The following is a 57,671-nucleotide window of genomic DNA, read 5'->3' on the forward strand; positions in this document are numbered from 1 at the left end:
GTTACATTCCGAACCCGGAAGCTAAGCCTTTCAGCGCCGATGGTACTGCAGGGGGGACCCTGTGGGAGAGTAGGACACCGCCGAACAATCTTTATCAATGCCTTGGCCCCCGAGCTTCGACTCGGGGGCCAAGGCATTTTTGTTTTCCGTTACCCTCTGTTCACGTCGCTCCGAGACTCTGGGCCTCCCGATAGGCGGAGGTGTGGAGACGTGCAGCAGATGACGACTGCCGGACGACGGCACAGGATCGCTTCGGACGCGACGGCCGCCGCGCTGCGCACGTCGCTCGAGGAGCTGGGTATCGGGACAGGGGACGAGGTCATCGTCCCGTCGTTCGGACCGGGCGCGCCGGCCGACGCCGTCCGACTCGCGGGCGCCACACCGGTGTTCGCGGACATCGACCCCCGGACGTTCTGCCTGGCCCCCGAGGCCGTCGCCGCGGGCGTCACGGCGCGGACGGCCGCGATCGTACCCGTCCACGTGTTCGGGCACCCCGCGCCGATGGCGCGGCTCGACGACCTGGCGTCGCGCCGTGGTCTGGCGCTCGTGGAGCAGGGCACCGAGGGCGGTGTCGAGGAGGACGCGGGAGTGGTCGCCCGGCGGCGGGCGCACGCGCGGTTCCTGGACTCGGCGCTCAAGGGCGTGGTCGTGCCGTACACCGAGCCGGGGGCGCACCACCTCTACCGGCAGTACGCGGTACGGATTCCCGGCAACGGCCGGCCGGACCGGGACGCCTTCGCCGCGGCCCTGGCGGCACGGGGCGTGCGGGCGACCGTGAGCGTGCCCGTACCGGTGCACCGGATGCCCGCGCACCGGTCGGGGGCCGTGTTGCCGCAGACCGAACTGGTGGCCGCGGACAGCCTGTCGCTGCCGGTCCACCCCGGCATCACCCAGCGGGAGTTGACGCACATCGCGGACGCCTGCAACGCGCTCGGCGGACTGCTGTGAACCGCCGCTGAACGACCCCTGAGCGTGCTTCGAGCACCCGCGTTCATGGGATAGGATCTTCCCATCGACGCGCCCCAATAGCTCAGTCGGTAGAGCGTCTCCATGGTAAGGAGAAGGTCTACGGTTCGATTCCGTATTGGGGCTCGGCACAGAAGGCCCTCACCGTCAGGTGGGGGCCTTCTTCATGTCGTCGCGCATCAGGACCCGCGCCGAGGACCGCGCGAAGAATCCCCGTGCGAAGAATCCCCGTGCGAAGAATCCCCGTGCGAAGAACCCGCGCTACTCGGACTTCTTCGGAACCCGCATCGACAGGATCGCCATGTCGTCGGACGGCGCGTCAGAAGCGAAGCGCTCAACGGCCCGTTGGATACGGGCGGCCACGGCGCCCGCGGTCAGGCCCGTACAGGTGGACAGGACGTCGGCGAGGCCGTCGTCGCCGAGCATGCGGGTGCCCTCGCGGCGCTCGGTGACGCCGTCGGTGACGCAGAGCAGGACATCGCCCGGGTCGAGGGAGACGGTCTGCTCGTACAGTTCGAGGTCGTCCATCACGCCGAGCAGCGGCTGCGGTTCGGCGGCGGGTTCGACAGTGCCGTCGGGGCGCAGGCGCAGCGGGAGCGGGTGGCCGGCGCAGACCATGCGCAGGACGGCGCTGCCGTCGTGCTGGGGCCACAACTCGCCGTACAGGAGCGTGAGGAAGCGGCTGCGGGCGCCCTCGTCGAGGATGGCGGCGTTGAGGCGTTCGAGGACGGCGGGGCCGCCGAAGCCCTCGCGGGCCAGCAGGCGCAGCGCGTGCCGGGCGAGGCCGGTGACGGCGGCGGCCTCCGGGCCCGTACCGCAGACGTCGCCGATGGCGAAGCCCCAGCAGCCGTCGCGGATCGGGAAGAGGTCGTAGAAGTCGCCGCCGACCTCGTTGCCCTCGCCCGCGGCGCGGTAGACGACCTCGACCTCGACGCCGGGGATGTGCGGCAGCTCCGGCGGCAGGAGGCTGCGCTGGAGGGCCTGGCTGATCGCGGTGCGCTCGCTGTAGAGGCGGGCGTTGTCCAGGGCGAGCGCCGCTCGGCGGGAGAGGTCTTCGGCGAGTTCGAGGATCTCCTGGCGGAAGCGTTCGTCGGCGGGCTTGCCGAGGGTGAGCATGCCGATGACCCGGTTGCGGGCGACCAGCGGCAGGACGACCGTTTCGCCGCCGACGGCCGCCGCGGTGGCGAGCGCGACACCGGGGGCGCTCGGCGCGCGCCCGCCCTTGCCCGAGGTGGGCGTGGCGGCGTTCGGCGCGGACGAGGAGGGCGCGGAGCGCGCGCCGACCCCGAGGCTGCGCAGAGAGGCCCGCAGGGCGCTGGAGTGGGCCGCGTCGGAGGGCGCGGTCCACATGCGGGCGCCGGGTGTCGGGTCGGGCTCCGGAGGCCGTACCTGGGACAGCAGCGCCTTGATGCCGTCGATGCGGTCCTCGTCCTCGTGCAGGACGAAGGCCAGCTCCGGCTCCGACTGCTCGGCGATCGTGTAGACCGCGCACCAGCTCGCCAGCGTCGGAACCGTCATCTGGGCCATGAGGGCCAGCGTCTGGTCGCGTTCCAGCGTGCCCGCGAGCAGGTCGGACGCCTCGACGAGGAAGGACAGCGAGCCGCGGCGCAGCCGTTCCAGCTCGGTGAGCCGGGCGCTCTCCACGGCGAGCGCGATCCGGTCGGCGGCGAATTGGAGCCGCAGCGCTTCCTGGTTGTTGTAGCGGCCGGGGGCCTCGGCGGCGACGCCCAGCGAGCCGGTCAGGCGGCCCTCGACCTTGAGCGGCACGGTGACCACCGAGCGCATGCCGGTGCCGGACAGCAGCGGTACGGCGCCGGGGACCGCGGTGAGGTCCTCGTGGACGGCCGGCATACGGGCGCTGCCGTAGCGTCCGGTGCCCGCTTCGACGGGGACGCGGGCGAAGCGCTGGCGGGCGGACGGCAGGCCGGTGGAGGCGCGTACTTCCAGCTCGGTCTCGTCGTCGGTGGCGAGCAGCAGGTAGGCGGCGTCGCCGTCGAGCATGTCGCGGGCGCGTTCGACGGTGCGCTGGAGGAGGCTGTCGAGGTCGTCGGGGGCGGGGGAGCCGATGAAGACCTCGAAGGCGTCCGTGGTCTTGCCGCGCTGGCCGAGGCCGGATTCCGCGCTGCCGGAGCCGCGGGACGGCGTCTGGAGCACGGCCCGCTCCTCGGCGCGCACCAGCAGGATGACGGTGGAGGGCTCGCCCTCGCTGTCGCGGACCCGCAGGTGGGAGCCGTACACGGGCAGGACGCGGCCGTCGGCGTCGCGCAGGCCGTAGGTGCCTTCCCAGCGGGAGTGCAGCAGGGCCTCGGCGAGGCCGATGCCGGTGCCGGGGGTCTGCGGCCAGGCGGTGAGGTCGGCGAGCGGTTTGCCGACGACGTCGGCGGCGGGGTGGCCGAAGAGCTCGGCCGCGTCGTCGTTCCAGCGCGTGATCGAGCCCATGCGGTCGACCTGGACGACGGCGACGCGCACGCTCTCGTCGGTGAGCGGGAGGTCGGCGGCGGGCAGGACGGGTCCGGCGGAGCGGGTGCCCGCGGGGCGCTCGGGCAGGTCGAGCTGGAACCAGACGTGCTTGCCCGCGCCGGTGTACTCCACGCCCCAGCGGCTGGCCAGGGCGGCGCACAGCAGCAGGCCGCGCCCGCCCTCGTTGTCGGGGTCGCGGAACTGGCGGCCTCTGCCCTGGATGGGGATCTCGCGGTCGGGGTAGTGGTCGGCGACCTCGACGCGTACGGCCGTCTCGTACCGCAGACACTGCACGTCGGCGGCGGTGCCCGCGTGCACGACGGCGTTGGTCACCAGTTCGCTGGTGAGCACCACCGCGTCGTCCACGACGTCGGCGAAGCCCCAGCCGTGCAGGGTGTCGCGTACGAAGGCACGCGCGACGGCGACCGACCGCCCCACCGGTTCGAAGCTGGCCGCAGCGCGCGCCGTGATCACCGGTCTCCTCGTTGCTCGTCCGTGGGCGGGTCCGCTGACCGGTCCCGCCGCCCGTGCCGCCGCCGTCCTGCCCGGTCCTCGTCGGCGGCCCCCTGAGGTGTACGCCTGGCAAGGTGCGGCGCCGCCGACACAAGAGCCAGGTTACTTACCCACGCGGACACCGCGTGCGCCGGTTGCGGGTGTTTCCACCCCGAACGTGCCACGGGTTATCAGCGTTGCCGCCGAACTGTTATGGCCGGGTGGGGCCATGGTGAAACACTGGGCATGCTCTCAAGGCAGCAATCTTGCACTTTTGCAGGTCGGTCGACCCTCCAGGAGGGACACGGTGGAGTCTGGCGCATCGGCGCGGGGCACGAGCACGCGCACGAAGAACGGGCGATCCCGCGCCAGTGGGACCGTAGAGGTCGATTCGGCCGCGCTGGTCAAGCTCCTCGGAGCGCTGGCCGCGATGCGGGACGGGAACTTCCGCAAGCGGCTGACGGTGTCGGGTGACGGCGTGATGGCGGAGATCTCCGCCGTCTTCAACGAGGTCGCGGACCGTAACCAGCACCTTACCGGTGAGCTGGCCCGGGTCCGGCGGGTCGTCGGCCGGGAGGGAAAACTCACAGAGCGGCTGGAGACCGGTGCCTGCGAGGGCGCCTGGGCCGCCGCGATCGAGGCGTCCAACGCGCTGGTGGACGATCTCGTACGGCCGGTGTCGGAGGTCGGGCGGGTGCTGTCGGCGGTGGCCGAGGGCGACCTGGAACAGCGGATGGACCTGCGGTCGCAGAACGCGGACGGGTCGGCGCACCCGCTGCGCGGTGAATTCCTCAAGGTCGGCCGGACGGTCAACGGGCTGGTGGACCAGCTCTCCGCGTTCACCGACGAGGTGACGCGGGTGGCCAGCGAGGTCGGTACCGAGGGCAAGCTGGGCGGCCAGGCGAAGGTCCGGGGCATGGCGGGGTCCTGGAAGGACCTCACGGACTCGGTCAACACCATGGCGTACCGGCTGACCGCCCAGGTGCGGGACATCGCGCTGGTGACGCAGGCGGTCCTGAAGGGCGATCTGTCCCGCAAGGTCACCGTGCACGTGGCCGGCGAGATGCTGGAGCTGAAGAACACCGTCAACACGATGGTGGACCAGCTCTCCTCGTTCTCCTCCGAGGTGACCCGGGTGGCCCGCGAGGTGGGCACCGAGGGCGAGCTGGGCGGCCAGGCCCAGGTGCCGGGCATGGCCGGTGTGTGGAAGGACCTCACGGACTCCGTGAACCTGATGGCCGGGAATCTGACGGCCCAGGTGCGGGACATCGCGCAGGTGACGACGGCGGTCGCCAACGGCGACCTGTCGCAGAAGATCACCATCGGCGCGCGCGGCGAGGTCGCGCAGCTCGCCGAGACGATCAACGCGATGACCGAGACGCTGCGGACGTTCGCCGACGAGGTGACGCGGGTCGCCGGTGAGGTCGGCGCCGAGGGTCTGCTGGGCGGTCAGGCGCAGGTGCCGGGCGCGGCGGGTACGTGGAAGGACCTCACCGACTCGGTGAACACCGCCTTCCGCAACCTGACCGGCCAGGTGCGCGACATCGCCCAGGTGACCACGGCGGTCGCCAACGGCGACCTGTCCCAGAAGGTCACGGTGGACGTCTCCGGCGAGATGCTGGAGCTGAAGAACACCGTCAATACGATGGTCGACCAGCTCTCCGCGTTCGGCGCGGAGGTGACGCGGGTGGCCCGCGAGGTCGGCGTCGAAGGTGTGCTGGGCGGTCAGGCGCAGGTGCCGGGCGCGGCGGGTACGTGGAAGGACCTCACGGACTCCGTGAACACGGCCTTCCGCAACCTGACGGGCCAGGTCCGTAACATCGCGCAGGTCACGACGGCGGTCGCCAACGGCGATCTGACGCAGAAGGTCACGGTGGACGTCTCCGGCGAGATGCTGGAGCTCAAGAACACTGTGAACCGGATGGTCGACCAGCTCGGTTCCTTCGCCGCCCAGGTGACGCGGATGGCGCGTGACGTGGGTACGGAGGGGCGGCTGGGCGGTCAGGCGCGGGTGGACGGGGTGGCCGGCACCTGGAAGGACCTGACGGACTCCGTCAACTTCATGGCCGGCAATCTGACGTCCCAGGTGCGGCAGATCGCGCAGGTCACGACGGCTGTGGCGCGCGGTGACCTGTCGCAGAAGATCGACGTGGACGCGCGCGGGGAGATCCTGGAGCTGAAGAACACCATCAACACGATGGTCGACCAGCTCTCGTCGTTCGCCGAGCAGGTGACCCGCGTGGCCCGTGACGTGGGTACGGAGGGGCGGCTCGGCGGCCAGGCGCAGGTGCCAGGCGTCGCCGGTGTGTGGCGCGACCTGACCGACTCCGTGAACGGCATGGCGGGGAATCTGACGGCCCAGGTCCGCAACATCGCCGAGGTCGCCACCGCTGTGGCGCGCGGTGACCTGTCGCAGAAGATCGACGTGGACGCCCGGGGCGAGATCCTGGAGCTGAAGAACACCCTGAACACGATGGTCGACCAGCTCTCCGCGTTCGGCGCGGAGGTGACCCGGGTGGCCCGCGAGGTGGGCACCGAGGGCATCCTGGGCGGGCAGGCCGAGGTGCAGGGCGTCAGCGGCACCTGGAAGGACCTGACGCAGTCCGTCAACTTCATGGCGAACAACCTGACCAGTCAGGTCCGCAACATCGCCGATGTCACCAACGCGGTGGCGCAGGGCGACCTGTCCCGGAAGATCACCGTCGACGCCAAGGGCGAGATCCTGGCGCTGGTGACGACGGTGAACCAGATGGTGGACACGCTGTCCGCGTTCGGTGACGAGGTCACGCGCGTGGCCCGCGAGGTCGGTACGGAGGGCCAGCTCGGCGGCCAGGCGCGGGTCCGTGACGCGTCGGGCATCTGGAAGGACCTCACCGACAACGTCAACCTGATGGCCAACAACCTGACCAGCCAGGTGCGTTCGATCTCGTCGGTCGCCACGGCCGTGGCCAACGGCGACCTGACGAAGAAGATCACCGTCGAGGCGCGCGGCGAGGTCGCGCAGCTCGCCGAGACCATCAACACGATGGTGGACACGCTGTCGGCCTTCGGTGACGAGGTCACGCGCGTGGCCCGCGAGGTGGGCACCGAGGGCATCCTCGGCGGCCAGGCGCGGGTGCCGGGCGTGGCGGGCACCTGGAAGGACCTCACCGAGTCGGTGAACGGCATGGCGTCCAACCTGACCGGTCAGGTGCGGCAGATCGCGCAGGTGACCACGGCGGTCGCCCGCGGTGATCTGTCCAAGAAGATCGACGTGGACGCGCGCGGCGAGATCCTGGAGCTGAAGACGACCATCAACACGATGGTCGGGCAGCTCTCCGCCTTCGGTGACGAGGTGACCCGCGTCGCTCGCGAGGTGGGCACGGAAGGACGTCTGGGCGGTCAGGCGCGGGTGCCCGACGTCTCGGGCATCTGGAAGGACCTCACCGAGTCCGTGAACCTGATGGCGAACAACCTGACCAGCCAGGTCCGCAACATCGCGCAGGTCGCGACCGCGGTGACCCGCGGCGATCTCAATCTGCGGATCGACGTGGACGCGGCGGGCGAGATCCTGGAACTCCAGGACTACATCAACACGATGATCGTCCGTCTGCGCGAGACCACGCTCGCCAACAAGGAGCAGGACTGGCTCAAGGGCAACCTGGCGCGGATCTCCGGCCTGATGCAGGGCCGCCGCGACCTCGGCGACGTGGCCGCGCTGATCATGAGCGAGCTGACCCCGGTCGTCTCCGCGCAGCACGGCGCCTTCTTCCTCGCGGAGGACACCCAGGAGGTCGGGGAGGAGTACGAGCTGCGGCTGATCGGCGCGTACGGCTTCTCCAAGCGGACGATGTCGTCGGTCTTCCTGCCGGGGGAGGGGCTGATCGGCCAGGCCGCGGTGGAGAAGCGCTCGATCCTGATCGAGAACGTGCCGCCGGGTTATCTGAAGATCACCTCGGGGCTCGGCGAGGCACCTCCGTCGCACGTCATCGTGTTGCCGGTGCTCTTCGAGGGCCGGGTGCTCGGCGTGATCGAACTGGCCGCCTTCCAGCCGTTCACCCAGATCCAGAAGGACTTCCTCAACCAGATCACCGACATCATCGCGATCAGCGTCAACACCATCTCGGTCAACACCAAGACCGAGGGACTGCTCAAGCAGTCCCAGGAGCTGACCGAACAGCTCCAGGAGCGCTCGGCGGAGCTGGAGAACCGGCAGGCCGCCCTGGAGATGTCCAACGGCGAGCTGGAGGAGAAGGCCGAACTGCTGGCCCGGCAGAACCGCGACATCGAGGTGAAGAACACCGAGATCGAAGAGGCCCGCCAGGTGCTGGAGGAGCGCGCGGAACAGCTCGCGGTCTCGATGCGCTACAAGTCGGAATTCCTCGCCAACATGTCGCACGAGCTGCGCACCCCGCTCAATTCGCTGCTCATCCTGGCGAAGCTGCTCGCCGACAACGCGGACGGCAACCTCTCGCCCAAGCAGGTCGAGTTCGCCGAGACCATCCACGGCGCCGGTTCCGACCTGCTCCAGCTCATCAACGACATCCTGGACCTGTCCAAGGTCGAGGCCGGCAAGATGGACGTCTCGCCGACCCGTATCGCCCTGGTGCAGCTCGTGGACTACGTGGAGGCCACCTTCCGGCCGCTGACCGCGGAGAAGGGCCTGGACTTCTCCGTCCGGGTCTCGCCCGAACTGCCGGTCACCCTGCACACCGACGAGCAGCGGCTGCTCCAGGTGCTGCGCAATCTGCTGTCGAACGCGGTGAAGTTCACCGACAGCGGCTCGGTGGAGCTGGTGATCAGGCCCGCGGGCACCGAGGTGCCGCAGTCGATCAAGGAGCAGTTGCTGGAAGCGGGCACGATGCGCGAGCCCGACCAGCCGCTGATCGCCTTCTCCGTGACCGATACGGGCATCGGCATCGCGGCCAGCAAGATGCGGGTGATCTTCGAGGCGTTCAAGCAGGCCGACGGCACCACCAGCCGGAAGTACGGCGGTACGGGCCTCGGTCTGTCGATCAGCCGCGAGATCGCCCGGCTGCTCGGCGGCGAGATCCACGCCGACAGCCAGCCGGGACGCGGCTCGACCTTCACGCTGTATCTGCCGCTGTCCCTGGGCGACTTCCCGCAGGCGCTGCCGCAACTGCCCGCGGGCGGCCACGGCGGCGACTTCGAGCAGGGCTCGGCCGGCGACCGGGCGCGTCCCGGCAGCAGCCTGGCCCGGCTGCGCCGCCGTTCCGCGCAGCCCCCGCAACTGCCCGAGGGCGGCGGCCAGTCCAACGGCTCTGCGCCCTCGAACGGGTCGGGTCCGCGCGGCGGGTCCGCGAACGGCTCGGCCAACGGCTCCGCGCAGTCGCGGGGTCCGGGCGGAGCGGGCACCGAGGACACCTGGTCCGACGAGGGGCACCCCGACGCGTACACCGGCTTCTCCGGCGGCTTCAGCGGCGAGAAGGTGCTGATCGTGGACGACGACATCCGCAATGTCTTCGCCCTCACCAGCGTCCTCGAACAGCACGGCCTGACCGTGCTGTACGCCGAGAACGGCCGCGAGGGCATCGAGGTCCTGGAGCAGCACGACGACATCGCCGTGGTGCTGATGGACATCATGATGCCGGAGATGGACGGCTACGCGACGACCACGGCGATCCGCAAGATGCCGCAGTTCGCCGGGCTGCCGATCATCGCGCTCACCGCGAAGGCGATGAAGGGCGACCGGGAGAAGAGCATCGAGTCCGGGGCGTCGGACTACGTGACCAAGCCGGTCGACACCGACCATCTGCTCACCTTGATGGAGGAGTGGATGCACGCCCGGTGACGGCCGGGCGCGGGCCCGGCGACGCCATGGGCCCGCGCCCGCGATCGTGCGCCCGATGAGGTGTGAGGGCGCCGATTAAGGGGAACCTTCTGGTCTCCGCCTACGTTTGCGGTACGTGTTGAGTGACCTGGCGGTGACAGGGTGTGGCGAACGGCGGGGTGCGGCTACCATGACCGGCACAAGGACGGGCGGCACGACGGAGTCGTCCCCGGGGGCGGCGACCGGTGTAGTGCCGGGGCGAGGAGGGCGGGCCATGGTGCAGAAGGCCAAGATCCTCCTGGTCGATGACCGGCCGGAGAATCTGCTGGCGCTTGAGGCGATCCTCTCTGCGCTCGATCAGACGCTGGTACGGGCATCGTCCGGGGAGGAAGCGCTGAAAGCGCTGCTCACCGATGATTTCGCGGTGATCCTGCTCGATGTCCAGATGCCGGGCATGGACGGGTTCGAGACCGCGGCGCACATCAAACGGCGGGAGCGGACCCGGGACATCCCGATCATCTTCCTCACCGCCATCAACCACGGCCCGCACCACACCTTCCGGGGGTACGCGGCGGGCGCGGTCGACTACATCTCCAAGCCGTTCGACCCGTGGGTGCTGCGCGCCAAGGTGTCGGTCTTCGTCGACCTCTACACCAAGAACTGCCAGCTCCGGGAGCAGGCGGCGCTGCTGCGGCTCCAGTTGGAACAGGGCGTGCCGTCCGCCGCGGGCGCCAACGGCAGGGGACGGGGCGCGGGCGAACCCGCGGGGCTGCTCGCCGAACTGTCCGCGCGGCTGGCCGCCGTCGAGGAGCAGGCCGAGGCGCTCACCAAGCAGCTCGACGAGTCCGCGGACGCCGCGGCCGTCGCCACCGCCGCCCACCTGGAGCGCAAGCTGACCGGCCTGCGCCGCGCCCTGGACGCGCTCGAACCGGGCACCGGCAACGGCGTCGTCAAGCTGCCGAATCAGGAGTGAGCCGTACGGGGAAGGCCGCGCGCCGCTTTTGACGTCGCGTCAGTCCCCGGCCCCGGCCGGACGACACGAACGGGCGTACTCTCAGGCACGCGTGTCACCCGATCACAAGGGCGGTAACCTCGGCACCATGGCCTCACGTACGTCCGGCACCGCCAAAAAAGCCCCGGCGAAGCCTGCGGCCAAGAAGACCGCGGCGAAGAAGCCCGCCGCCGCGAAGAGCGCCGCGGGGAGACCGCCCGCCAAGAAGGCAGCGGCGGCCAGACCCGCGCCCCGGCCCGCACCGTCGCCGACCAGCGGGCTCTTCCGTATGGCGCGCGCCGTGTGGCTCGGCCTGGCGCACACCGTGGGCGCCGTCTTCCGCGGCATAGGGCGCGGCGCGCGCGGCCTGGACCCCGCGCACCGCAAGGACGGCCTGGCGCTGCTCCTGCTCGGCCTGACCCTGGTGGTCGCCGCGGGCACCTGGTCCAACCTCCAGGGCCCGGTCGGCAACCTCGTCGAGGTCCTGATCACCGGTGCCTTCGGCCGCCTGGATCTGCTCGTGCCGTTCCTGCTCGGCGCGGTCGCCGTACGCCTGATGCGCCACCCGGAACAGCCGGAGGCCAACGGCCGGATCGTGATCGGCCTGTCCGCCCTCGTCATCGGCGCGCTCGGCCTGGTCCACCTGGCCTGCGGCGCCCCCGGCCGCGGCGAGGGCGCGACCGCGATGCGCGACGCGGGCGGCCTGCTCGGCTGGGCCGCCGCCTCCCCGCTCGTCTACACCGTCGGCTCGGTGCTCGCCGTCCCGTTGCTCCTGCTCTTCACCGGCTTCGGCCTGCTCGTGGTCACCGCCACCCCGGTGAACGCGATCCCGCAGCGGCTGCGCCAGGCCGCCACCCGCCTCGGCGTGTACGAGGCGCCCGCGGACCCCGAGGCGGTCCCGCTGGAGGACTTCTTCGAGGACGAGGACGACCCCCGCACCGCCGACACCACCGACGAGTCGCCCGTACGGCGGCTGCCGATCCGCTTCGGCAAATCGGCCGCGGAGCCCTACGACGTCGACAGCGACACCGACCCCGACGAGCGCTCCGCCGTCGCGTCCGCGGCCGGGGGCGACCCGGGCGCCGACGAGCCCAAGCCGCGCCGCCGCCCCAGGCGCCGCTCCGAGGCGCTGCCCGGCGACCGGGACGAGGACGGCAGGGACGCGGTGGACGTGGCCGCCGCTGCCGCCGCCGCGCTGGACGGCGCGGTGCTGCACGGTGTGCAGCCCTCCCCGCTGGTCGCCGACCTCACCAGCCGGATCAGGAAGCCGGTGCCGGCCGCGCGCGCCGAGGACACCCCGGAGGAGTCCGGCGGGGTCCCCGCGGAGTCCGGCGGCGTCCCCGACCTCACCAAGAAGTCGCCCGAGACCACGGGACCGCCGCTGCCGCCCCGCGCGGAACAGCTCCAGCTCTCCGGCGACATCACCTACGCGCTGCCCTCCCTGGACCTGCTGGAGCGCGGCGGCCCCGGCCGTACCCGCAGCGCCGCCAACGACGCGGTGGTCGCGGCGCTCGGCCAGGTCTTCAAGGAGTTCAAGGTCGACGCGGTCGTCACCGGCTTCACCCGCGGCCCGACGGTCACCCGCTACGAGGTGGAGCTGGGCCCCGCGGTCAAGGTCGAGCGGATCACCGCGCTCGCCAAGAACATCGCCTACTCGGTCGCCAGCCCCGACATCCGGATCATCAGCCCGATCCCCGGCAAGTCCGCGGTCGGCATCGAGATCCCCAACAGCGACCGCGAGATGGTCAACCTCGGCGACGTGCTGCGCTCCGCGGAGGCCGCGGGCGAGGACCACCCGATGACCGTCGCGCTCGGCAAGGACGTCGAGGGCGGCTACGTGATGGCCAACCTCGCCAAGATGCCGCACGTCTTGGTCGCGGGTGCCACCGGCTCCGGCAAGTCCTCCTGCATCAACTGCCTGATCACGTCGGTGATGGCCCGCGCCACCCCCGACGAGGTCCGGATGGTGCTGGTCGACCCCAAGCGCGTCGAGCTGACCGCGTACGAGGGCATCCCGCACCTGATCACCCCGATCATCACCAACCCCAAGCGGGCCGCGGAAGCCCTCCAGTGGGTGGTGCGCGAGATGGACCTGCGCTACGACGACCTCGCCGCGTACGGCTTCCGGCACATCGACGACTTCAACGCCGCCGTGCGCTCGGGCAAGGCCAAGACGCCCGAGGGCAGCGAGCGCGAGCTGACGCCGTATCCGTATCTGCTGGTGATCGTGGACGAGCTGGCCGACCTCATGATGGTCGCGCCGCGTGACGTGGAGGACTCCATCGTCCGCATCACGCAGCTCGCGCGCGCCGCGGGCATCCACCTGGTGCTGGCCACCCAGCGGCCCAGCGTCGATGTCGTGACCGGTCTGATCAAGGCCAATGTGCCCTCCCGGCTCGCCTTCGCGACGTCCTCGCTCGCCGACAGCCGCGTCATCCTGGACCAGCCCGGCGCCGAGAAGCTGATCGGCAAGGGCGACGGGCTCTTCCTGCCGATGGGCGCGAACAAGCCGATTCGTATGCAGGGCGCCTTCGTCACCGAGGACGAGGTCGCCAAGGTCGTCGACCACTGCAAGGCGCAGCTCACGCCCAGCTACCGCTCCGACGTCACGGTCGGCAGCGGCCCGAAGAAGGAGATCGACGAGGAGATCGGCGACGACCTGGACCTGCTGTGCCAGGCCGCTGAGCTGGTGGTTTCCACCCAGTTCGGCTCCACGTCGATGCTCCAGCGCAAGCTGCGGGTCGGTTTCGCCAAGGCGGGCAGGCTGATGGACCTGATGGAGTCGCGCGGCATCGTCGGCCCCAGCGAGGGCTCCAAGGCGCGCGACGTGATGGTGAAGGCCGACGAGCTGGACGACGTCCTCGCCGAGATCCGCGGCGGGGGAGCGTAGGAGCGGCCGGTCCGGAGCCGGGCGTCGGCAGGTCGAGCGCGCGGGAACGGCCGGTCCTGTACGTACCGGGGGCCCGGACGGCCCACGGAAATGCGTAAGTCACGGGACTCGGGGAATGTGTTGGGGCAACCGTTTCTCCTGTTCGTACGTCAAGTTGATACAGGGGGGCTCGTATCGATGCACACGGGTGAACCTGTCGGCTTCCGACGACGATCCTGACCGCGATCCCGATGGCAACCCCGACCGCGATCCCGATGGCAATCCTGATGGCGGACAAAAAGTGATCGTCCGGTTGCCGCCGCGTTTCGTACCCCCCCTAGACTGAACTTCCAGCAGGTGGCTGCACCCTCGAAAGGCGCCCTCGTGTCCGTCGGCAACTCGCCCTCCGAAGACCGGCCTTCGGTCGGTCACGCCCTCGCCCAGGCCCGTATCGCGGCGGGGCTCTCCATCGACGAGGTCAGCACCAGCACGCGGGTGCGCGTCCCGATCGTGCAGTCGATCGAACAGGACGACTTCTCGCGGTGCGGCGGCGATGTCTACGCCCGCGGGCATATCCGGACCCTGGCGCGCGCCGTCGGCGTTGACCCCGAACCGCTGGTCGAGCAGTACGTCGCCGAGCACATCGGCGAGGAGGCGCCCGCTCCCGTCGCGCCGCTCTACGAGGCGCAGAAGATCCGTTCGGAGCCGCGCCGGGCGAACTGGACGGCGGCCATGGTCGCGGCGATCGTCGCCGTGGTGGGCTTCGTCGGCTTCACGGTCTTCACTGGCGGCAGCGGCGGCGACAAGACCGCGGCGAACTCCCCGAGCCCGTCCGCGACCACCAGCGCGCCCGCCGTCACCCAGTCGCCGCAGAGCAACGGCGCCGATCCGAAGACGGACCCGACCGACAGCGCCATCGCCGCGGCCCCGCCCGGCAAGGTCACCGTCAAGATCAGCGCCGAGAGCGGCACGAGCTGGGTCCAGGCCAGTGACGGCAACGGCAAGCAGCTCTTCCAGAAGTCGCTGAAGAAGGGCGAGTCCCAGACCTTCACCGACGACAAGAAGATCAAGCTCGTCGTCGGCAACGCGGGCGCCGTCAAGCTCTTCGTCAACGGCAAGGACCTCGGCGCCGCGGGCACCGACGGTCAGGTGGTGCGTCTCACCTACACGCCGGGTGACCCCACGCAGGGCTGAATTGTGCTTCCCCGCCGTCCCGGCACCACCGCGAGCACCGGTGGCGCGGGGGCGGCGGCGACATGGCCGGGTACGCTGAGCGTATGCCCGAACCCCGTACCGTCGCTCTTGTCACGCTCGGCTGCGCCCGCAATGAGGTGGACTCCGAGGAACTCGCCGGCCGGCTGGCGGCGGACGGATGGCAGTTGGTCGACGACGCCTCCGAGGCCGATGTGGCGGTCGTGAACACCTGCGGCTTCGTCGAGGCGGCCAAGAAGGACTCGGTGGACGCGCTGCTGGAGGCCAACGACCTCAAGGGGCAGGCGCGCACCCAGGCCGTCGTCGCGGTCGGCTGCATGGCCGAGCGGTACGGCAAGGAACTGGCCGAGGCGCTGCCCGAGGCGGACGGCGTACTCGGCTTCGACGACTACGCGGACATCTCCGACCGGCTGCGGACGATCCTGGCCGGCGGCGTCCACGCGTCGCACACCCCGCGCGACCGGCGCAAGCTGCTGCCGATCAGCCCGGCCGAGCGGCAGGCGGCGAGTGTGGCGCTGCCGGGGCACGCGCAGGGGCACGGGACGTCGGGCGAGGAGCCGGTCGAGGCCGCCGTGAGCGCTCTTGAGGCTTCCGAGGACTTCGCGGCCCAGGCGCCCGCCGATCTGCCCGAGGGCGTCGCGCCCGCCTCCGGCCCGCGCGCGCCGCTGCGCCGCCGCCTGGACTCGGGACCCGTCGCCTCCGTGAAGCTCGCCTCCGGCTGCGATCGGCGCTGCACCTTCTGCGCGATCCCGTCCTTCCGCGGCTCCTTCATCTCCCGCCGCCCCTCCGACGTCCTCGGCGAGACCCGCTGGCTGGCCGGAGAGGGCGTCAAGGAGGTGATGCTGGTCAGCGAGAACAACACCTCGTACGGCAAGGACCTCGGCGACATCCGCCTGCTGGAGACCCTGCTGCCGGAGCTGGCGGCGGTCGACGGCATCGAGCGGGTCCGGGTCAGCTACCTCCAGCCCGCCGAGATGCGCCCCGGCCTGATCGACGCGCTCACCGGAACTCCGGGCGTCGTCCCGTACTTCGACCTGTCCTTCCAGCACTCCGCGCCCGCCGTGCTGCGCGCCATGCGCCGCTTCGGCGACACCGACCGCTTCCTCGAACTGCTGGACACCATCCGGGCCAAGGCCCCGGAGGCGGGTGTCCGCTCGAACTTCATCGTCGGCTTCCCCGGCGAGACGGAAGCCGATCTGGCCGAGCTGGAACGGTTCCTGGGCTCCGCGCGGCTGGACGCCATCGGCGTGTTCGGCTACTCGGACGAGGACGGTACGGAGGCGGCGACCTTCGGCGACAAGCTCGACGAGGACGTGGTCGCCGCCAGGCTCGCGCGGGTCTCGCGGCTGGCCGAGGAGCTGACCGCGCAGCGCGCGGAGGAGCGGCTGGGCGCGACGGTACGGGTGCTGGTCGAGGCGGTGGACGAGGAGACCGGCGAGGTGACCGGCCGGGCCGACCACCAGGCGCCGGAGACCGACGGGCAGGTCGTGCTGGCGGTGCCCGACGGCGCTCCCGCCCCGCTGCCGGGGACCTTCGTCATGGCGAAGGTGACGGCGACCGAGGGCGTGGACCTGATCGCGGAGCCGCTGGACATCCCGACGGTTCCGGCGAGCCGTGCGGTTCCCGAGATTCCGGCGGTTCCTGAGGTTCCTGAGGATACGACCGGGACCGCGAGTGCCGCGGGGGGCGTGACCGACGCCCCGCGCGGCCTGCAGGAGGTGGGCAGATGACCGGAGCCCCCGCGCCCGCCGCCCCGGCCTCCTCGGCCCCCGACCACCTCGGGGACCCGGTGCTGCCCAAGGCCGACCTGTGGAACATCGCGAACATGCTCACGATGGCCCGGCTGGTCCTGGTCCCCGGCTTCGTGCTGCTGCTCGTGCACGGCGACGGGCACGACCCGGCCTGGCGCTCCTTCGCCTGGGCCGCCTTCGCCGTCGCGATGATCACCGACCTCTTCGACGGCGAGCTGGCCCGCCGCTACGGCCTGGTCACCGACTTCGGCAAGATCGCCGACCCCATCGCCGACAAGGCGATCATGGGTGCGGCGCTCGTCGGCCTGTCCGCCCTCGGCGACCTGCCCTGGTGGGTCACCGTCGTCATCCTCTTCCGCGAGCTGGGCATCACCGCCATGCGGTTCTGGGTGATCAGGCACGGCGTGATCCCCGCCAGCCGGGGCGGCAAGCTCAAGACGCTCACGCAGGGCATCGCCGTCGGCATGTACGTCCTGATCCTGACCGGCCCGCTGGCCACCGTGCGGGCCTGGATGATGGGCGCCGCGGTCGTCCTGACCGTTGCCACCGGCTTCGACTACGTACGGCAGGCGGTCGTCCTGCGCCGCGCGGGACTGGCGGCGGAGCGCGCCGCGGTCGCGGCGGCCTCCGAGGCGGTCGCGGAAGCGGCCGCCGCTCCGGCCCAAGCTCCGGCGGGCGCTCCGGCGGGCGCGACCGCGGCGGATTCCGTGGCCGGCGTCGAGCTGGAGGCCGAGGCCGGGGCCGAGCGACCGCAGGGCGTATGACCGCCGCTGGGCGGGCGGACGCGGCGGAGGTACTGCGGCTGCTGGACGAGCGCGGCCGGACGCTGGCCGTCGCGGAGTCCCTGACCGGCGGTCTGGTGGCCGCGGAGCTGACCGGGGTGCCCGGCGCCTCCCGGACCTTCCGCGGCTCGGTGACGGCGTACGCGACCGCCCTCAAGCACGAGCTGCTCGGCGTGGACGCGGCCCTGCTGGCCGCGCGCGGCGCCGTGGACGCCCAGGTGGCCCGCGAGATGGCCGAGGGCGTACGGGACCGGCTCGGCGCCGACTGGGGCGCCGCGACGACCGGGGTGGCGGGACCCGACCCGCAGGATGGGCAGCCGGTGGGCACGGTGTTCGTGGCCGTCGCGGGTCCCGGCGGTGCGGTGGGCGCCGCGCTCAGGCTGGCGGGCGACCGTACGGAGATCCGGCGGGCGACCGTGGCCGCCGTATTCGAACTGCTGACCTCGGAGCTGAGGAAGACCCGCCCCGAGAAGAGTCCGGAGGCGAAGGATAGGGAAGAACACGGGGGGAAGGGATGTTTGCAGCCCTGAGTGAACACGACATCGCTCCCCGCACGGCCGGTGCCCGAGGCGGTACGGTGGGGCGAAGAGGATGCGGATTCGCGGTCCGAGGAGGGAGCCACCGATGATCCTGCTCCGTCGCCTGCTTGGTGACGTGCTGCGTCGGCAGCGCCAGCGCCAGGGCCGCACCCTGCGTGAGGTCTCTTCGTCCGCCCGGGTTTCCCTGGGCTATCTGTCAGAGGTCGAACGGGGGCAGAAGGAAGCGTCATCCGAGCTGCTCTCGGCGATCTGCGACGCCTTGGACGTTCCTATGTCCGAGGTGATGCGGGAGGTCAGTGACGATCTGTCGCTTGCCGAGCTGGCACAGTCGGCGGCGTCCGAGACCACTGCCGCGCCGATGCGGCCCCTGCTGGGTGCGGTCACTTCTGTCACGTCCATGACGTCCACACCGGACGAACGGATCACTATCAAGGCGCCCAAGAAGTCTGCCGAGGCTGTCGACGTGGTCGCCGCCTAGCCTTCTGACCTGCTTGTTCCGACGGCCCCGACCGGCTCGCTCCCGGTCGGGGCCGTCGGCGTGTGCCCGACGTCCGCCGGGCTTCGGCCGTTCCGCTGCCCTTCTCCCGGTGTGGTTCGGGCCGCCCTTCGCCCTTCTCCCGCCGAGCTTCGGGCCGCGCTTTCGTCCGCGCTGTTGTTCGTGCTTTTGCCATGTGTGCGAGCCCGAGGCAGGGTAGGCGGGGAGGGTCAAGGGGGGCGAAACGGACCTCATGGTGTCGATCCGCTAGGAGAGAACCGCATGACTGTCGTCAAGAGCCCGCTGTCGGAGCCGGACCGGAAGACCGTCGGAGACGCGCTGCAAGGCGCCCTGGTGGACCTCCTGGACCTGTCGCTGCTCGCCAAGCAGGTGCACTGGAATGTCGTCGGCCCGCGCTTCCGCTCCGTCCATCTCCAGCTCGACGAGGTCGTCGACACCGCCCGGCTGCACTCCGACACGGTCGCCGAGCGGGCCTCCGCGATCGGCGTGACGCCCGACGGGCGGGCCCGCACGGTCGCCGAGACCAGCGGGATCGACACGGTGACCGACGGCTGGGTCAAGGACACCGAGGTCGTCGAAATCCTGGTCGCCGCGCTGGACGCCGTGATCGTGCGGATGCGCGAGCGGATCGAGACCACCGAGCAGCCCGATCCGGTCAGCCAGGACATCCTGATCGGGATCACCGCCGACATCGAGAAGTTCCACTGGATGTTCCAGGCCGAGAACGTCTGACGCGCGGCCGGAATGTCGCTTTGCGTGCATATGTCGCAGCTGGTCGTGGCCGTGCGGCGACCCTTTCGGGTGAACGTTGCCCGGGGCCTGCCGGCGCGCGGCTAGCGATCTTGGCGGCAGGGCATCGCACCTGAGTACGGGACCCGCCGCGGGCGGCCTCCCGCCGCAACCTCGGGGGTCCGAAGGAGGCGGCCATGCGCGCACTGCGAGTTTTCGTGCTCCAGGCCACGGACCGGGTGGGGGGCTGGTCATGGGACGGGTCATGGGGTCGGTCATGGCGCCGAACATCGGTGCGGCCGCCGGGCCGGGAGACGCCGGACGGTTCTCCGGTCCGCGGTAGGGGATTCGCGGGCCGCGGTGCTGAATCCGGTGTCCGCCGTACGGGATCCGGCCGGGGCGTACGCTCCGCCGCCGTTGTGTTCGCGCTCGCCTGCGGGCTGCTGTGGTGGTGGGCGGTGCTGCGGCTGTGGATACGGCCGGAGGCCGTCGGGCCGTGGGAGGGCGCGATGGCCGCGGGCGGCTGGAGCCTCGGGCTCATACCGCTGCACGCGGTGCCGACGGTGAAGCGGCGGATGCGGGCGGCCGTCGCGGGTGACGCGGACGGGCCGTCCTTTCCGCGGGGGCCGATGGAACGGGTGCGGACCGGACGGCTGTCGCCCGACGCCGGATTCCGGGGATGCGTCCTACCAGGGCATGGCCACCCCGCCGTTGGGGCGGAGGATCTGGCCGGTGACGAAGGCGGAGGCGTCTGAGGCGAGGTAGAGCACGGCCGGGGCCACGTCCTCGGGCCTGCCGACCCGGCCCAGCGGGGACATGCGTGCCAGCGACTCCTCGGCGCGGGCCTGCGCCCTCTCGTCGAACACCCCGTCCGCGCCGGTGCCGTAGTGCGCGGTCATCGGGGTGCGGATGAAGCCGGGAGCCACGGTGTTGGCGCGGATGCCGAGCGGGCCCAGCTCGGTGGCGAGGGTCTTGGTGAGCTGGACGACGGCCGCCTTGGACACGCTGTAGCAGAGCAGGCCGCGCGCGCCCGTGTCGATCGCGCTGGACGACATCGTGATGATGCTGCCGCCGCCGCGGTCGGCCATCGCGCGGGCCGCCTTCTGGGCGCAGTGCAGCACCCCGCGGAAATTCACCGCCAGGACGCGGTCCAGGTCGTCGTCGCTGGTGTCGAGGACGCCGCTGCTGTGCATGATCCCGGCGACGGCCGCCAAGATGTCGAGGCCGCCGTGGTCCCGGACGATGCCGGCGACGGTGCGGGCGATAGCCGCTTTGTCGGTGACGTCGAGCGCCCTGGGCTCGGCCCGGCCGCCGGCCTCATCGATCAGCGCCGCCGTCTCGCGTACCCCCGGCTCGTCCCGGTCCGCGCACACCACGACCGCGCCCGCTGACGCCAGCGACCGCGCGCTGGCCCGGCCGATCCCGCTCGCCGCTCCGGTGACCAGGGCGACCCGCCCGCTGAGGTCGTACGCCGTGACCGTCATGAGTCCGACCGTACGACCGTATCTGACGGTGCGTCAATTGCCGTGCGGGGGCGGACCTTTCTGACAGCTCGGGCACCAGTACGCGACCCGGCTCTGGTCCGCCCTGCCGTGCCGGTCGGTCCTGACCGTGGTGCCGCAGCGCAGGCACGGCCGGTTCGCCCGGTCGTAGACCCAGTGCGTACGGCCGCGCCGCGTATCGCCCGTGGTGATGTGGCCGGGGCGCTCCTTGTTCGCCTCCAGCAGCCGCTTCGCCAGCGCGACCACCTTCTCCGGCGCCCTGACGTCGCCGACCGCCGTCCACGGTGTCACCCCGCGCAGAAAACACAGCTCGACCACGTACACATTGCCGAGCCCCGCCATATTGCGCTGGTCGAGCAGCGCCTCGGCGATCTCCCGCTCCGGCTCCGCGACCAGCCGCGCCAGCGCCCGCGCCGGGTCCCAGTCGGGCCCGAGCAGATCGGGGCCCAGGTGGCCGACGGCCTCGGACTCCCGCGCGGTCGGCAGCAGCGCCAGTACCGGCAGCCGGTAGCCGACGGCCGTCCTGTGCTCCGTCTCCAGCACCGCCCTGATCTGGTGGGCGGGACCGCCGCGCCAGCGCTCACCGGGCGCGTACAGGTGCCAGGAGCCCTCCATCCGCAGATGCGAGTGGAGCGTCGCGCCGCCGTCCAGCCGGGTGAGGAGGTGCTTGCCGCGGCTCACCACTTCGAGGACCCGGCGGCCGGTCAGATCGGCCGTGGCCAATTGCGGCACCCGCAGGTCGGCCCGCACGAGGGCGCGCCCCGCCAGCGCGTCATGCAGTCGGCGGGCCGTCAGCCAGACCGTGTCTCCCTCGGGCATCTGTCCATGATGACGCGGGGCGGGGGCGGGGGTCACGTCGGGGCGGCGGCGGTTTCGGCGCGCCCCTGGGGGCGGGGTGCTGGCGGTTCGGGTGCGGGATCAGCCGAGCAGGCGGCGTTCGGTCGCCGCGGCCACCGCGCCCGCGCGGGTGTCGACGCCGAGCTTGTCGTAGATCCGGCCGAGGTGGGTCTTGACGGTGGCCTCGCTGATGAACAGGGCGCGGGCGATGTCGCGGTTGCCGAGGCCGCGGGCGAGCTGGCCGAGGATGTCGCGCTCCCGGGCGGTCAACTGCGGTCCCGGCGCGCGCATATGGGCCATCACGCGCCCCGCGACCGGCGGCGACAGCGCGGTGCGGCCCTGCGCGGCGGCGCGGATCGCGGAGAACAGCTCCTCCGGGCGCTCGGCCTTCAGCAGGTAGCCGGTCGCGCCCGCCTCGATGGCGCGGGTGATGTCGGCGTCGGTGTCGTACGTGGTGAGGACGAGGACGTACGGGCCGCCGTGCGCCGTGCCTGTTCCGTGCGCCGTGCCTGTTCCGGGCGCGGCGGCTGCTCCGGGCGTGGCGGCTGTTCCGGGCGTCTCCGGCCGAACGGATTCGGCCGGTGCGTGGGCCGCTGCGGCGGCGATCCGGCGGGTGGCCTCGACGCCGTCGATGCCCGGACCGAGCTGGAGGTCCATGAGGACCACGTCCGGCCGCGTCTTCGCGGCCATCGCGACGGCCTCCTCGCCGCTGCCCGCCTCGCCCACCACCTCGATGCCGTCCGCGCTGGCCAGCAGCGCCATCAGTCCGGCACGCACCACGGCGTGGTCGTCGCAGACCACGAGACGGACGGGTCGGATCTCGGTCACGGCGCGGCCTCCAGGGCTTCGAGGGGGACGGCGACGGACAGCACGGTGCCCTCGCCGGGGGCTGACTCGATGCTCAGGGTGCCGCCGAGCTGGCCCACCCGCGCGCGGATCGCGGGCAGCCCGTGGCCGCGTACCCCGGTGGCGGCGACGGCGGCCGGATCGAAGCCGCGCCCGTCGTCGGAGACGTCGAGCAGCACCTGGTCGTCGAGATACGTCAGCGTGAGCGTGGCGTGGGCGGCCCCGGCGTGCTCCGCGGTATTGGCGAGCGCGCCCTGCGCGATCCGCAGCAGCGCCGACCGCGTACGGTCCGGGAGCGGTACGGGCGAGCCCTCCACGTGGCAGCGGACCGTGAGGGCCGACGGCCGGGAGCGCGGAGCGTGCTCGGAGTCGTGAGAGCCTTCGGAGCGGTCGGAGTCTTCGGAGTGGTCAGAGTCTTCGGAGTGCTGCGCGGCGAGCGCGCGCAGGGCGTCGTCCAGGTCCTGTCCGACGAGCGCGGCGGGCGCGAGGTCGTGCACGAAGCGGCGTGCTTCGGCGAGATTCTGCTCGGCCACGGCGGTGGCGGTACGGACGTGGCCGCGGGCGGTGTCCGGTGCCGTCTCCCAGATCCGGTCCGCGGCCTGGAGCAGCATCCGCTGGCTGGACAGGCCCTGCGCGAGGCTGTCGTGGATCTCCATCGACAGCCGCTGCCGTTCCGCGAGGGTGCCCTCGCGCCGTTCGGTGGCCGCCAGTTCGCGGCGGGTGCGCACCAGGTCGTCGATGAGGGCCTGCTGACGGCCGGTCTGCCGCCGCATGTGGACGAAGACGGCGGTGGCGAGGGTGGCGACGGCGGGCGGCAGCAGCACCAGATTGGGGTCCGTCCCGTCCGCCAGCCGCAACTCCGCGATGACGACGAGTATGGCGAGCACCGCCACGAGCGCCACGGCCGCCCGGGTCGGCAGCGACCGCAGGCCCGTGTAGATGAGCGGGACGGCGCACCAGGCGAAGCTCGGCGCCAGCAGGACGACGACGGTCCAGCAGGCGACGAGGGCGGCGAGGCGTGCCAGCTCCCACCTGCGGGGGAGCGGTTCGCGTCGCCGTCCGGGCCGACGGCCCGCGAACTGGAGGACCGTGAGCGCCACGCTCAGCCCGATCACCCACGGCAGGCGACCGCTGTCCGGGTGCCGGTCGACGAAGCGGATGAGGGCGCCCGCGAGGAGGACGACGAAGGCGCCGTTCATGACCGCCGCCAGCCACCAGCCGTCCGGATCGGGGCTCGGCTCCGGGTCCCGCTCCGATGCGGGCTCTGGCCTCAGCTCCCATTCCGATTCCGATTCCGGCTCCGGCTGCGGCCTCCGGTTCGGCTCCGGCGTCCGGTTCGGCTCCGGGGTCGGGACCGGGGGCGCGTCCCGGTCCTGGCCGGGCGGCGGCGAGCTGTGCATCGGGGCTCCTGGTCGAGGGCGGGGTCGGGGCGCTGCGAGCGGTGCGGGAGGCGACCCGGTGACCGGCCGCCATTCGCAGCGTGACCTGCCGGAACGGCCCGCGCATCGACCGATCGGATGACCCGCCTGTCCTCCATCATGCCCGCGCGGGCGAGCCGTATCGCGGACCGGCGCGGCCCCGGTCCGGCCCGAGGATCGAAGGCAGAGGCGGGAACGCGAAGGCGGTCCCGCAGACCCGAGGAGTTGGAACGTCCATGAAGAAGATGTCCTCCCGTACCCGCGTCCTGACCGGTGCCGTGGCCGTCGCAGCCGTCGGCGCGGCCACCTTCGGCGCCGTCTCCGCGACCGCCGCCGCCCCGGCCGCGTCCGGCAAGGCCGCCCCTGCCTCGGCGAGCGCCGCCGCGTCCGGCAAGGACACCCGTCAGGTCGACCGGCTCACCACCGCCGCCGCGACGAAGGCCGCGCAGGCGGCCCTCGACGCCGCGAACCGCGCCGGCCAGCGCGTCACCGTCGCCGTCGTCGACCGGGACGGCAACACCGTCGTCACCCTGCGCGGCGACGGCGCGGGACCGCAGTCGTACGAGTCAGCCGAGCGCAAGGCGTACACCGCCGTGTCCTGGAACGCCCCCACCTCCGAACTCTCCCAGCGCCTCCAGCAGACTCCGCAGCTCAAGGACATCCCCGGCACGCTCTTCCTCGCGGGCGCCGTTCCGGTCACGGCCAAGAGCGGGCCCGTCGCGGCCGTCGGCGTCGCGGGCGCGCCCAGCGGGGACCAGGACGAGCAGTTCGCCCGGGCGGGAGCGGCAACGCTCGGCCATTGAAGGCCGACGGGCGGGAGGACACTCACCCCGGCGCCCGACAGACATGAGACGTGCGGGAAGCCCGAAGCACCGGAGAAGCCGGAGAAGCGGGAAAACCCGGAGAAGCTTTCCGGAGAAGGAGGAGACACCGGCATGGCCGACCTGAACACCAGGCTGCTGGACGCCGCCCACTGCGGCGACGCGGAGCAGGTGACCGCCCTGCTCGACGCGGGCGCGGACATCGAGACCCGCGACGACCAACGGCGCACCCCGCTGCTGCTCGCCGCACTCGCCGACCACCCCGAAGCGGCCCGCAGGCTGGTCGCCGCCGGAGCCGATCCCAACGCGCGGGACTACCGCCAGGACACCCCCTGGCTGGTCACCGGCGTGACCGGCAGCGTCGAGATGATGCGCGCCCTGCTGCCCGCGCACCCCGACCTGACCCTCACCAACCGCTACGGCGGCGTCTCCGTCATCCCCGCCTCCGAACGCGGCCACGTCGCCTACGTCCGCGCCGTCCTCGCCGAGACCGACATCGACGTCAACCACGTCAACCGCCTCGGCTGGACCGCCCTCCTCGAAGCCGTCATCCTCGGCGACGGCGGGGCCGACCACCAGGAAATCGTCCGACTCCTCCTCGCCGCCCACGCTTCCCCCTCCCTCCCCGACGCCGACGGCGTCACCCCTCTCCAGCACGCCGAACGCCGTGGCTTCGACGCCATCGCCCAACAACTCCGCGCCGCGACCTGACGCAGGCCCCGGCCCCGGGCCCCTCGCCGGTCCCCGCCCCGCCGGGGCGGGGACCGGCTGAGGCGAGCCCGCGACCGGTCGCCCAGGGCGGGGCGAGACGCGCCCGACGGCGGGTGCGTCCGGGCGGCCCGCAGACCGGGGCGACTCCCTGGGGGCCAGGTCGAGGTCCCGGCCGGCCACGACTGCCCCTCCCAGTTGCCCGCCGCTTCCGCCGCCCTGCGTCCGACCGGGCTCTATCCGCCGTCCCGCAGGCGCAGGCCGCGCGGAGTGGCGTGGAAGCCCGCGGCTTCCAGGGCACGGCCGAGGGGCGAGGTGAGGGCCGACTCACCGTTGGTCCGCTCCACCGTGAGGCGGCCCAGCGCGCCCTCGCGGACGGCCAGCGCCAGCGCGTCCGCGGCGGCCTGGAGACGTATCTCGTCGTCGGGCCACGCCAGCAGCGTCTTGCCGCCGCGCTCGACGTAGAGGGCGGGCTCTCCGTCGATGAGGACGACCAGGGCGCCGGCCTTGCGGCCCGGTTTGTGGGTGACGCCCGCGGGCTGCTCGGGCCAGGGGAGGGCCGCACCATAGGCATTCGCGGGGTCGGCGGCGGCGAGCACCACCGTACGGGCGCGGGAGGCGTGCTCCTCCTCGCGGTCGCGCGCCGTGCTCAGGGCGCGCAGCCGGTCGACGGCGCCGTCCATGGCGAATTGGGCCGCCCCCAGTCCCTCCACCACGTAGCCGCGCCGGGCCTGCCCGGTCTCCTCGAAGGCCGCGAGCACCCGGTAGGCCGCGGAGAAGCCGCCCGCGACGCCCTCGGCGGCCACCGCGCCCCGGGTGACCACGCCGTGCCGGTCGAGCAGCGTGTGGGTGAGGGCGTGCGCCCGCAGCGTCGGGTCGGGCTCGGCGGACGGTACGAGGGACCAGCGGCCCGCGGTGGTCGGCGGACCGGAACGGGACGCCGTCGCACGCGGGGCGCGGGTCGCCAGCGAGCTGTACCGACCGCGCGGCACGGCCCGCGGTGCCCGGTGCGCGGTGGAACCCGCCGTGCGGCCCGAGCCGAGGAGCGCCCTGAGCGGCGACAGGGTGTCGTTGGTGAGCCGTCCCGACCAGGCCAGGTCCCAGACGGCGTCTGCCAGTTGGGGATCGGTGGTGTCCTGCCCCGCGGCCCGCACCTGCTCGGCGATCTGCCGGAAGAAGAGACCGTAGCCGCCGGACAGCGCGGCCAACACCGCCTCGTGCAGCGGGGACAGCTCCAACGGCTGCGGGGCGGGCAGCAGCAGGGGGGCGCTGTCGGCGAGGTAGAGCGACACCCAGCCGTCCTTGCCCGGCAGGGCGCCCGCCCCGGCCCACAGGATCTCGCCGGAGGCCGTCAACTCGTCCAGCATCGCCGGGTTATAGCCCGTCACCCGGGACGGCAGCACCAGCTTCTCCAGCGCCGACGCGGGTACGGACGCGCCCTGCAACTGCTCCACGGCCCGCACCAGCCCGTCCGGACCGCGCAGGCTGTGCGTGCCCACGTGCTGCCACTGCGGGAGGAAAACGCCGAGCGTGGCGGGCGGCACGGGCTCCAACTCCTGCCGCAGCGCGGCCAGCGAGCGGCGCCGCAACCGCCGCAGCACCGTCGCGTCGCACCACTCCTGGCCCGCGCCGCCCGGCCGGAATTCGCCCTGCACCGTACGGCCCGCCGCCGTCAGCCGTTGCAGCGTCCCGTCCGCCACCGCAGCGCCCAGGCCGAATCTCCCGGCCGCCTCCTTGGTCGTGAAAGGCCCGTGCGTGCGCGCGTACCGGGCGAGCAGATCCCCCAGCGGGTCCTTCACCGGCTCGGTGAACGCCACCGGCACGCCCACCGGCAGCGCCGTACCGAGCGCGTCCCGCAACCGCCCCGCGTCCTCGACCGCCGCCCAGTGCTCCGCCCCGGCGATCCGCACCCGGATCGCCCGCCTTGCCGTCTCCAGCTCCTCCGCCCAGCCCGGCTCCGCGCCCCGCGCGGCCAACTCCGCGCCGGTCAGCGGTCCGAGCACCCGCAGCAGATCCGCGACCCCCTCGGCGCTCTTCACCCGCCGGTCCTCGGTCAGCCACTGCAATTCGGTGTCCAACTCGGCCAGGACATCGGCGTCCAGCAACTCGCGCAGCTCCGCCTGGCCCAGCAGTTCCGCCAGCAGCCGCGAGTCCAGCGACAGCGCCGCGGCCCGCCGCTCCGCCAGCGGCGAGTCGCCCTCGTAGAGGAACTGCGCCACATAGCCGAACAGCAGCGAGCGGGCGAAGGGCGAGGGCTCGGGTGTGGTCACCTCGACCAGCCGCACCCTGCGGGCCTCGATGTCGCCCATCAGCTCCACCAGACCCGGCACGTCGAAGACGTCCTGAAGACATTCGCGGACCGCCTCGAGGACGATCGGGAAGGAGCCGAACTCCGAGGCGACCTGGAGCAGTTGCGAGGCTCGCTGGCGCTGCTGCCACAGCGGGGTGCGCTTTCCGGGGTCGCGGCGCGGCAACAACAGGGCGCGTGCGGCGCACTCGCGGAACCGGGAGGCGAACAGGGCCGAGCCGCCCACCTGATCGGTGACGAGCTGTTCGACCTCGCCCTTGTCGAACGCGACATCCGCCGCGCCCACCGGCGACTGCTCGGGGTCGAACTCCGCTCCGCGCAGCACCGGATCGGAGTCCAGCAGGTCCAGGCCCATCAAGTCGGCGTCCGGCAGCCGCAGCACGATCCCGTCGTCGGCGTGCATCGCCTGGGCGTCCAGGCCGTAGCGCTCCTGGAGCCGCGCGCCGAGCGCCAGCGCCCACGGCGCGTGCACCTGCGCGCCGAAGGGGGAGTGGATGACGACCCGCCAGTCGCCCAACTCGTCGCGGAACCGCTCGACCACGATCGTCCGGTCGTCCGGCACATGACCGCACGCCTGCCGCTGCTCGGCCAGATACGACAGCACATTGTCCGTCGCCCAGGTGTCGAGACCGGCCGCCGTCAGCCGCTCCCTGGCCCGCTCCGGTGCCAGCGCGCCCACCTCGCGCAGGAACGCGCCCAGCGCACGGCCGAGTTCGAGCGGGCGGCCGAGTTGGTCGCCCTTCCAGAACGGCAGCCGTCCCGGCACTCCCGGCGCGGGCGAGACCAGGACCCGGTCGCGAGTGATGTCCTCGATGCGCCACGAGGTGGTGCCCAGGGTGAAGACGTCCCCGACCCGGGACTCGTACACCATCTCCTCGTCCAGTTCCCCGACCCGGCCGCCGCCCTTCTTCGGGTCGGAGCCCGCCAGGAACACCCCGAACAGCCCGCGGTCGGGGATCGTGCCGCCGGAGGTGACGGCGAGCCGCTGGGTGCCGGGGCGTCCGGTCACCGTGTTCGCCACCCGGTCCCACACCAGGCGCGGGCGCAGTTCGGCGAAGGCGTCCGAGGGGTAGCGCCCGGCCAGCATGTCGAGGACCGCGATGTAGGCGGAGTGGGGCAGCGCCGAGAACGGCGCCGCACGCCGCACCAGGGCCAGCAGGTCGTCCACGTCCCAGGTGTCGAGCGCGGTCATCGCCACGATCTGCTGGGCCAGCACGTCCAGCGGATTCGCGGGCACCCGCAGCGACTCGATCGCGCCCTGCCGCATCCGCTCGGTCACCACGGCGGACTGCACCAGGTCACCGCGGTACTTGGGGAACACCACCCCGGTGGAGACCGCTCCCACCTGGTGCCCCGCGCGCCCGACCCGTTGCAGACCGGAGGCGACCGAGGGCGGCGACTCCACCTGCACCACCAGATCGACCGCGCCCATGTCGATCCCCAGCTCAAGGCTGGAGGTCGCGACGACCGCCGGCAGCCGCCCCGCCTTCAGGTCCTCTTCCACCAGGGCCCGCTGCTCCTTGGACACCGAGCCGTGGTGTGCCCTGGCCAGCACCGGCGGCGTGCCCTTGGCGGCACCGGACTGGGCCATGATCTCGGCGGGGGAGTGCGCCTCGGGCGGCGCCTCGCCCTCGGCCCGCTCGTAGGCGATCTCATTGAGCCGGTTGCACAGCCGCTCCGCCAGACGGCGCGAATTGGCGAAGACGATCGTGGAGCGGTGCGCCTGCACCAGGTCGGCGATCCGCTCCTCCACATGCGGCCAGATCGAGGCCCGCTCGGCGGGACCCGCCGCCGGCCCGGTGTGCTCGGCCACCGGGGAGCCGCCCAGCTCGCCCAGATCCTCCACCGGCACGACCACCGACAGGTCGAACCGCTTCTGCGACGGCGGCTGGACGATCGTCACCTTGCGGCGCGGCGACAGATAGCGGGCGATCTCGTCCACCGGCCGCACGGTCGCCGACAGCCCGATCCGGCGGGCGGGCCGGTCAAGGAACTCGTCCAGCCGCTCCAGGGAGAGCGCCAGATGCGCCCCGCGCTTGGTGCCCGCGACCGCGTGCACCTCGTCCAGGATCACCGTCTCGACCCCGCTCAGCGCCTCCCGCGCGGCGGAGGTGAGCATCAGGAACAGCGATTCGGGGGTGGTGATCAAAATGTCCGGCGGCCTGGTCACCAGCGCCCGCCGCTCCGCCGGAGGCGTGTCGCCCGAGCGGATGCCGACCCGGACCTCGGGCTCCGGCAGTCCCAGCCGTACCGACTCCTGCCGCAGCCCGGCGAGCGGGCTGCGCAGATTTCGCTCGACGTCCACCGCGAGCGCCTTCAGCGGCGACACGTACAGCACCCGGCACCTGCGGCGGGCCTCGGCGGGCGGCGGGGTGCTGGCCAGCCGGTCCAGGGCGGCGAGGAAGGCCGCCAGCGTCTTGCCGGAGCCGGTCGGCGCGACGACCAGCACGTCGGAGCCCTCGGCGATGGCCGACCACGCCCCGGCCTGGGCGTCGGTGGGCTCGCTGAACGCCCCCGTGAACCACGCGCGGGTGGCCGGGGAGAACGCGTCGAGACTGCTGCGACTGGACATGGCATCCATCCTGCCTCGCCGCACCGACACCGCGCGGCGGCCGGCCCCTCAGCCTGTGGATAACTCGCTGGACGCCCCGGCCCGCCACCGGTCCACAATGGCCGTGTGACGGTGCGAGAGCAGGCCAGGTACTGGGAGCACCCCGGACTGCCCGGAGTCGACCTGCTGCGTGCCCGCTATGTCCGGCACACCTTCACCCGGCACGCCCACGACAGCTACGTGATCGCGGCGGTCACCGGAGGCGTCGAGGGCATCGGGCTGCCCGGCGGAGCCGAGCGGGCGGGCGCGGGCGGAGTCGTCCTGATCAACCCCGAGACCCCGCACACCGCCTACGCGGGCGTCGAGGAGGGCTGGAGCTACCGGGTCCTCTACCCCTCGCCCGCCGTGGTCGCCGCCGTCGCCGCGGAGACCACGGCGCTGCGCGGCACCCCCTCCTTCAACGCCTCGGTGCTCGACGACCCCGTGACCGCCCGCATGATCGCCGACGTCCACCGCGCCGCCGAAGGGGACAACGCGCTCGCCGCCGACACGCAGCTGCGCCTCGTCGTCGCCCGGATGCTCGCCCGCCACGCGAACTCCGCGGCCCTCGGACCCGCGCCCGTCGCGGGCGCGGGCGTCGCGGCCCGTGCCCGTGACCTGCTGGCCACCCGCCTGGCGGCCCCGCCGAGCCTGGAGGAACTGGCCCGTGAGGTCGGCACCGGCCCCTTCGCCCTGCTGCGCGCCTTCAAGGCCGCCTACGGGCTGCCGCCGCACGCCTGGCTGACCAGCGAGCGGGTCAGGGCCGCCCGCCGCCTGCTCGACACAGGCGTCAGCCCGGCCGACACGGCCGCCGCCGTCGGCTTCACCGACCAGCCCCACCTCAACCGGCACTTCGCCCGGATCGTCGGCGTCCCGCCCGGCGCATACCAACGCGAGCGCAAGAACGTACAAGACCCGCCGTCCCGCCGTCCCTAACCTCATGCGGGTGACGGGACATCCGATAGCCACAGAACCCGCGGAATCCGCCGACCGCAGAGAATCCACCGGGCCGGCGGACCGGCAGCCACGCTCCGCGCGCGCCCAGGTCGTCCGCGACGCCCTCGGGGTGGGCGTTGCCGTCGGGCTCTCCGGCTTCGCCTTCGGCGTGACCTCCGCCGGAGCCGGGCTCGCACTCGCCCAGACCTGCGCCCTGTCCCTGCTGGTGTTCACCGGAGCGTCGCAATTCGCCCTGGTCAGCGCCCTGGGGGCGGGCGGCAACCCCTTCGCGGCAGCCGCGGGAGCCTTCTTCCTCGGCACCCGCAACGCCTTCTACGGGCTCCGGCTCTCCCAACTCCTCCGCCTGCCCGCCGCGATACGGCCGCTGGCCGCGCAGTGGGTCATCGACGAGACCTCCGCGGTCGCGCTGGCGCAGAAGGACCGCGCCTCCGCGCGGCTGGGCTTCACCGTCACCGGAGGCAGCCTCTACGCCCTGTGGAATCTGACCACCCTCATCGGCGCCCTGGGCGCCTCGGCGCTCGGCGACCCCGCTTCCTGGGGGCTGGACGCGGCAGGCCCCGCCGTCTTCCTCGCGCTCCTCGCCCCCATGGTCAAGGGGCGCGCCGAACGGGCGGTCGCCGCGGTCGCCGTCCTCCTCGGCCTTGTCTGCCTGCCACTCCTGCCTGCCGGAGTCCCGGTCCTGGTCGCCGCCCTGGCGGCGCCCCTCGTCCTGGCCGTCACCCGCGCGAAGCGCACCGGAAAGGACGCGTCAGGAACCGTACGGAAGCCGGAACGGACACCAGCAAAGGCACCGGCACGGACATCGGCACCAGCACGGGCATCGGCATCGGCGCCGGCACGCGAAGAGGGAGAGACAGCGGAATGAGCACAGGAGCGAGTACCTGGATCGCCGTCATCGTGACGGCCCTCGGCTGCTACGCGGTCAAACTGCTGGGCCTGTCCGTACCGGCGGGATTGCTGGAACGCCCCGTGGTCAAGCGCCTCGCCGCGCTCGTGCCCATCGCGCTCCTCGCCGCGCTCACCGCCCTCCAGACCTTCGGCACCAGCGGACTGCGGCTGGCCGTGGACGCGCGCTCGGCCGGGCTCGCGGCGGCGGCCGCAGCCCTCCTGCTGCGGGCGCCCTTCCTCGTGGTGGTGGCCGCGGCCGTCGTCGTGACCGCGGCCGTACGGGCCGTCTCCGGCATGTGAGCCACGGGCCGGTCCTCCGCGACATCCGGTGCCCGGTCACCGGCGTAAGGACCGGGCACCTGGATCAGCGCCCCATACCCGCGCGGCCTCGCCGTCAGCCCAGACGGCCGTACGCGCGCAGCGTCCGCAGCGCCTCGATCGTCACCATGGGCCGCCCTTCGAGGGCGGAGCCCGGCGCCCACTCGCGCCAGGTGATCGGCCAGCCGCCGTCGTCGCCCTGCTGCCCCGCGAGATGGTCCAGCGACCGTTCCATCTCGGTGTCGGTGAACCACGACCGGGCGGCCGAGTCGGGGGAGGGCGCGAAGTCGTGGGCGAAGTGGTGTTCGCCCGGCGCGTATCCGGTCGGCGGCGCGACCCGCCCGGCGCGCTCGGGCTCCAGCAGCGCCAGACCCTGCTCGCGCACCAGTCGTCCCAGCCGCTCCACCGCGCCCTGCGCACGCGGCCGGTCCTGCGCCGAGGCCAGGAACGCCAGCGAGGCCAGCACCTCATAGGGATGCGTCCGGTCCAGGGCGTCGATCGCCGCCCAGCAGAAGTCCGTCGACCTGAACAGCCACGCGTGCCACACCTCGTTGCGCCGCAGCAGCCCCACCACGGGCCCGGTGGCGAGCAAATCACCGGGCGGGTCGTCGGAGATCCGCATCCAGGGCGCGTACGGATAGCCGCGCAAGGACGCGTCGACCGCGGGCAGCGCGCCCTCCGCCGTCGAGCACGCCGTCAGATAGCGGCAGATGCGCTCGGCCCTGCCGCCCCTGCACCGGTCGATCTCGTCCAGCACCCGCAGCGCGTACGCCACGTGCAGCGGCTGGCTCACCGGGCCGCGCAGGTCGGGCTCCAGCGCGTGGCCGTATCCGGCGTCGTCATTGCGGTACGCGTCGAGCGCGGTCTCGACCGCGTCCCCGTCGCCGTCGAGGAAGTGGAAGGCGAACCTGCGCTGCTCGAGCACACGGGCGGTGAGCCACACGAACTGCTCGGCGCGACCTAGCGGGGTTGCTGGCATGCGCGCACCCTAGGGCGTGCGCGGCGGCCTGGAACACGGCTGAGCCGAGGAGCCACCCGGCTGTGTGACGGTACGCGTGCGGGCGCGGGATACTGGCAGTCATGCGGTTGACGATTTTCTGGGAGCGGATGCGCGCGCACTTCGGCGACGCGTACGCCGATTCCTTCGCGCGGGACCATGTGATGGCCGAATTGGGCGGCCGTACGGTGCATCAGGCGCTGGACGACGGCTGGGAGGCCAAGGACGTCTGGCGCGCGGTGTGCGCCTCGATGGACGTGCCCGCCGCCAAGCGCTGACGCGGCGTCGCGAGCGGAGCGACGGATTCAGGAGCGGCCCGACACCCCCGGCGGGTCGCTTGACATCAAATTCGAACATCCATTCTTATGGCTTGTGCCGGGTGGATTTCCGTGGTGACGAAGCGTGTTTCCGCCGGAGTTATCCACAGCACGGGGCGACGGCCGGGCGCGTTGTCAGTGCCAGGCGCTAGCGTCGTGGACGTGAAGCGATCGAACCAGACATCCCGGGTGGAGCCCATGGCAGGAAACGACCGCGAGAAGGCGCTCGACGCCGCGCTCGCGCAGATTGAACGGCAGTTCGGCAAGGGCGCGGTCATGCGCCTGGGCGACCGGCCGAACGAACCCATCGAAGTCATCCCCACCGGATCGACCGCTCTTGACGTGGCACTCGGCGTCGGCGGCCTGCCGCGCGGCCGAGTGGTGGAGGTCTACGGCCCGGAGTCCTCCGGTAAGACGACCCTCACCCTGCACGCGGTGGCCAACGCCCAGCGGGCGGGCGGCACGGTGGCGTTCGTGGACGCCGAGCACGCGCTGGACCCCGACTACGCCAAGGCGCTCGGCGTCGACACGGACAATCTGATCCTGTCCCAGCCGGACACCGGCGAGCAGGCGCTGGAGATCGTGGACATGCTGGTCCGCTCCGGCGCTCTCGACCTCATCGTGGTCGACTCCGTGGCAGCCCTCGTGCCACGGGCCGAGATCGAGGGCGAGATGGGCGACTCGCACGTGGGTCTCCAGGCCCGCCTGATGAGCCAGGCCCTCCGCAAGATCACCAGCGCGCTCAACCAGACCAAGACCACCTGCATCTTCATCAACCAGCTCCGCGAGAAGATCGGTGTGATGTTCGGCTCGCCGGAGACCACCACCGGTGGCCGCGCGCTGAAGTTCTACGCCTCCGTCCGACTCGACATCCGCCGGATCGAGACCCTCAAGGACGGCACCGAGGCGGTCGGCAACCGTACCCGCGTCAAGGTCGTCAAGAACAAGGTCGCGCCGCCCTTCAAGCAGGCCGAGTTCGACATCCTCTACGGCCACGGCATCAGCCGTGAGGGCGGCCTGATCGACATGGGCGTGGAGCACGGCTTCGTCCGCAAGTCCGGCGCCTGGTACACGTACGAGGGCGACCAACTCGGTCAGGGCAAGGAAAACGCGCGCAATTTCCTGAAGGACAACCCCGACCTGTCGGACGAGATCGAGAAGAAGATCAAGGAGAAGCTCGGCGTCGGCGTGCCGAAGGTCGAGGCGCCGGGCGCACAGCCCGGGGCGGACGCGGCAGGACCCGCGGCCGTGGCCAAGACCGACGCGCCCAAGGCCGAGGTCCCCGCGCCCAAGGGCGCGAAGGCGACCAAGGCGACCGCCGCCAAGGCCTGACGCCGTGGCGCGCAGGTCCCCTGAGCGCGGCGGCTCTTCCGAGTCGAGGGCCTCGCGAGAGCCGCCGCTCGATCCCGAGGAGCAGGCGCGGGCGCTGTGCCTGCGCCTGCTCACCGGGACGCCCCGCACCCGCAGGCAGCTCGCCGACGCCCTGCGCAAGCACGAGATCCCGGACGAGGTCGCCGAACGCGTCCTGGAACGCTTCCAGGACGTGGGGCTGATCGACGACCAGGCGTTCGCCAACTCCTGGGTGGAGTCCCGGCACCGCGGCCGGGGTCTCGCCCGCCGTGCCCTCGCACAGGAGCTCCGCCACCGCGGAGTGGACGCGGAGCTGGTGAACGAAGCGGTCGGACTGCTCGACCACGACCAGGAGGAGCAGACCGCCCGCGAGCTGGTACGCCGCAGGCTGCCGGGCACCCGCGGGCTGGACCGCGACAAGCGGATCCGCCGCGTCGCGGGCATGCTCGCCCGCAAGGGCTACTCCGAGGGCCTGGCCCTCCGGGTGGTGCGGGAAGCGCTCGCCGCCGAGGGCGTCGAGGAGGAGCTCGAAGAGGAGCCGTGGGAGTGACGGCGGCGAGGACGGCGGAATCCTGGAAGGCGAGGGAGTACGAAGGCCCCGCCACCGGACGTCGCCCTGCCGCCAGGGCCTCCCAAAACCGCCCCGCCGTCCGGCACCGGGACCATCCGCCAAGGGAGACGGTGCCGGTGACCGGCAGCCCCGGCGGGCTGACGGTGACCGTCCGGCAGGGCGTGCCCGGCCCGGCTGCTACCGGGTGTGCCCGCTGACCCGCGTGCCCGCCGCGCCGCCGGGCCCGCCGCCTTCACCGTCACCGTCGTCGGAGTCCGGCTCCGTACCTTCGCTGCCCGCCGGCACCGGCGGACCGCCGCGGGCCAGGTCGGCGTACGAGTACAGCTCCGCGGGGCGGCAGCCCACCATCGCCGTGACCAGGCGTCCGTCCGGCCGGATCAGCAGCACACTGTGCGCGGTCGCCCCCGGATACGTCTCGGCGACGACCAGCTCCGCGCGGGTCGGCAGCGCGGCGACCGCGGAGGCGAGCCGGGGCATGAGCCCGGCGGTCAGCCAGTGACGGCTGTCCCACACCCCCGTACCCGGCGCGATCAGCACCACGATCAACCCCCGGCCGAGCCGGTCCCGCAGCCGTCCGACGGTGCCGTCGAGCGCGGTCACCGACACATCGGTCACCGCACCGCCCGGCGGCGTGTCGCACCCGGCGACCAGCGGCGACGGCCCGGACTTGCCGCCACCGGAGCGCGGCGCGGGCAGCGCGAGCGGCGAGCGCCCGTAGACCGAGGACGCGGCGGCGGACCCCCGGCCGAGATGGCTGTCGGTCAGCAGCTCCGCCTGGCCGCGCGCCGAGCCCGACAGCACCGCGTGCCGTACCGTCTGCCACGCGCCACTGGCCCGCAGCAGCGGAAGCGCCTGGTCGGTGGCGCGCAACCGGGCGCCGACCGCCCCGCGCCGCTCCGCCTCGTAGCTGTTCAGCAGTATCTTCGACGCGCCGTCGTGCCAGGCCAGCGAGAGCTTCCAGGACAGATTCTCCGCGTCCCGCAGCCCCTCCTCGACGCTCTGCGCTCCGAGCGCGCCCATCAGGTGTGCGGCGTCCCCCGCGAGGAAGACCCGCCCCCTGCGCCAGCGCCTGGCCAGCCGCTGGTGCACCGGATAGTCGGCCGAGCCGACGAGTTCGTACGGGACGACGCTGCCGCACCAGGCGGTGAGCGTGGACCGCAGCCGTTCCACCAACGCGTCGGACGTGAGCAGCCGTCCCTGCGGGGGCAGCAGCCAGTCCAGCCGCCACAGGCCGTCCGGCAACGGACGAGCCGTCACCTCCTGGCCCGCGGGCGCCCCCGGCGGGTCGCGGTGCAGCAACGCCACACCCGGTTCGGGGAGTTCCGCGCGGATCACCGCCACCGCGTGCCGGTCGACGGCGGTGCGGCCGGGGAAACGTACGCCCGTCAGCTTGCGGACCGTCGAACGGGGACCGTCGCAGCCGACCAGGAAACTGCCGCGCCACCAGGTGTCGTGCGACCCGCGGGTGTGCACGGTGATCCCGAGACCGTCCTGCTCGAACGCGTCCACCCGGCAGCCCGGCACGATTCGCACCGACCCGCAGGCGAGCAGCGCGTCGCGCAGGCCGCGCTCCAATTGGTGCTGCGCGATGTGCGTGGGGGAGTCCTGCGGTCCGAATTCGACGCGCAGCACTTCCGTACGACGGCGCAATGTGCGCCAGGCCGACCAGGAGGCTCCGTCGCCGCGGACACCGGCGTAGCCGAGCCGTTCGACGAACGCGACCGTGTCGGGGCCGAGGACCGCGGTGCGTGGGCGCCGTAACCCGTCGGCATCGGTCAGTGCCTCCGCCTCGTCGAGGACGATGACGGGGACGTCGCGGCGGGCCAGAGCGAGGGCGAGGGCCAGGCCCACGGGACCCGCCCCCGCGACGATCACCGGGTCCATGGAGAGGCCCCCGGAAGAAGTGCGGTCACAAAGCGTATGCAACCCACTGCGCCTTCCCACGTCAAGCGACGGTCCCGCCTCGGCGCGGTGCGCCGCTCCACGCGCCCTCCGTGCCCCGTGCGCGCCCTCGGGCACCTCCGGTGCGTACCGGGTCGGTAACGGTCCACCGCGCGAGCCGGTAGGGCCTTGACGCACCCCGTGCCGATCGGCGTGGATTCGGTCCACAGGTACCGCTACCGCACACGAACAACACGATCAGCCGAAATGATCATAAGACCGGATGAACAGGGAGGTTGACGATGCGACTGCTCCTCGTGGAGGACGACGACAGGGTCGCCTCCGCCCTCTCCGCGGTCCTCGGCAAGCACGGCTTCGACGTGCGGCACGCCCGCAGCGGCGAGGAGGCGATCCAGGCGCTGCTGCCCGGCGACGGCCCCGCGTACGACTGTGTCCTGCTCGACCTGGGGCTGCCCGACCAGGACGGTTTCGAGGTGTGCAGCCGGATACGCCGCCGTACCGCGACCCCGGTGATCATGGTGACCGCGCGGGCCGACGTACGCTCCCGGATCCACGGCCTCAACCTGGGCGCGGACGACTACGTGGTGAAGCCGTACGACACGGGCGAACTGCTGGCGCGGATCCACGCCGTGAGCCGCCGCCCGCCGCTGAACGCGCAAGGCGCCGCCGGGCCGACGGCCACCGGCGCGACCGTCGCGGGCACCGGAGTGCTGGCCGCCGCGCGGACCGGCGAGACCGGCCCGCAGGAGAGCGCCAAACTGCTGCTCGGCACGGTCACCATCGAACTGTCCACCCGCCGCGTCACCGTGGAGGGCGATCTGATCGCCCTCACCCGCAAGGAGTTCGATCTGCTGTCGCTGCTCGCCAAGCGGCCGGGTGTCGTCTTCCGCAGGGAGCAGATCATCAGCGAGGTGTGGCGCACCGCGTGGGAGGGTACGGGTCGCACCCTTGAGGTCCATGTGGCGTCCCTGCGCTCCAAACTGCGGACCCCGGCGATGATCGAGACGGTGCGCGGGGTCGGATACCGGCTCGTCGTCCCCGTCGGCTGACCCGTCGAGGCCACCACCTTGCGCTCCCGCCTGCTCCCGCTGCTCATCGTGCTGATGGCCGGTGTCCTGCTGGCCCTCGGCTTCCCGCTGGCCGCCAGCCAGGCCGCGTCCCAGCAGCAGCGCGTCGTGGTCGACCGCATCGACGACACCACGCGCTTCGCGGCGCTCGCGCAGTACGTCACCGCGCGGGACGAACAGACCGCCGTGGACAGCGCCGACGACGAGCGGCTGCACACCCTGCGCACCGAACTCACCCGTTACAAAGAGCTGTACGGCATCGACGCCGGAGTCTTCTACCGCGACCGCACCGCGATGGCCGCCGCGCCCGGCGACTGGAAGGTGCCGGACGAGGGCGAGCTGTTCGACGCCTACAACTCGGCGCTGCTCGGCCGCCGCACCCACGACCCCCGCCAGGTGTGGCCGTGGCAGACCCGCAAACTCGCCATCGCCTCGCCGATCGTCCGGGACGGGGACGTCGTCGCCGTCGTCGTGACCGATTCGCCGACCGGCGCGCTGCGCTCCCGCATCCTGCACGGCTGGCTGCTGCTGGCGGCCGGGGAACTGGCGGCGATGGCCATCGCCGTGCTCTTCGCCGTCCGCCTGACCGCCTGGGTGCTGCTTCCAGTCGCCACCTTGGACCGCGTCACCCACGACATCGCGACCGGCCGGATGAAGTCGCGTGTCGGAACGGCGGGCGGCCCGCCGGAACTCCGCCGCCTGGTCCGTTCGTTCAACGAGATGGCCGACAACGTCGAGGAAGTCCTCGACCAGCAGCGGGCCTTCGTGGCGGACGCGTCGCATCAGTTGCGCAATCCGCTCGCCGCACTGCTGCTGCGGATCGAATTGCTCGGCCTGGAACTGCCCGACGGCCACGACGAGGCCGAGGCGGTGAAGGAGGAGGGGCACCGGCTCGCCCAGGTGCTCGACGACCTGCTGGGCCTGGCGCTCGCCGAACGCTCCGGCAGTCATCTGGCCGTCACCGATCTCGCCGCGCTCGCCCGTACCCGCTCGGCGGCCTGGCGCCCCGTCGCCGACCAGGCGGGAATCTCCGTGGAGTTCACGGTGGAGGGGGAGGACTCGGAGGACCGGGGAGGTGAGAGCGCGGGGGAGCGGGCGGGCGAGAGCCCGGAGGAGCGGGCGGCGCTCAAGGTGACCGGGTGGGCCGACGCGGTCGCGCTGTCCAGCGCCTTGGACGCGGTGATCGACAACGCGATCAAATTCACCCCGCGCGGCGAGGCCGTCCATGTGCGCGTGGCGGCGGACGACCAGCGCACCGCGATCTCCGTCGCCGACAGCGGTCCCGGCCTGACGGACGAGGAACTCGCCAGGATCGGCGATCGTTTCTGGCGCAGCGCCCGCCACCAGAATGTGCACGGCTCCGGCCTCGGCCTGTCCATCGCCCGCGCCCTGCTGAGCCAGGGCGGCGGCGCCATCAGTTACGGGCGGCGCGACCCGCACGGCCTGGAGGTCATCCTGACGGTGCCGAGGACGGCGCCGGTCGGGGTGTGACCGTCCGGTTGTCGGATCGTACGACCGTCTGATCATGACCACGGAGTGCGCGGCGGGGTGAGCGCGCGGCGCGGCCGAGGTCGCGGCGGAGCACCCGCTACGGCTTCACCGACCGGTAGTACCGCTCCGCGCCGACATGCAGCGGCAGCGGATCGGTGAACACCGCGGTCCGCAGGTCCACCAATTGCGCGGCGTGCACCTCCTTGCCGATCGCGTCCCGGCTGTCGATCACCGCACGGGTGAGCCGTTCGACCAGGCCGGTGTTCGCGCGGTCCGTGGTGACCAGCAGATTGGCGACGGCGATGGTGGCGATCGCCTGCCCCTTCTGCGCCTGCGGATACGCGTCGGCGGGCATCACGGCCTGCCGGTAGTACGCCATCTGCGGTCCCATGGAATGCAGCTTCGCCACCAGGTCGCCGAGTTGGACGAGCTTGATGCCCGGCGAGGAGTGCGCCATCTCGGCCACGGCGGCGGTCGGCAGCCCGCCCGACCAGAAGAACGCATCCAGTTGCTTGTCGCGCAGCATCGCGGGCGCCTGGTCGATGCCGACCGGTATCGCGTCCACATCCTTGGTGATGTCCAGGCCCGCCGCCGCGAACAGCCGCCTGGTGATCAGATTGACCCCGGAGTCCGCCTGGCCGACCCCGACCCGCAGCCCGCGCAGATCGCGCGCGGACCGCACAGTGGAATCGCTCGGTACGACAAGCTGCATGTAGTCGTCGTAGAGCCGGGCGCAGGCGCGCAACTGGTCCTTGCCTGGACCGTTGTAATCGGCGACGGCGTCGGCCGCGGCGATGGTGAAGTCCGCCCGTCCTGACGCCACCCGCTTGATGTTGTCGACCGAGCCCTCGGTGTGCACGAGATTGACCCGCACTCCCGGCAGCGCGGTGTGCAAATCGCCCTTGAGGAGCAGCCCGTACTTCTCGTACACCCCGTTGGCGACCCCGGTGGCCAGCGACATCGGCGCCCGCGGATACGAAGGCCCCGCGTTCGGCAGCAGCCACCACAGCAGGAGGGCGAGCACGGAGACCCCGGCCAGCAGCGCCTGGAGCACGCGCCGCCGCCTGCCCAGCGCGGCATCGCGCAGGCGTACGACGGGGCGGGGGAGGTCCATGCATGGGGATCCTGCCAGCCGGGCGGGAATCGGGGAAGGGAGGTCGGCGGCGGCCGGTCCCGGGAAGGCGGGGGCGCCGGGCCCCGGCGACCACGTACTCTGGGTGATTGTTATGAGCGCGCGTACTTACGAGGTCCGCACCTACGGGTGCCAGATGAACGTCCACGACTCCGAGCGGCTGTCCGGCCTTCTGGAGGACGCGGGGTATGTCCGCGCGCCTTCCGACGCCGACGGCGCGGATGTCGTCGTCTTCAACACCTGCGCGGTGCGGGAGAACGCCGACAACCGGCTGTACGGCAACCTCGGCCAGCTCGTACCGAAGAAGGCCGCCAGGCCCGGCATGCAGATCGCCGTCGGCGGCTGCCTGGCGCAGAAGGACCGCGACACCATCGTGAAGCGGGCCCCCTGGGTCGACGTCGTCTTCGGCACCCACAACATCGGGCAGCTCCCGGTGCTGTTGGAGCGGGCCAGGATCGCCGAAGAGGCCCAGGTCGAGATCGTCGAGTCGCTGGAGACCTTCCCCTCGACGCTGCCCTCGCGCCGCGAGTCCGCGTACGCCGCCTGGGTCGCGGTCTCCGTCGGCTGCAACAACACCTGCACCTTCTGCATCGTCCCCGCCCTGCGCGGCAAGGAGAAGGACCGCAGGCCCGGCGACGTGCTCGCCGAGGTCGAGGCCCTGGTCTCCGAGGGAGTCGTCGAGGTCACCCTGCTCGGCCAGAACGTGAACGCGTACGGCTCCGACATCGGCGACCGCGAGGCGTTCGGCAAGCTGCTGCGCGCCGCGGGCACCATCGACGGCCTGGAGCGGATCCGCTTCACCTCGCCGCACCCGCGCGACTTCACCGACGACGTCATCGCCGCCATGGCCGAGACGCCCAATGTGATGCACCAGCTCCACATGCCGCTCCAGTCCGGCTCCGACACGGTGCTGAAGGCGATGCGCCGGTCGTACCGGCAGGATCGTTACCTCGGGATCATCGAGAAGGTGCGCGCCGCGATGCCGGACGCCGCCATCACCACCGACATCATCGTGGGCTTTCCCGGCGAGACCGAGGAGGACTTCGAGCAGACCCTGCACGTGGTGCGCGAGGCGCGCTTCGCGCAGGCATTCACCTTCCAGTACTCCAAGCGGCCCGGCACCCCCGCCGCCGAGATGGACGGCCAGATCCCGAAGGCCGTCGTCCAGCAGCGGTACGAGCGGCTGGTCGCGCTCCAGGAGGAGATCTCCTGGGAGGAGAACAAAAAGCAGGTCGGCCGCACCATCGAGGTGCTGGTCGCCGAGGGCGAGGGCCGCAAGGACGACGCCACCCGGCGGCTGTCCGGCCGCGCGCCCGACAACCGCCTCGTGCACTTCGAGCGCCCGGACGAGCCGGTCAGGCCCGGAGACATGGTGACCGTCGAGATCACCTACGCCGCGCCGCACCATCTGCTCGCGGAGAAGCCCGCCGCCGCCGTACGCCGTACGCGGGCGGGCGACGCGTGGGAGCGGCGCAACGCGGCCCCGGCCGCGACCGGCACGGGCGTGATGCTGGGCCTGCCGACGATCGGCGCGCCCGCCGTGACGGAGCCGGTGTCGCTGGGCGGATGCAGCGTCCAGTGACGCGCGCGGTCCCGGACACCGGTGCGCGGCCGAACGTGCCGACGCCGTTGTCCGGCGACGGCCGTCTATCCGCGAGGCCGCGCCGGTAAGGTTTCGATCATGCTGGTCGCCGCTGCCGTCTGTCCCTGCCCGCCGCTGCTGGTCCCGGAGGTGGCGGCAGGCGCCGCACCCGAACTCGACGCTCTGCGGGCCTCCTGCGCCGACGCCATCGGCGTCCTGGCCGCTTCCCGGCCCGACCGGCTGGTCGTGATCGGTCCGGCGGACCGGCCGCACCGCGGTGCTTTCGCCGAGGGCTCCACGGGCTCTTTCCGGCCGTTCGGTGTCGCGCTGGAGGTCCGCCTCGGATCGGAACGCGGCGCGGACGCCGACGTCACGGCCGAGCCCGCTGCTGAGCCCGCACGCACATTGCCGCCCTCGCTCGCCGTGGCCGCCTGGTTGCTGCGCGGCTGGCACGCCGCACCAGTCGAGGGGCTGGGGGTCGGCGAGCAACTGGAACAGCCGCACTGCGCCGCCGCGGGCCGCGCTGTCGCCGAGGCCGCGGGACGCGTCGCCCTGCTCGTGATGGGGGACGGCAGCGCCTGCCGTACGGTCAAGGCGCCCGGCTACCTGGACGAGCGCGCCGAGCCCTTCGACGTGGCCGTGACCGCGGCCCTGGCGGCGGCCGACACCGACGCGCTCACCGCGCTGGACGCGGAGTTGGCCGATGCGCTGAAGGTGTCCGGCCGGGCGCCGTGGCAGGTGCTCGCGGGCGCGGCACAGGGCGCGGGCCTGGCGGGGGAGCTGCTGTACGAGGCGGCGCCGTACGGCGTGGGCTACGCCGTGGCGACCTGGACCTGAGCCGGAGGGCTATGCGGATACCTGACCCGGAGCCTCCGCCCGGACGCGCGACTCGGACGTCCTACGGCAGGGTGCCGCGCGAGCGCTCAGGCGGTCGCGTCGCCGTCCTTGTCGCTCTTGTCCTTGAGGTTGTCCAAGGCGCCCTTGGCCTTGTCCACCCCGGTGCCGATCTTGTCGCTGTACTTGCCGCCGGTCTTGGAGTCGACGGTGTGCGCCGCCTTCTCCAGTCCCGACTCGATCTTGCCGCCGTGCTGCTGCGCCAAGTCGCCGGCCTTGCTCTTCGCCAAGCCCAGCTTGTCCTTGAACGTGTCCTTGAGGCCCATGCGGCACCTTCCCAAGCATCGTGAATCCCCCGCCCTGTTTCCGACCATACCTGTGCCCGCCCTGGCCTGCTTCACGCCAATCGATCGAGGTCAGCGGCCAATGTTTGCGAGACTGGCCACGTGAAGAACCGTGTGATCGCCGTCGTCGGCCCGACCGCAGCCGGGAAGTCCGATCTGGGCGTGGCCCTGGCCCGGATCCTGGACGGCGAGGTGATCAACGCCGACTCCATGCAGCTCTACCGCGGTATGGACATCGGGACCGCCAAGCTCAGCCCGGACGAACGCCAGGGCGTGCCGCACCACCTGCTGGACATCTGGGACGTGACACAGGCCGCCAACGTTGCCGACTACCAGCGCCTCGCCCGCGTCGAGATCGACCGGCTGCACGCCGAGGGCCGGGTCCCGGTGCTGGTCGGCGGCTCCGGCCTGTACGTACGCGCCGCGATCGACGCCCTGGAGTTCCCCGGCACGGACGCGGCCGTCCGGGCCCGCCTGGAGGCCGAACTCGACATGCGCGGCTCCGGCGCCCTGCACGCCCGGCTGGCCGCGGTCGACCCCGAGGCCGCCCGCGCCATCCTGCCCAGCAACGGCCGCCGGATCGTCCGCGCCCTCGAAGTCGTGGAGATCACCGGCCGCCCCTTCGCCGCCAACCTCCCCGGCCCCGAGGGCGTCTACGACACCGTCCAGATCGGCGTCGACGTCCCCCGGCCCGAACTCGACGAACGCATCGCCCTGCGCGTCGACCGCATGTGGGAGGCCGGTCTGGTCGACGAGGTCCGCGCCCTGGAGGCCGCGGGGCTGCGCGAAGGACGTACGGCCTCCCGCGCGCTCGGCTACCAACAGGTGCTCGCCGCACTGGCCGGTGAGTGCACCGAGGACGAGGCCCGCGCCACGACCGTACGCGCCACCAAGCGCTTCGCACGCCGTCAGGACTCGTGGTTCCGCCGCGACCCGCGTGTGCACTGGCTCACGGCCCGCGGCACGGAACTCGCGCACCAGGCGCTGACGTTGCTCCAAGAAGCGGTTACAGCCTGATCACGTGATGGCATCGGGACGCTCCGGCGTCCCGGACCTGCCGGTCGACCGTGCCATCATCGAGCATCTAGCTACGGTGTCGGAGAATCGGGAGGGCGCGTGGCGATGGAAGCCGGCCCACGCGACACCCCAGCCGGGCGCGACCCCGCGGCGGAAGCCCAGATTCCCCCGGAGTTTCCGCGCAATGGCGCGATCCCCGAGTCGAGGAACACCCTGGAGCCCTTCGAGCCCCTGGACTCCCTCGGCTCCCTGGAAGCGATCGAGCCCCTTCCGCCGATGGAGGAGGGCCAGTCCTTCCGCGAGCTGCGCCCCCAGCGCCGACTGCGGATCTGGCAACTCGCCCCGATCATCGCCCTCGCGGTGAGCGGATCGCTGATGTTCGCCTTCCCCCTCGCCTTCGAATCCGGCGACGCGGGACCTGTCGTCGCCATGCTCGGCCTTCTGCTGTGCTGCTGCTCCGCCGGGTGGGGCCTGATGGCCGCCCGCCGGGTCGGCTACACCTGGCCCGGCCTGCCCGCCCGCGGCTCCGGCGCCCGTGTCGACTGGCGCTACGTGGCCGGATACACCGCGCTGATCGCCCTGCTGGCGGTGCTCGCCGTATGGCGCGTCGCCCGGCTGCGCTGACGGCCCCGCCCACCAGCCCGTCCCCCTCCGTCGCCCGCGTACGATCGATGACGTGACTGACGCGCGCCACGACACCGCACTGCTCGCCTTCCTCAAGGGCCACGGCACCGAGAACGACTTCGTGATCGTCCCCGACCCGGACGGTCTGCTCGACCTATCCCCGGCCGACGTCACCCGCCTGTGCGACCGGCGCGCCGGAATCGGCGGCGACGGCCTGCTGCGCGTGGTCCGCTCCGCCTGCCACCCCGAGGCCGCGGCACTCTCCGACCGGGCCGAGTGGTTCATGGACTACCGCAACAGCGACGGCAGCATCGCCGAGATGTGCGGCAACGGCGTCCGCGTCTTCGCCCGCTACCTCCAGCGCACCGGCCTCACCGACGCGGGCGACCTGTCCGTCGCCACCCGCGCCGGCGTCCGCGACGTCCACATCGCCAAGGACGCCGACGACGGCACTCCCGGCGACATCACGGTCCGCATGGGCCGCGCCACGCTTCCCGAGGGCGCCGTCACCGTCACCGTGGGCGACCGCAGTTGGCCCGCGCTCCACGTCGACATGGGCAACCCGCACGCCGTCGCCTTCGTCGACACCCTCGACCACGCCGGTGACCTCCTCCGTGCCCCCGCGGTCGCCCCCGCCGACGCCTACCCGGCGGGCACCAACGTCGAATTCGTCGTCGACCGCGGGCCGCGCCACGTGGCTCTGCGCGTCCACGAGCGCGGTTCCGGCGAGACCCGCTCTTGCGGCACGGGCGCCTGCGCCGTGATGGTCGCCGCGGCCCGCCGCGACGGCGCCGACCCGGCCGTCACCGGCCGCCCGGTCACGTACACCGTCGATGTTCCCGGCGGCCGACTGGTGATCACCGAGACCGCCGACGGACAGATCGAGATGACCGGACCCGCGGTGATCGTCGCCGAGGGCGTCATCGACCCGGCCTGGCGCGGCGGTCCCTCCGCCGACCCCGGTGCCTGAACCACCACCTTTCCGGCGGTATCCGACCGGGATTCCCGCACACGTTCCCTCGAACGGGTGATGGGGATCACTCTCGGCGAGAGCGTGACTGCCGCACGTGGTGGGCTCGGTAGCATCAATCACCGGCGCGGCCCCACGGGGCGTGGAGAGCGTCCGCAGCCGGTTCAGGCTGCTGGAGGTGCCCGATGAGCGCAGACAACGCGGTGGACGCCGACCGCAGTGCCGGGGCCCCGCGCCGTGGACTGCGCCGGATCGACCTGCTCAGGCTCGGCCGCGCGGCGCTGCTCGGCCCCAGCGGCCGGGACCGCGTGCCCGACGCCATCGAGCACCTCACCAAGGTGCACCGCGCGCGCCACCCCGAAGCGGGCCCCGAAGCGATCGAGACGCTGCGGCGGGCGTATGTGCTCGCGGAGTCCTCGCACCGCGGTCAGATGCGCAAGAGCGGCGAGCCGTACATCACCCACCCGCTGGCGGTCACGCTGATCCTCGCCGAACTGGGCGCGGAGACCACCACCCTCACCGCCTCCCTCCTCCACGACACCGTCGAGGACACCGATGTGACGCTCGATCAGGTACGGGAGGAGTTCGGCCAGGAGGTCAGCTATCTCGTCGACGGCGTCACCAAGCTGGAGAAGGTCGACTACGGCGCCGCCGCGGAGCCTGAGACCTTCCGCAAGATGCTCGTCGCCACCGGCAACGACGTACGCGTGATGTCGATCAAGCTCGCCGACCGGCTGCACAACATGCGGACCCTCGGGGTGATGCGCCCCGAGAAGCAGGTGCGGATCGCCAAGGTCACCCGCGATGTGCTGATCCCGCTCGCCGAACGCCTCGGTGTGCAAGCCCTGAAGACCGAGCTCGAAGACCTGGTCTTCGCGATCCTCCACCCCGAGGAGCACGCCAGGACCCGCGCCATGATCGCCGCGAACGCCGCCGGACCCGACCTCCTCGCGGCTGTCGCCGAGGACCTGCGCAAGGTGCTGCGCGAGGCGGACATCGCCGCCGAGGTCGCCATCCGCCCGCGGCACGCGGTCTCCGTCCACCGCGTCCTGCTCAAGCGCGGCGGCGCGGAACTCGGCAGTTGCGACTTCGGCCGCCTGCTCGTCGTGGTCGCCGAGGACGCCGACTGCTATGCCGTGCTCGGTGAGCTGCACACCTGTTTCACCCCGGTGATCGCGGAGTTCAAGGACTTCATCGCCGCCCCCAAGTTCAACCTGTATCAGTCGCTGCACACCGCCGTCGCCGACGAGCGCGGCCGGATCGCCGAAGTCCTGGTCCGCACCCGGCGGATGCACCGGGTCGCGGAAGCCGGGGTGATCGCGCTCGGTGACCCGCACGCCGTGGAGGAGACTCCGCAGGCCGCCGAGGCCGAGCAGGGGGCGAGCGCGGCGGAGACCTGGGGGAGGGTGGACCCGACCCAGCCCGGCTGGCTCGCCCGGCTGTTGGAGTGGCAGCGCGACGCCCCCGACCCCGACACCTTCTGGTCCGCTCTGCGGGATGACCTCGCCCAGGACCGCGAGATCACCGTCTTCGCCACCGAGTCCGGCGAGTCCATCGGCACGATGCGGCTGGCCGCCGGGGCGAGCTGCGTGGACGCCGCCTACGCGGTGCACGGCGAGGCCGGTCACCAGTGCGTCGGCGCCCGCGTCAACGGGCGGCTGGCGCCGCTGGGGACCCGGCTGCGCGACGGCGACACCCTCCAGCTCCTGATGGACGACTCCGCCACCTCCGGCCCCGACGCCGACTGGCTGGAGCACGCCATCACCCCGGCCGCCCGGATCGCCATCACCAGGTGGCTGACCCAGAACCCGGCGACGGCAGACGAGGACAAGCCGGCGTCGGCCCCTGCGGTACGCCCGACCCACGCCGCGGGCCAGGCGCGCGCCGCCGAACCGGTGGCGGTCACCGACCTGCCGCACGCGACCGTGCGGCTGGCCCGCTGTTGCACGCCGGTGCCTCCGGACGGCCTCACCGGATTCGTCATCCGCGGCGGTACCGTCGCCGTCCACCGCGTCGAGTGTCCGAGCACCGCCCGTATGGTCACGGCGGGACGGGCGCCCGTACCCGTCCGCTGGCGCGACGACGGCACCGCCAACGGCTTCCGGGCCACGATCCTCGCCGAGGCGCTGAGCCGCCCGCGCCTGCTCGCCGACCTCACCGAGGCCATCGCGGCCCAGGGCGTCGGGATCGTCTCGGCCGCGGTGGAGCCCCCGCAGGAGCACCGGGTGCGGCACACGTACACGGTGGAGCTGCCCGACCCACAGGCGCTGGCGGTCCTGATGCGGGCGATGCGGTCGGTGCCGGGTGTCTATGACGTGTACCGGGCGCGACTGGCCGTCACGGCGGCGCAGCCCTGAGACCAGGGCGTACACACGCTTGGACGCGCGCGAGGACTCTCGTGGGGACGCGGGCGCGGAAGCCCGGGTGGGCACCTGCGGGGACTTCGGGAAGCGGGTCATCACTGTCTCCTTCGATCGTTACTCCCAGTGAACGTCTGGTGGCAGATCGTAGGTTCCGGGGTGATCGTCACCCACACGAGTGATTCCGGCGACGGCCGCCGGAGATCCGGTCCTGTCGGCCGGCGGACAGCCCTCGCGGGTATCCGCGGCGAAACTCGCGTGACCGCGAGTGTCCGGCGTGCGACCATCGTAGTAACGGCAGAAACACCGCCGATTCGTTGACCGCTCGACCAAAGGATCCAATGACCTCCTCTTCTTCTTCCTCTTCGAACAACCGCCAGCGCCTCCCCGAGAGCCTTCGGGCCGACGCCCTGATGGAAGAGGACGTCGCCTGGAGTCATGAGATCGACGAGGACCGGGACGGCGACCAATTCGACCGCTCCGAGCGTGCGTCGCTCCGCCGGGTCGCCGGACTCTCCACCGAACTCGAGGACGTCACCGAGGTCGAGTACCGGCAGCTCCGACTGGAACGCGTGGTGCTCGTGGGCGTCTGGACCACGGGGACCGTCGACGACGCCGAGAATTCGCTGGCCGAGCTGGCGGCGCTCGCCGAGACCGCCGGAGCACTCGTCCTCGACGGCGTCATCCAGCGCCGCGACAAGCCGGACCCGGCCACGTACATCGGATCCGGCAAGGCACTGGAGCTGCGCGACATCGTCGTGGAGACCGGCGCCGACACCGTCGTCTGCGACGGTGAGCTGAGCCCCGGCCAGCTCATCCATCTGGAAGACGTCGTCAAGGTCAAGGTGGTCGACAGGACCGCGCTGATCCTCGACATCTTCGCTCAGCACGCCAAGTCCCGTGAGGGCAAGGCGCAGGTCTCGCTGGCACAGATGCAGTACATGCTGCCGAGGCTGCGCGGCTGGGGTCAGTCGCTGTCCCGGCAGATGGGTGGCGGTGGCGCCGGTTCGTCCGGCGGCGGCATGGCGACGCGTGGTCCCGGTGAGACCAAGATCGAGACCGACCGTCGGCGTATCCGCGAGAAGATGGCCAAGATGCGCCGGGAGATCGCGGAGATGAAGACCAGCCGCGACCTCAAGCGCCAGGAGCGCAAGCGGCACAAGGTGCCGTCGGTCGCCATCGCCGGATACACCAACGCGGGCAAGTCCTCGCTGCTCAACCGGCTCACCGGTGCGGGCGTCCTGGTGGAGAACGCGCTGTTCGCCACCCTGGACCCGACCGTGCGCCGCGCGGAGACCCCCAGCGGACGGCTCTACACCCTGGTGGACACCGTCGGGTTCGTGCGGCACCTGCCGCACCACCTGGTCGAGGCCTTCCGGTCCACGATGGAGGAGGTCGGCGACGCCGACCTGATCCTGCACGTGGTGGACGGCTCGCACCCGGTGCCCGAGGAGCAGCTCGCGGCAGTACGCGAGGTGTTCCGCGATGTCGGCGCGCTGGACGTGCCCGAGATCGTGGTCGTCAACAAGGCGGACGCCGCGGACCCGCTGGTCCTCCAGCGTCTGCTGCGCAACGAGAAGCACGCCATCGCGGTCTCCGCCCGCAGCGGCATGGGCATCGACGAGTTGCTGGAGATCATCGACCAGGAACTGCCGCGGCCCGATGTGGAAGTCGAGGCGCTGGTGCCATACACGCACGGCGGTCTCGTCTCCCGGGTGCACGCCGCGGGTGAGGTCCTCTCCGAGGAGCACACCGGCGACGGCACGCTGCTCAAGGTGCGGGTGCACGAGGAACTGGCCGCGGAACTGGCCCCGTTCACGCTCGTCGCCAGGACCTGACAGGGCTGAGGCGCCACGGCAGTTCGACGCCGGGTCGCCGCCGCGCGCACTGACATGGGTAAGGGGCCGCCTCCTGGAGGCGGCCCCTTACCCATGCGTCGTCCGCTAGTTGAACTTCTGGCTCACCCCGTCGAAGACCTTCTTCGCCTCGGAACCCAAGTGCGGCCCCGCCAGCCAGGTGTTCGTCACCGGCCCGATCGACGTATTGCTGACCAGCGCCGTCGTCCCGTCCGGCCGCTCGGCGAACCAGCCGCCGCCCGACGAACCACCCGTCATCGTGCAGCCGATCCGGTACTCCGTCGGCGCCTGGGCGCTCAGCGACAGCCGGCCCGGCTTGCCCACGCAGTCGTACATCTGCTGCCCGTTGAAGGGGGGCGCCGCGGGATAGCCCCAGGCGCCCATCGTCCCGATCCGCGTCGCGGACGGCGCGTCGAACCACACCGGCATCGCCGTACCGACCGTCTCCTCCAGCGACTTGCCGCCCGCGCCCTCCTCCGGCTTCACATGCAGCACGGCGAAGTCGTACGGCGAACCGCTGCCGCCGGACTCGGCGCCCGTGCTGATCCACTGGTCGGAGGTGCTGGCCCAGTCGGCCCAGAACACGCCGTACGGCGCCAGCACATCACGCGAGGCGCCCTCCAGGGCCGCGGCGCTCTTGCCCGTGTCGTTGTAGGCGGGGACGAAGGCGATGTTGCGGTACCAGCCACCGGACGCGCCCGCGTGCACGCAGTGGCCCGCCGTCCACACCAGATTCGACTTGCCCGGATGCGCCGGGTCCCGGACCACCGTCGCCGAGCAGACCATCGAGCCCTTGGGCCCGTCGAAGAAGAGTTTTCCGACACCAGGTGCGGCCTCGTGGTAGGGCGCCGTGACCCGGCTCGCCTGCACCGGATCCGGCGCAGGGTCGCTCTCGCCCTGGTCGGCCGACACGTTGGTCGGCACCTTCTTGTCGCTCTGGTCCGCGCCCTTCATGCGGTCGTCGCTCCACAGCCCGTTGATCACCGGGTTGACGAAATCCGCCGCCTTGCGCAGCCACTTCGCCTTGTCCCAGTTCTTCCAGCCGCCCTTCTTGTACGCCTGCTCCCACTTCTTCAGGTCGTCGAGGCTCGTCGGGAAGGACGTCGGCAGACCGAGGTTGTTGCCCGCCGTCACCGACGAACTGGGCTTGGCGTCCGCGGAGTCACCGGACGACCCGCACGCGGTGGCGGTGCCCGCGAGGAGAACGGCTGCCGCCGCCGCGGCCACCAAGGGCCTTCGTATGGATGACATGGACTGCTCCCCCTGAGATGTCTTCGGCTGTACGGCAGTTGCCGCCCCCGATGCGCGGTGGCCACCACTATGCCGCTGGTGTGAGGGACGGCCGGGGGTGTTCGCCGGTTCCGCGCCGAAAGTCTCCGGGCCGCCCGTGATCGAGCCGTCACCCAGTCGTTAGTACGGACGGGGGACGACTGCCTGGACGCCGACCCGGAGGAGTGAGCACGTGGCCGCCATTTCGAGCGCGCCGGGACAACGACTGGCGGCATCGGCCGAGGTGTCCGCCGAGGGACCGGCCGACGAATCCATGACGGGGGAGGCGATTCTCCGCAGGCAGGCGCAGCGCGAGTCGGCCGCGCGCACCTATGCGCGGTCCCTGCCGGTGGTACCCGTCCGCGCCCGCGGGATGACCGTGGAGGGCGCCGACGGCCGCCGGTATCTTGACTGCCTGTCCGGTGCGGGAACCCTCGCTCTCGGCCACAATCACCCCGTCGTCCTGGAGGCCATCAGGGGCGTCCTGGACTCGGGCGCTCCTTTGCACGTCCTGGACCTCGCGACCCCGGTCAAGGACGCCTTCACCACCGCGCTGTTCGAGACGCTGCCGCCTCAACTCGCCGAGCACGGCCGCATCCAGTTCTGCGGGCCCGCCGGGACCGACGCGGTGGAGGCGGCCATCAAGCTCGCCCGTATCGCCACCGGGCGCGGCGGACTCCTCGCCTTTTCCGGTGCCTACCACGGCATGACGGCCGGCGCGCTCGCCGCTACGGGTGACACGGCGGTCCGCGGCGCCGTCGGCGAAGCGGACGCGCGGATCACCCGTCTGCCGTACCCGTACGACTACCGCTGCCCGTTCGGCATCGGCGGCGACCGGGGGGCCGAGCTCTCGGCGCGCTGGACCGCGCATCTCCTCGACGACCCCAAGGGCGGGGTGCAGCCGCCCGCCGCGATGCTCCTCGAACCGGTGCAGGGCGAAGGCGGCGTCATCCCGGCGCCCGACACCTGGCTGCGCAGGATGCGTGAGATCACGGCAGCGCGCGGCATCCCGCTGGTGGTCGACGAGGTGCAGACGGGCGTCGGCCGTACCGGCACCTTCTGGGCCGTCGAGCGCAGCGGAATCGTGCCCGACGTCATGGTGCTGTCCAAGGCCATCGGCGGCAGCCTCCCGCTGGCCGTGATCGTCTACCGCGAAGAGCTCGACGCCTGGCAGCCGGGCGCCCACGCGGGCACCTTCCGCGGCAATCAACTGGCCATGGCCGCCGGCACGGCCACGCTCCGCTTCGTACGGCAGCACGCGCTGCACGAGCGCGCGGAGACCGTCGGCGCGCGCATGCTCAGCCGCCTGCGCGGACTCGCCGCGCACCACGACTGCATCGGCGACATCCGAGGACGCGGCCTGATGATCGGCGTCGAACTCGTCGACACCGAAGCCGAGCCCGACGACTACGGAGCGCTTCCCGCCGCGCCCCGGCTCGCCGCCCGCGTCCAGCAGGAGGCCCTGCGCCGCGGACTCATCGTCGAACTGGGCGGACGGCACGGCGCCGTGATCCGGCTGCTGCCGCCGCTGACCATCACCGACGAACAGGCCGAAGCCGTGCTCGACCGGCTGGCCGCCGCCATCGACGCCGCGCGGACCGCGACGCGAGGCGGCCCGGCATGACCCCGGCGGACCGACCGCGAGAAGCCGCGCCGCCGCGCGGTACCGACGAGTGGAGCCCTGGCATGACCGCACCCGTGGACCCCGGCCCCCCCATGCCGCCCGGCGCGGCGGTGCCGCTGGCCGCCGCCGTACCGGTGCAGCGACCGCGCGCCGCCGCGGCCGACCAGAATCCGGACCCGTTGGAGCACCCGGACCCGTACCGTGTCGCCGACGCGGCGGGCGCCGAGAATCTGCTGCGCTGCTGGGTCCGGGAGACGGGCCTCACGGAGCCGGCCGACAGCCTGCTGCGGATCTCTCTGCCCGCCAGCGGCACGCAGGCCCAGGCGGTTGTTCTGCACTGGTCGGCCACCGGTCACCACCGCTTCGGACCGGTCCGCCTCACAACCGCCCCGAGCCGCCCGCTGACCGCGGTCGCGCTCGCCGCGCTGCTGGCCCGTGAAGGCGGCGGCGCGGCGGCCGAGGGCGACGACCTGGTGGCGAGGGTGGCCGATTCGGTACGCAGGACCGCCGTATTCGTCAGCGAGCGGCGTGCGCGGCCCGGCAGGCCCGAGCCGGAGCTGCCCTTCCTGGAGTCGGAACAGGCCCTGCTCCTCGGTCACCCGACGCATCCCGCGCCCAAGGCCCGCGAAGGGCTCAGCGAGAGCGAGAGCGCCGCGTACTCGCCCGAGACGCGCGGCTCCTTCGCGCTGCACTGGCTCGCCGTGGACGCCGCCGTCCTCGCCACCGACTCCGCGTGGACCGACCGCGGCCGACCCGTACCGGCCGCCGATTTGCTGACCGCGATGGCCGGGCCAGAACTCGCGTGCCCCGCAGGCACCGCGCCGCTCCCGCTGCACCCCTGGCAGGCGCGCGACATCCTGCACCGGCCCGCCGTCCAGCGGCTGTTGGACGCCGGGCTGCTGCGTGACCTGGGCCCGGTCGGCGACCCGTGGTACGCCACCTCTTCCGTGCGGACCGTCTACCGTCCCGACGCGCCCGCGATGCTCAAGCTCTCCCTGGCGCTGCGCATCACCAACTCCCGCAGGGAGAATCTCCGCAAGGAGCTGAGGCGCGGCACCGAGGTGCACCGGCTGCTGCGCAGCGGGCTCGTCGCGCGCTGGCACGCCGCCCATCCGGGCTTCGACATCGTCCGCGACCCGGCCTGGCTGGGCGTGGACACGCCGGACGGCACACCGGTGCCCGGCCTTGACGTTGTGCTCAGGCACAGCCCGTTCGGCCCCGGCGACCAGGCGCACTGCGTGGCGGGACTCACCTCGCCGCGCCCGTGGCCCGGCGTTCCCGCGCCCGCGCTGCGCTCCCGGCTGGCCATGCTCGTCACCCGCCTCGCGGAGCGCACCGGAAGGCCCGCGACGGCGGTCGCCACCGAGTGGTTCCTGCGCTACCTCGACGCGGTCGTACGGCCGGTGCTGTGGCTCGACGGCGAGGCGGGCATCGCCCTGGAAGCGCATCAGCAGAACACTCTCGTCCTGCTCGATGCCTCCGGCTGGCCCTGCGGCGGGCGCTACCGCGACAACCAGGGGTACTACTTCCGCGAGTCGCACCGCGGGGAGCTGGAACGCCAGCAGCCGGGCATCGGGGCCGACAGCGACACCTTCGTCGCCGACGAGATCGCGGACGAGCGGATCGCCTACTACCTCGGCGTCAACAACGTCCTCGGCCTCATCGGCGCCTTCGGCTCCCAGCGGCTCGCGGACGAGCAGGTGCTGCTCGCCGCGTTCCGCCGCTTCCTGGCCGCCGCCGCGGGAGGCCGCAGCAGCCTTCCCGCCCGGCTGCTGGACGCCCCGGAACTGCGCAGCAAGGCCAATCTGCTGACCAGGCTGTACGGAATGGACGAACTCGTCGGACCGGTCGACACCCAGTCGGTCTACATCACCATGCCCAACCCGCTGACCGTCTGAGCGGACCGTCCGGCCGCGCGCCCGTCCCCGGTCCTCGCCCCCGGACCCGCACCGGATCCCCGCCGGGAACCGGCCCGGATCCCCGACGAGGACCGGACCCCGCTCAGGAGAGGAAGGAGCTTCCGTGACACCCGCCGACTCCAGTACCGAGGACACCCTCGACCTGAAGCTGCCGCCCGAGGTCCTGGCCCTCTTCGCCGCGACGGCGTTCGACGCCGCCGAACCGGACACCGAGGACCCGGCGGGCGCCGCGAGGCCAGGACTCCTCGGCGCGGCCGCCTCCTGGCCGGCCGTCGAGACCCCCGCAGGCTCCTTCCGGCTGGTGCCGGTCCGCGTCGACCGCGACCTGCCGCTGCTCACTCGCTGGATGAACGACCCGGCCGTCGCCGAATTCTGGGAACTGGCCGGCGACGAGCGCGTCACCGAGCGGCACCTGCGCGGCCAGACCGAGGGTGACGGACGCAGCGTGCCCTGCCTCGGCGTGCTGGACGGCACGCCGATGAGCTACTGGGAGATCTACCGCGCCGATCTGGACCCGGTCGCCCGTTTCTATCCGGCCCGGCCGCACGACATCGGCGTCCACCTGCTCATCGGCGGCGTCGCCGACCGGGCACGCGGCCTCGGCGGCACGCTGCTGCGCGCCGTGTGCGACATCGTCCTCGACCACCGCCCCGGCTGCCCACGAGTGATCGCGGAACCCGACCTGCGCAACACTCCCTCCGTCGCCGCCTTCCTCACCGCGGGCTTCCGCCTGTCCGCGGAACTCGAACTGCCCGGCAAGCGGGCGGCCCTCATGATCCGCGACCGTTCGCTGCGCCACCGGCTCTGAGCCCGGCCGGCAACGCCTGCGCCCCGACACCGCGTCCTTCGGGCGCTGCCTCGACGGCGGTTCCCCGAACCCTCCTCACCCCTGCCTTCCAGGTCACCAGGTCCCCACCGCAGGAGCCCCACTGTGCTCACCCCCTCCGTATCCGACTCCGCCGCCTGGCAGCACGCGGCCAGGCGCCTGCTGGCCAAGATGCTCGCCGAGTTCGCGTACGAGGAGGTGATCGTCCCCGAACCGGAGCCCGCCGAGGGCCCGACCGCGTACCGGCTACGGCTCAGCCCGGACGTGACCTACCGCTTCCGTGCCCGCCGCGGCGCGTACGGCAGTTGGTACGTGGACGCGGACAGCGTCACGCCGACCGGTGACCCGCTGCACTTCCTGCTGCACGGCCACGAGAGCGTGCTCGGCCTGAGCGGTGACACCACAGGGCACCTGATCCAGGAACTCCTCGCGACGCTCCGCGCCGACGTGCGGCTCGACAGCACCGCGCTGACGGCGGCCGAACTCGCCGACCTGGACTACGCCGACCTCGAAGGCCACCAGACCGGCCACCCCTGGCTGGTCGCCAACAAGGGACGTATCGGCTTCTCCGCCGCCGACGCCGCCCGCTGGGCACCCGAGGCGCGCAAGCCGGAGCGCCTGCCCTGGATCGCCGTACACCGCGACCTCGCCCAATACCGCGGTATCTCCACGCTCGCCACCCCCGATCTCCTCTACGCCGAAGAACTCACCCCCGGCACCCTCGACACCTTCCGGCACACCATCGCCGACCGGAACCGCGACCCCGCCGACTACCTGCTGCTGCCCGTCCACCCCTGGCAGTGGGACCAGGTGATCGCGCCGCTCTTCGCTCCCGCGATCAGCGACGGATCCATCCTCCACCTCACCACTGACAACGACCTGCGGCTGCCCCAGCAGTCGATCCGCACCTTCCTCAACACCAGCCGCCCGCACCGGCGCACCGTCAAGCTCCCGCTGTCCGTCCTCAACACCCTGGTCTGGCGCGGCCTGCCGACGGAACGCACGCTGGCCGCCCCGGCCGTCACCGCCTGGGTGCGAGGACTGCGGGACGCCGACCCCTTCCTGCGGGACGAGACGCGGGTGATCCTGCTCGGCGAGGTCGCCTCCGTCACCGTCGAGCACCCGCAGTACGACCGGCTGCCCACCGTCCCGTACCAGTACCGCGAACTGCTCGGCTGCATCTGGCGCGAGCCGCTGGCCGCCCATCTGGAACCGGGAGAACACGCCCGTACCCTCGCCGCGCTGCTGCACACCGACCCGAACGGGCGATCCTTCACCGCCGAACTCGTCGACCGGTCCGGTCTCGCGCCCCGCGTCTGGCTGCGCCACCTCTTCGCGGCGCTGCTGCCGCCCCTCCTGCGTTTTCTCT

The 57,671-nt window shown here is 72.4% G+C and carries 41 protein-coding genes, 1 tRNA gene, 1 rRNA gene and 1 pseudogene (1 of these 44 running past the window's edge); 33 read left to right on the forward strand and 11 right to left on the reverse strand.

Features of this window, described 5'->3' with window-relative positions:
- From rrf to ACFY9V_RS30195, 3 genes are all read left to right on the forward strand, one after another.
- Positions 1-86 (forward strand): 5S ribosomal RNA (gene rrf, locus ACFY9V_RS30185); the annotation flags it as partial.
- A 133-nt stretch (positions 87-219) separates the two neighbouring features.
- Entirely contained in the window at positions 220-948 is a 729-nt protein-coding gene (locus ACFY9V_RS30190) for a DegT/DnrJ/EryC1/StrS family aminotransferase (protein ID WP_355338780.1), read from the forward strand.
- Between the two features lie 71 nt (positions 949-1,019).
- Positions 1,020-1,092: transfer RNA gene (locus tag ACFY9V_RS30195), tRNA-Thr, on the forward strand.
- 135 nt (positions 1,093-1,227) lie between these two features.
- Here ACFY9V_RS30195 and ACFY9V_RS30200 read toward each other — a convergent pair.
- On the reverse strand, positions 1,228-3,900 hold the full coding sequence (locus ACFY9V_RS30200; protein ID WP_355338115.1) for a SpoIIE family protein phosphatase: 2,673 nt from the start codon (positions 3,898-3,900) through the stop codon (positions 1,228-1,230).
- Positions 3,901-4,225: 325 nt separating this feature from the next.
- Between ACFY9V_RS30200 and ACFY9V_RS30205 the strand changes: the two genes are divergently transcribed.
- The 9 genes from ACFY9V_RS30205 (at position 4,226) to ACFY9V_RS30245 (ending at position 19,060) form a co-directional block, all read left to right on the forward strand.
- The gene (locus tag ACFY9V_RS30205) at positions 4,226-9,709 is read left to right on the forward strand and encodes a HAMP domain-containing protein (RefSeq protein WP_355338118.1); all 5,484 of its coding nucleotides are present in this window, start codon (positions 4,226-4,228) and stop codon (positions 9,707-9,709) included.
- A 253-nt stretch (positions 9,710-9,962) separates the two neighbouring features.
- Entirely contained in the window at positions 9,963-10,661 is a 699-nt protein-coding gene (locus ACFY9V_RS30210; RefSeq protein ID WP_188286139.1) for a two-component system response regulator, read from the forward strand.
- Positions 10,662-10,788: 127 nt separating this feature from the next.
- Positions 10,789-13,569 carry a DNA translocase FtsK gene (locus tag ACFY9V_RS30215; protein ID WP_391163780.1) on the forward strand — a complete coding sequence of 927 codons (2,781 nt, stop codon included), beginning with the start codon at positions 10,789-10,791 and terminating at the stop codon, positions 13,567-13,569.
- A 363-nt stretch (positions 13,570-13,932) separates the two neighbouring features.
- Positions 13,933-14,742: a RodZ domain-containing protein gene (locus ACFY9V_RS30220; RefSeq protein ID WP_188286150.1), complete on the forward strand. Its 810-nt coding sequence runs from the start codon at positions 13,933-13,935 to the stop codon at positions 14,740-14,742.
- Between the two features lie 83 nt (positions 14,743-14,825).
- On the forward strand, positions 14,826-16,490 hold the full coding sequence (gene rimO, locus ACFY9V_RS30225) for a 30S ribosomal protein S12 methylthiotransferase RimO (RefSeq protein ID WP_391163781.1): 1,665 nt from the start codon (positions 14,826-14,828) through the stop codon (positions 16,488-16,490).
- Positions 16,487-17,275, forward strand: coding sequence for a CDP-diacylglycerol--glycerol-3-phosphate 3-phosphatidyltransferase (pgsA, locus tag ACFY9V_RS30230; protein WP_391163782.1), 789 nt, complete (start codon positions 16,487-16,489; stop codon positions 17,273-17,275). The genes rimO and pgsA overlap by 4 nt, the downstream gene beginning before the upstream one ends.
- Complete coding sequence (locus tag ACFY9V_RS30235; RefSeq protein ID WP_391163783.1) at positions 17,272-17,823, forward strand: nicotinamide-nucleotide amidohydrolase family protein; 552 nt, start codon at positions 17,272-17,274, stop codon at positions 17,821-17,823. The genes pgsA and ACFY9V_RS30235 overlap by 4 nt, the downstream gene beginning before the upstream one ends.
- 94 nt (positions 17,824-17,917) lie before the next feature.
- A complete protein-coding gene (locus ACFY9V_RS30240) occupies positions 17,918-18,310 on the forward strand; it encodes a helix-turn-helix transcriptional regulator (RefSeq protein WP_355338132.1) in 393 nt (130 codons plus the stop codon).
- Between the two features lie 279 nt (positions 18,311-18,589).
- The gene (locus ACFY9V_RS30245; protein ID WP_355338135.1) at positions 18,590-19,060 is read left to right on the forward strand and encodes a DNA starvation/stationary phase protection protein; all 471 of its coding nucleotides are present in this window, start codon (positions 18,590-18,592) and stop codon (positions 19,058-19,060) included.
- A gap of 683 nt (positions 19,061-19,743) precedes the next feature.
- On the opposite strand, the gene ACFY9V_RS30250 is transcribed toward ACFY9V_RS30245, so the two are convergent.
- The 4 genes from ACFY9V_RS30250 to ACFY9V_RS30265 form a co-directional block, all read right to left on the reverse strand.
- A complete protein-coding gene (locus ACFY9V_RS30250) occupies positions 19,744-20,541 on the reverse strand; it encodes a glucose 1-dehydrogenase (RefSeq protein WP_391163784.1) in 798 nt (265 codons plus the stop codon).
- 33 nt (positions 20,542-20,574) lie between these two features.
- Positions 20,575-21,378, reverse strand: a complete 804-nt coding sequence (locus tag ACFY9V_RS30255; RefSeq protein WP_391163785.1) for a DNA-formamidopyrimidine glycosylase family protein — start codon at positions 21,376-21,378, stop codon at positions 20,575-20,577.
- 99 nt (positions 21,379-21,477) lie between these two features.
- Positions 21,478-22,158, reverse strand: a complete 681-nt coding sequence (locus ACFY9V_RS30260; protein WP_391163905.1) for a LuxR C-terminal-related transcriptional regulator — start codon at positions 22,156-22,158, stop codon at positions 21,478-21,480.
- Positions 22,159-22,220: 62 nt separating this feature from the next.
- Positions 22,221-23,642 (reverse strand): histidine kinase, encoded by a 1,422-nt coding sequence (locus ACFY9V_RS30265; RefSeq protein WP_391163786.1) that lies wholly within the window; start codon positions 23,640-23,642, stop codon positions 22,221-22,223.
- Positions 23,643-23,896: 254 nt separating this feature from the next.
- Here ACFY9V_RS30265 and ACFY9V_RS30270 point away from each other — a divergent pair, with 254 nt between their 5' ends.
- Positions 23,897-24,463, forward strand: a complete 567-nt coding sequence (locus ACFY9V_RS30270) for a heme-binding protein (RefSeq protein WP_391163787.1) — start codon at positions 23,897-23,899, stop codon at positions 24,461-24,463.
- 132 nt (positions 24,464-24,595) lie between these two features.
- Complete coding sequence (locus tag ACFY9V_RS30275; protein ID WP_391163789.1) at positions 24,596-25,192, forward strand: ankyrin repeat domain-containing protein; 597 nt, start codon at positions 24,596-24,598, stop codon at positions 25,190-25,192.
- Between the two features lie 233 nt (positions 25,193-25,425).
- On the opposite strand, the gene ACFY9V_RS30280 is transcribed toward ACFY9V_RS30275, so the two are convergent.
- Positions 25,426-30,069 (reverse strand): ATP-dependent helicase, encoded by a 4,644-nt coding sequence (locus ACFY9V_RS30280; protein WP_391163790.1) that lies wholly within the window; start codon positions 30,067-30,069, stop codon positions 25,426-25,428.
- Between the two features lie 105 nt (positions 30,070-30,174).
- On the opposite strand from ACFY9V_RS30280, the gene ACFY9V_RS30285 reads away from it, so the two are divergent.
- From ACFY9V_RS30285 to ACFY9V_RS30295, 3 genes are read left to right on the forward strand one after another with little or no spacing between them, the layout of a single operon-like run.
- Positions 30,175-31,023, forward strand: coding sequence for an AraC family transcriptional regulator (locus ACFY9V_RS30285; protein WP_355338155.1), 849 nt, complete (start codon positions 30,175-30,177; stop codon positions 31,021-31,023).
- 4 nt (positions 31,024-31,027) lie between these two features.
- Positions 31,028-31,909, forward strand: a complete 882-nt coding sequence (locus ACFY9V_RS30290) for an AzlC family ABC transporter permease (protein ID WP_391163792.1) — start codon at positions 31,028-31,030, stop codon at positions 31,907-31,909.
- The gene (locus ACFY9V_RS30295) at positions 31,906-32,232 is read left to right on the forward strand and encodes an AzlD domain-containing protein (RefSeq protein ID WP_391163793.1); all 327 of its coding nucleotides are present in this window, start codon (positions 31,906-31,908) and stop codon (positions 32,230-32,232) included. The genes ACFY9V_RS30290 and ACFY9V_RS30295 overlap by 4 nt, the downstream gene beginning before the upstream one ends.
- Positions 32,233-32,326: 94 nt before the next feature.
- Here the strand turns inward: ACFY9V_RS30295 and ACFY9V_RS30300 are convergent, their stop codons facing one another.
- Positions 32,327-33,229: a hypothetical protein gene (locus ACFY9V_RS30300; protein WP_391163794.1), complete on the reverse strand. Its 903-nt coding sequence runs from the start codon at positions 33,227-33,229 to the stop codon at positions 32,327-32,329.
- A gap of 101 nt (positions 33,230-33,330) precedes the next feature.
- Between ACFY9V_RS30300 and ACFY9V_RS30305 the strand changes: the two genes are divergently transcribed.
- From ACFY9V_RS30305 to recX, 3 genes and pseudogenes are all read left to right on the forward strand, one after another.
- Positions 33,331-33,525 carry a DUF3046 domain-containing protein gene (locus tag ACFY9V_RS30305; RefSeq protein ID WP_188286122.1) on the forward strand — a complete coding sequence of 65 codons (195 nt, stop codon included), beginning with the start codon at positions 33,331-33,333 and terminating at the stop codon, positions 33,523-33,525.
- Positions 33,526-33,762: 237 nt separating this feature from the next.
- Positions 33,763-34,896, forward strand: a complete 1,134-nt coding sequence (recA, locus tag ACFY9V_RS30310) for a recombinase RecA (RefSeq protein WP_355338167.1) — start codon at positions 33,763-33,765, stop codon at positions 34,894-34,896.
- Positions 34,853-35,464 (forward strand): annotated as a pseudogene (recX, locus tag ACFY9V_RS30315) (recombination regulator RecX); the annotation flags it as partial. The gene recA and the pseudogene recX, both read left to right, overlap by 44 nt.
- Positions 35,465-35,662: 198 nt before the next feature.
- Here the strand turns inward: recX and ACFY9V_RS30320 are convergent.
- Complete coding sequence (locus tag ACFY9V_RS30320) at positions 35,663-37,369, reverse strand: FAD-dependent monooxygenase (RefSeq protein WP_391163795.1); 1,707 nt, start codon at positions 37,367-37,369, stop codon at positions 35,663-35,665.
- Positions 37,370-37,668: 299 nt separating this feature from the next.
- Here ACFY9V_RS30320 and ACFY9V_RS30325 point away from each other — a divergent pair, with 299 nt between their 5' ends.
- Positions 37,669-38,436, forward strand: coding sequence for a response regulator transcription factor (locus ACFY9V_RS30325; RefSeq protein WP_355338173.1), 768 nt, complete (start codon positions 37,669-37,671; stop codon positions 38,434-38,436).
- A gap of 18 nt (positions 38,437-38,454) precedes the next feature.
- Complete coding sequence (locus ACFY9V_RS30330; RefSeq protein ID WP_391163796.1) at positions 38,455-39,945, forward strand: ATP-binding protein; 1,491 nt, start codon at positions 38,455-38,457, stop codon at positions 39,943-39,945.
- Between the two features lie 97 nt (positions 39,946-40,042).
- Here the strand turns inward: ACFY9V_RS30330 and ACFY9V_RS30335 are convergent, their stop codons facing one another.
- Positions 40,043-41,059, reverse strand: coding sequence for a TAXI family TRAP transporter solute-binding subunit (locus tag ACFY9V_RS30335; protein ID WP_391163798.1), 1,017 nt, complete (start codon positions 41,057-41,059; stop codon positions 40,043-40,045).
- A gap of 112 nt (positions 41,060-41,171) precedes the next feature.
- Here ACFY9V_RS30335 and miaB point away from each other — a divergent pair, with 112 nt between their 5' ends.
- Entirely contained in the window at positions 41,172-42,659 is a 1,488-nt protein-coding gene (miaB, locus tag ACFY9V_RS30340; protein ID WP_391163799.1) for a tRNA (N6-isopentenyl adenosine(37)-C2)-methylthiotransferase MiaB, read from the forward strand.
- Positions 42,660-42,758: 99 nt separating this feature from the next.
- Positions 42,759-43,496 (forward strand): hypothetical protein, encoded by a 738-nt coding sequence (locus tag ACFY9V_RS30345; protein ID WP_391163800.1) that lies wholly within the window; start codon positions 42,759-42,761, stop codon positions 43,494-43,496.
- A gap of 86 nt (positions 43,497-43,582) precedes the next feature.
- Here ACFY9V_RS30345 and ACFY9V_RS30350 read toward each other — a convergent pair whose 3' ends face one another.
- Positions 43,583-43,819, reverse strand: a complete 237-nt coding sequence (locus ACFY9V_RS30350; protein WP_391163801.1) for an Rv0909 family putative TA system antitoxin — start codon at positions 43,817-43,819, stop codon at positions 43,583-43,585.
- Between the two features lie 120 nt (positions 43,820-43,939).
- Here ACFY9V_RS30350 and miaA point away from each other — a divergent pair, with 120 nt between their 5' ends.
- From miaA to hflX, 5 genes are all read left to right on the forward strand, one after another.
- Positions 43,940-44,854, forward strand: a complete 915-nt coding sequence (gene miaA, locus ACFY9V_RS30355; protein ID WP_355338191.1) for a tRNA (adenosine(37)-N6)-dimethylallyltransferase MiaA — start codon at positions 43,940-43,942, stop codon at positions 44,852-44,854.
- Positions 44,855-44,959: 105 nt separating this feature from the next.
- Positions 44,960-45,478, forward strand: coding sequence for a hypothetical protein (locus ACFY9V_RS30360; protein WP_355338786.1), 519 nt, complete (start codon positions 44,960-44,962; stop codon positions 45,476-45,478).
- A gap of 52 nt (positions 45,479-45,530) precedes the next feature.
- On the forward strand, positions 45,531-46,448 hold the full coding sequence (gene dapF / locus ACFY9V_RS30365) for a diaminopimelate epimerase (protein WP_391163802.1): 918 nt from the start codon (positions 45,531-45,533) through the stop codon (positions 46,446-46,448).
- A gap of 185 nt (positions 46,449-46,633) precedes the next feature.
- Entirely contained in the window at positions 46,634-48,805 is a 2,172-nt protein-coding gene (locus tag ACFY9V_RS30370; protein WP_391163803.1) for an HD domain-containing protein, read from the forward strand.
- A gap of 344 nt (positions 48,806-49,149) precedes the next feature.
- Positions 49,150-50,646: a GTPase HflX gene (hflX, locus tag ACFY9V_RS30375; protein WP_355338200.1), complete on the forward strand. Its 1,497-nt coding sequence runs from the start codon at positions 49,150-49,152 to the stop codon at positions 50,644-50,646.
- Positions 50,647-50,751: 105 nt separating this feature from the next.
- Here the strand turns inward: hflX and ACFY9V_RS30380 are convergent, their stop codons facing one another.
- A complete protein-coding gene (locus ACFY9V_RS30380; RefSeq protein ID WP_391163804.1) occupies positions 50,752-51,915 on the reverse strand; it encodes a trypsin-like serine peptidase in 1,164 nt (387 codons plus the stop codon).
- Positions 51,916-52,207: 292 nt separating this feature from the next.
- Here ACFY9V_RS30380 and ACFY9V_RS30385 point away from each other — a divergent pair, with 292 nt between their 5' ends.
- From ACFY9V_RS30385 to ACFY9V_RS30400, 4 genes are all read left to right on the forward strand, one after another.
- Positions 52,208-53,557 carry a diaminobutyrate--2-oxoglutarate transaminase gene (locus tag ACFY9V_RS30385; RefSeq protein WP_391163906.1) on the forward strand — a complete coding sequence of 450 codons (1,350 nt, stop codon included), beginning with the start codon at positions 52,208-52,210 and terminating at the stop codon, positions 53,555-53,557.
- Entirely contained in the window at positions 53,554-55,455 is a 1,902-nt protein-coding gene (locus ACFY9V_RS30390; RefSeq protein WP_391163805.1) for an IucA/IucC family protein, read from the forward strand. The genes ACFY9V_RS30385 and ACFY9V_RS30390 overlap by 4 nt, the downstream gene beginning before the upstream one ends.
- Before the next feature lie 55 nt (positions 55,456-55,510).
- On the forward strand, positions 55,511-56,284 hold the full coding sequence (locus tag ACFY9V_RS30395) for a GNAT family N-acetyltransferase (protein WP_391163907.1): 774 nt from the start codon (positions 55,511-55,513) through the stop codon (positions 56,282-56,284).
- A 123-nt stretch (positions 56,285-56,407) separates the two neighbouring features.
- Positions 56,408-57,671, forward strand: the 5' portion of a protein-coding gene (locus ACFY9V_RS30400) for an IucA/IucC family protein (protein WP_391163806.1). It continues 503 nt past the right edge of the window; the window shows 1,264 of its 1,767 coding nt (coding positions 1-1,264); its start codon is at positions 56,408-56,410; the stop codon falls past the right edge of the window.

The sequence above is a fragment of the Streptomyces sp. NPDC008317 genome (assembly GCF_042955955.1).
Lineage (GTDB): Bacteria > Actinomycetota > Actinomycetes > Streptomycetales > Streptomycetaceae > Actinacidiphila.

Excerpts from the sequence above, each read along its gene's own strand:
- ACFY9V_RS30190 (WP_355338780.1), top strand. The coding sequence starts at position 220 with ATGACGACTGCCGGACGACGGCACAGGATCGCTTCGGACGCGACGGCC.
- ACFY9V_RS30210 (WP_188286139.1), top strand. The coding sequence starts at position 9,963 with ATGGTGCAGAAGGCCAAGATCCTCCTGGTCGATGACCGGCCGGAGAAT.
- ACFY9V_RS30215 (WP_391163780.1), top strand. The coding sequence starts at position 10,789 with ATGGCCTCACGTACGTCCGGCACCGCCAAAAAAGCCCCGGCGAAGCCT.
- rimO (WP_391163781.1), top strand. The coding sequence starts at position 14,826 with ATGCCCGAACCCCGTACCGTCGCTCTTGTCACGCTCGGCTGCGCCCGC.
- pgsA (WP_391163782.1), top strand. The coding sequence starts at position 16,487 with ATGACCGGAGCCCCCGCGCCCGCCGCCCCGGCCTCCTCGGCCCCCGAC.
- ACFY9V_RS30235 (WP_391163783.1), top strand. The coding sequence starts at position 17,272 with ATGACCGCCGCTGGGCGGGCGGACGCGGCGGAGGTACTGCGGCTGCTG.
- ACFY9V_RS30240 (WP_355338132.1), top strand. The coding sequence starts at position 17,918 with ATGATCCTGCTCCGTCGCCTGCTTGGTGACGTGCTGCGTCGGCAGCGC.
- ACFY9V_RS30245 (WP_355338135.1), top strand. The coding sequence starts at position 18,590 with ATGACTGTCGTCAAGAGCCCGCTGTCGGAGCCGGACCGGAAGACCGTC.
- ACFY9V_RS30250 (WP_391163784.1), bottom strand. The coding sequence starts at position 20,541 with ATGACGGTCACGGCGTACGACCTCAGCGGGCGGGTCGCCCTGGTCACC.
- ACFY9V_RS30255 (WP_391163785.1), bottom strand. The coding sequence starts at position 21,378 with ATGCCCGAGGGAGACACGGTCTGGCTGACGGCCCGCCGACTGCATGAC.
- ACFY9V_RS30260 (WP_391163905.1), bottom strand. The coding sequence starts at position 22,158 with ATGGCGCTGCTGGCCAGCGCGGACGGCATCGAGGTGGTGGGCGAGGCG.
- ACFY9V_RS30265 (WP_391163786.1), bottom strand. The coding sequence starts at position 23,642 with ATGCACAGCTCGCCGCCGCCCGGCCAGGACCGGGACGCGCCCCCGGTC.
- ACFY9V_RS30270 (WP_391163787.1), top strand. The coding sequence starts at position 23,897 with ATGAAGAAGATGTCCTCCCGTACCCGCGTCCTGACCGGTGCCGTGGCC.
- ACFY9V_RS30275 (WP_391163789.1), top strand. The coding sequence starts at position 24,596 with ATGGCCGACCTGAACACCAGGCTGCTGGACGCCGCCCACTGCGGCGAC.
- ACFY9V_RS30280 (WP_391163790.1), bottom strand. The coding sequence starts at position 30,069 with ATGTCCAGTCGCAGCAGTCTCGACGCGTTCTCCCCGGCCACCCGCGCG.
- ACFY9V_RS30290 (WP_391163792.1), top strand. The coding sequence starts at position 31,028 with ATGCGGGTGACGGGACATCCGATAGCCACAGAACCCGCGGAATCCGCC.
- ACFY9V_RS30295 (WP_391163793.1), top strand. The coding sequence starts at position 31,906 with ATGAGCACAGGAGCGAGTACCTGGATCGCCGTCATCGTGACGGCCCTC.
- ACFY9V_RS30300 (WP_391163794.1), bottom strand. The coding sequence starts at position 33,229 with ATGCCAGCAACCCCGCTAGGTCGCGCCGAGCAGTTCGTGTGGCTCACC.
- ACFY9V_RS30305 (WP_188286122.1), top strand. The coding sequence starts at position 33,331 with ATGCGGTTGACGATTTTCTGGGAGCGGATGCGCGCGCACTTCGGCGAC.
- recA (WP_355338167.1), top strand. The coding sequence starts at position 33,763 with ATGGCAGGAAACGACCGCGAGAAGGCGCTCGACGCCGCGCTCGCGCAG.
- ACFY9V_RS30320 (WP_391163795.1), bottom strand. The coding sequence starts at position 37,369 with ATGGACCCGGTGATCGTCGCGGGGGCGGGTCCCGTGGGCCTGGCCCTC.
- ACFY9V_RS30325 (WP_355338173.1), top strand. The coding sequence starts at position 37,669 with ATGCGACTGCTCCTCGTGGAGGACGACGACAGGGTCGCCTCCGCCCTC.
- ACFY9V_RS30335 (WP_391163798.1), bottom strand. The coding sequence starts at position 41,059 with ATGGACCTCCCCCGCCCCGTCGTACGCCTGCGCGATGCCGCGCTGGGC.
- miaB (WP_391163799.1), top strand. The coding sequence starts at position 41,172 with ATGAGCGCGCGTACTTACGAGGTCCGCACCTACGGGTGCCAGATGAAC.
- ACFY9V_RS30345 (WP_391163800.1), top strand. The coding sequence starts at position 42,759 with ATGCTGGTCGCCGCTGCCGTCTGTCCCTGCCCGCCGCTGCTGGTCCCG.
- ACFY9V_RS30350 (WP_391163801.1), bottom strand. The coding sequence starts at position 43,819 with ATGGGCCTCAAGGACACGTTCAAGGACAAGCTGGGCTTGGCGAAGAGC.
- ACFY9V_RS30360 (WP_355338786.1), top strand. The coding sequence starts at position 44,960 with ATGGAAGCCGGCCCACGCGACACCCCAGCCGGGCGCGACCCCGCGGCG.
- ACFY9V_RS30370 (WP_391163803.1), top strand. The coding sequence starts at position 46,634 with ATGAGCGCAGACAACGCGGTGGACGCCGACCGCAGTGCCGGGGCCCCG.
- hflX (WP_355338200.1), top strand. The coding sequence starts at position 49,150 with ATGACCTCCTCTTCTTCTTCCTCTTCGAACAACCGCCAGCGCCTCCCC.
- ACFY9V_RS30380 (WP_391163804.1), bottom strand. The coding sequence starts at position 51,915 with ATGTCATCCATACGAAGGCCCTTGGTGGCCGCGGCGGCGGCAGCCGTT.
- ACFY9V_RS30385 (WP_391163906.1), top strand. The coding sequence starts at position 52,208 with ATGACGGGGGAGGCGATTCTCCGCAGGCAGGCGCAGCGCGAGTCGGCC.
- ACFY9V_RS30390 (WP_391163805.1), top strand. The coding sequence starts at position 53,554 with ATGACCCCGGCGGACCGACCGCGAGAAGCCGCGCCGCCGCGCGGTACC.